The sequence below is a fragment of the Bradyrhizobium sp. LHD-71 genome (assembly GCF_031157255.1).
Classification (GTDB): domain Bacteria; phylum Pseudomonadota; class Alphaproteobacteria; order Rhizobiales; family Xanthobacteraceae; genus P52-10.
Map to the genome: position 1 here is coordinate 1 of NZ_JAVIFX010000032.1, position 56,708 is coordinate 56,708.

General features: G+C 64.5%; 50 protein-coding genes and 3 pseudogenes (1 of these 53 running past the window's edge). 17 read left to right on the forward strand and 36 right to left on the reverse strand.

The features are described from left to right. Nucleotides 1-557 precede the first annotated feature (557 nt). The gene (locus RCO31_RS28395; RefSeq protein ID WP_231088631.1) at nt 558-2,129 is read right to left on the reverse strand and encodes a porin; all 1,572 of its coding nucleotides are present in this window, start codon (nt 2,127-2,129) and stop codon (nt 558-560) included. Nucleotides 2,130-2,664: 535 nt separating this feature from the next. Here RCO31_RS28395 and RCO31_RS28400 point away from each other — a divergent pair. Further along, nucleotides 2,665-3,144 (forward strand): MarR family winged helix-turn-helix transcriptional regulator, encoded by a 480-nt coding sequence (locus RCO31_RS28400; RefSeq protein WP_008560426.1) that lies wholly within the window; start codon nt 2,665-2,667, stop codon nt 3,142-3,144. 78 nt (nt 3,145-3,222) lie between these two features. On the opposite strand, the gene RCO31_RS28405 is transcribed toward RCO31_RS28400, so the two are convergent. Further along, on the reverse strand, nt 3,223-4,302 hold the full coding sequence (locus tag RCO31_RS28405; RefSeq protein ID WP_145641541.1) for an alpha/beta hydrolase: 1,080 nt from the start codon (nt 4,300-4,302) through the stop codon (nt 3,223-3,225). Nucleotides 4,303-5,155: 853 nt separating this feature from the next. On the opposite strand from RCO31_RS28405, the gene RCO31_RS28410 reads away from it, so the two are divergent. Next, nucleotides 5,156-6,220 carry a ketopantoate reductase family protein gene (locus tag RCO31_RS28410; protein ID WP_145641543.1) on the forward strand — a complete coding sequence of 355 codons (1,065 nt, stop codon included), beginning with the start codon at nt 5,156-5,158 and terminating at the stop codon, nt 6,218-6,220. Nucleotides 6,221-6,245: 25 nt separating this feature from the next. Here the strand turns inward: RCO31_RS28410 and RCO31_RS28415 are convergent, their stop codons facing one another. Further along, complete coding sequence (locus RCO31_RS28415; protein WP_145641545.1) at nt 6,246-6,830, reverse strand: LysE family translocator; 585 nt, start codon at nt 6,828-6,830, stop codon at nt 6,246-6,248. A 465-nt stretch (nt 6,831-7,295) separates the two neighbouring features. On the opposite strand from RCO31_RS28415, the gene RCO31_RS28420 reads away from it, so the two are divergent. After that, nucleotides 7,296-8,114, forward strand: coding sequence for a YkgJ family cysteine cluster protein (locus RCO31_RS28420; protein WP_145641547.1), 819 nt, complete (start codon nt 7,296-7,298; stop codon nt 8,112-8,114). Between the two features lie 104 nt (nt 8,115-8,218). Then, nucleotides 8,219-9,733, forward strand: coding sequence for an ATP-binding protein (locus RCO31_RS28425; RefSeq protein ID WP_145641549.1), 1,515 nt, complete (start codon nt 8,219-8,221; stop codon nt 9,731-9,733). Nucleotides 9,734-9,753: 20 nt separating this feature from the next. Here the strand turns inward: RCO31_RS28425 and RCO31_RS28430 are convergent, their stop codons facing one another. From RCO31_RS28430 to RCO31_RS28470, 9 genes are all read right to left on the reverse strand, one after another. Continuing rightward, entirely contained in the window at nt 9,754-10,812 is a 1,059-nt protein-coding gene (locus RCO31_RS28430) for a HoxN/HupN/NixA family nickel/cobalt transporter (RefSeq protein ID WP_231088630.1), read from the reverse strand. A 221-nt stretch (nt 10,813-11,033) separates the two neighbouring features. After that, the gene (locus RCO31_RS28435; protein ID WP_145641550.1) at nt 11,034-11,774 is read right to left on the reverse strand and encodes an ABC transporter ATP-binding protein; all 741 of its coding nucleotides are present in this window, start codon (nt 11,772-11,774) and stop codon (nt 11,034-11,036) included. Further along, the gene (locus RCO31_RS28440) at nt 11,771-12,613 is read right to left on the reverse strand and encodes an ABC transporter ATP-binding protein (RefSeq protein ID WP_167520744.1); all 843 of its coding nucleotides are present in this window, start codon (nt 12,611-12,613) and stop codon (nt 11,771-11,773) included. Before RCO31_RS28440 ends, RCO31_RS28435 begins: the two co-directional genes overlap by 4 nt. Continuing rightward, complete coding sequence (locus RCO31_RS28445) at nt 12,613-14,436, reverse strand: ABC transporter permease (RefSeq protein WP_145641554.1); 1,824 nt, start codon at nt 14,434-14,436, stop codon at nt 12,613-12,615. Before RCO31_RS28445 ends, RCO31_RS28440 begins: the two co-directional genes overlap by 1 nt. 54 nt (nt 14,437-14,490) lie before the next feature. Then, the gene (locus RCO31_RS28450) at nt 14,491-15,648 is read right to left on the reverse strand and encodes an ABC transporter substrate-binding protein (RefSeq protein WP_145641556.1); all 1,158 of its coding nucleotides are present in this window, start codon (nt 15,646-15,648) and stop codon (nt 14,491-14,493) included. Between the two features lie 59 nt (nt 15,649-15,707). Then, entirely contained in the window at nt 15,708-16,286 is a 579-nt protein-coding gene (locus RCO31_RS28455; protein ID WP_145641558.1) for an alkylhydroperoxidase domain protein, read from the reverse strand. Continuing rightward, nucleotides 16,283-16,900 carry a CMD domain protein gene (locus RCO31_RS28460; RefSeq protein ID WP_145641560.1) on the reverse strand — a complete coding sequence of 206 codons (618 nt, stop codon included), beginning with the start codon at nt 16,898-16,900 and terminating at the stop codon, nt 16,283-16,285. Before RCO31_RS28460 ends, RCO31_RS28455 begins: the two co-directional genes overlap by 4 nt. Nucleotides 16,901-16,995: 95 nt before the next feature. Beyond that, nucleotides 16,996-18,030, reverse strand: coding sequence for a putative FMN-dependent luciferase-like monooxygenase (locus RCO31_RS28465; RefSeq protein ID WP_145641562.1), 1,035 nt, complete (start codon nt 18,028-18,030; stop codon nt 16,996-16,998). A 136-nt stretch (nt 18,031-18,166) separates the two neighbouring features. Continuing rightward, nucleotides 18,167-18,949: a MetQ/NlpA family ABC transporter substrate-binding protein gene (locus tag RCO31_RS28470; RefSeq protein ID WP_145641564.1), complete on the reverse strand. Its 783-nt coding sequence runs from the start codon at nt 18,947-18,949 to the stop codon at nt 18,167-18,169. A gap of 241 nt (nt 18,950-19,190) precedes the next feature. Here RCO31_RS28470 and RCO31_RS28475 point away from each other — a divergent pair, with 241 nt between their 5' ends. Beyond that, on the forward strand, nt 19,191-19,721 hold the full coding sequence (locus RCO31_RS28475) for a ferritin-like domain-containing protein (protein ID WP_145641565.1): 531 nt from the start codon (nt 19,191-19,193) through the stop codon (nt 19,719-19,721). 155 nt (nt 19,722-19,876) lie between these two features. Beyond that, nucleotides 19,877-21,667 carry a peptide ABC transporter substrate-binding protein gene (locus RCO31_RS28480; RefSeq protein ID WP_145641567.1) on the forward strand — a complete coding sequence of 597 codons (1,791 nt, stop codon included), beginning with the start codon at nt 19,877-19,879 and terminating at the stop codon, nt 21,665-21,667. Between the two features lie 284 nt (nt 21,668-21,951). Here RCO31_RS28480 and RCO31_RS28485 read toward each other — a convergent pair whose 3' ends face one another. The 4 genes from RCO31_RS28485 to RCO31_RS28500 form a co-directional block, all read right to left on the reverse strand. Continuing rightward, entirely contained in the window at nt 21,952-22,809 is an 858-nt protein-coding gene (locus RCO31_RS28485) for an SDR family oxidoreductase (RefSeq protein WP_145641569.1), read from the reverse strand. 88 nt (nt 22,810-22,897) lie between these two features. Further along, complete coding sequence (locus RCO31_RS28490) at nt 22,898-23,155, reverse strand: DUF3551 domain-containing protein (RefSeq protein WP_308971732.1); 258 nt, start codon at nt 23,153-23,155, stop codon at nt 22,898-22,900. Nucleotides 23,156-23,252: 97 nt separating this feature from the next. Continuing rightward, complete coding sequence (locus RCO31_RS28495; protein WP_145641573.1) at nt 23,253-23,462, reverse strand: hypothetical protein; 210 nt, start codon at nt 23,460-23,462, stop codon at nt 23,253-23,255. Then, a complete protein-coding gene (locus RCO31_RS28500) occupies nt 23,459-24,277 on the reverse strand; it encodes a helix-turn-helix domain-containing protein (RefSeq protein WP_145641575.1) in 819 nt (272 codons plus the stop codon). Before RCO31_RS28500 ends, RCO31_RS28495 begins: the two co-directional genes overlap by 4 nt. A gap of 428 nt (nt 24,278-24,705) precedes the next feature. Here RCO31_RS28500 and RCO31_RS28505 point away from each other — a divergent pair, with 428 nt between their 5' ends. The 3 genes from RCO31_RS28505 to RCO31_RS28515 all read left to right on the forward strand — a co-directional run bounded on the left by RCO31_RS28505 (nt 24,706) and on the right by RCO31_RS28515 (nt 27,767). After that, nucleotides 24,706-26,616: a PAS domain-containing sensor histidine kinase gene (locus RCO31_RS28505; RefSeq protein WP_145641577.1), complete on the forward strand. Its 1,911-nt coding sequence runs from the start codon at nt 24,706-24,708 to the stop codon at nt 26,614-26,616. Beyond that, nucleotides 26,613-27,284, forward strand: coding sequence for a response regulator transcription factor (locus RCO31_RS28510; RefSeq protein ID WP_145641579.1), 672 nt, complete (start codon nt 26,613-26,615; stop codon nt 27,282-27,284). Before RCO31_RS28505 ends, RCO31_RS28510 begins: the two co-directional genes overlap by 4 nt. 102 nt (nt 27,285-27,386) lie before the next feature. Next, nucleotides 27,387-27,767, forward strand: coding sequence for a response regulator transcription factor (locus RCO31_RS28515; protein ID WP_167520745.1), 381 nt, complete (start codon nt 27,387-27,389; stop codon nt 27,765-27,767). 50 nt (nt 27,768-27,817) lie between these two features. On the opposite strand, the gene RCO31_RS28520 is transcribed toward RCO31_RS28515, so the two are convergent. Continuing rightward, nucleotides 27,818-28,030: a hypothetical protein gene (locus tag RCO31_RS28520; RefSeq protein WP_145641583.1), complete on the reverse strand. Its 213-nt coding sequence runs from the start codon at nt 28,028-28,030 to the stop codon at nt 27,818-27,820. Between RCO31_RS28520 and RCO31_RS34795 the strand changes: the two are divergent. From RCO31_RS34795 to RCO31_RS28535, 3 genes and pseudogenes are all read left to right on the forward strand, one after another. Further along, nucleotides 27,954-28,226: pseudogene (locus RCO31_RS34795) on the forward strand (FUSC family protein); the annotation flags it as partial. The gene RCO31_RS28520 and the pseudogene RCO31_RS34795 overlap by 77 nt on opposite strands. Then, a pseudogene (locus RCO31_RS28530) lies at nt 28,208-29,179 on the forward strand (biotin/lipoyl-binding protein); the annotation flags it as partial. The pseudogenes RCO31_RS34795 and RCO31_RS28530, both read left to right, overlap by 19 nt. A gap of 399 nt (nt 29,180-29,578) precedes the next feature. Continuing rightward, nucleotides 29,579-30,442 (forward strand): helix-turn-helix domain-containing protein, encoded by an 864-nt coding sequence (locus RCO31_RS28535; protein ID WP_308971733.1) that lies wholly within the window; start codon nt 29,579-29,581, stop codon nt 30,440-30,442. Between the two features lie 218 nt (nt 30,443-30,660). On the opposite strand, the gene RCO31_RS28540 is transcribed toward RCO31_RS28535, so the two are convergent. The 10 genes from RCO31_RS28540 to RCO31_RS28585 form a co-directional block, all read right to left on the reverse strand. Next, entirely contained in the window at nt 30,661-31,599 is a 939-nt protein-coding gene (locus RCO31_RS28540) for an acyltransferase domain-containing protein (protein WP_145641589.1), read from the reverse strand. Nucleotides 31,600-31,608: 9 nt separating this feature from the next. Next, nucleotides 31,609-32,001 carry an AEC family transporter gene (locus tag RCO31_RS28545; RefSeq protein ID WP_231088628.1) on the reverse strand — a complete coding sequence of 131 codons (393 nt, stop codon included), beginning with the start codon at nt 31,999-32,001 and terminating at the stop codon, nt 31,609-31,611. Then, on the reverse strand, nt 31,973-32,557 hold the full coding sequence (locus tag RCO31_RS28550; protein WP_231088627.1) for an AEC family transporter: 585 nt from the start codon (nt 32,555-32,557) through the stop codon (nt 31,973-31,975). The genes RCO31_RS28545 and RCO31_RS28550 overlap by 29 nt, the downstream gene beginning before the upstream one ends. Continuing rightward, nucleotides 32,557-33,438 (reverse strand): triphosphoribosyl-dephospho-CoA synthase MdcB, encoded by an 882-nt coding sequence (mdcB, locus tag RCO31_RS28555; RefSeq protein WP_145641591.1) that lies wholly within the window; start codon nt 33,436-33,438, stop codon nt 32,557-32,559. The genes RCO31_RS28550 and mdcB overlap by 1 nt, the downstream gene beginning before the upstream one ends. Further along, nucleotides 33,435-34,115, reverse strand: a complete 681-nt coding sequence (mdcG, locus tag RCO31_RS28560; protein ID WP_167520746.1) for a malonate decarboxylase holo-[acyl-carrier-protein] synthase — start codon at nt 34,113-34,115, stop codon at nt 33,435-33,437. Before mdcG ends, mdcB begins: the two co-directional genes overlap by 4 nt. Further along, nucleotides 34,090-34,812: a biotin-independent malonate decarboxylase subunit gamma gene (gene mdcE / locus RCO31_RS28565; RefSeq protein WP_145641593.1), complete on the reverse strand. Its 723-nt coding sequence runs from the start codon at nt 34,810-34,812 to the stop codon at nt 34,090-34,092. Before mdcE ends, mdcG begins: the two co-directional genes overlap by 26 nt. Further along, nucleotides 34,799-35,734 (reverse strand): biotin-independent malonate decarboxylase subunit beta, encoded by a 936-nt coding sequence (locus RCO31_RS28570; protein ID WP_167520747.1) that lies wholly within the window; start codon nt 35,732-35,734, stop codon nt 34,799-34,801. Before RCO31_RS28570 ends, mdcE begins: the two co-directional genes overlap by 14 nt. Continuing rightward, complete coding sequence (gene mdcC / locus RCO31_RS28575) at nt 35,731-36,048, reverse strand: malonate decarboxylase acyl carrier protein (protein ID WP_145641595.1); 318 nt, start codon at nt 36,046-36,048, stop codon at nt 35,731-35,733. Before mdcC ends, RCO31_RS28570 begins: the two co-directional genes overlap by 4 nt. 9 nt (nt 36,049-36,057) lie before the next feature. Next, nucleotides 36,058-37,704, reverse strand: coding sequence for a malonate decarboxylase subunit alpha (mdcA, locus tag RCO31_RS28580; RefSeq protein ID WP_145641597.1), 1,647 nt, complete (start codon nt 37,702-37,704; stop codon nt 36,058-36,060). Nucleotides 37,705-37,848: 144 nt separating this feature from the next. Beyond that, a complete protein-coding gene (locus RCO31_RS28585; RefSeq protein ID WP_145641599.1) occupies nt 37,849-38,634 on the reverse strand; it encodes an alpha/beta hydrolase in 786 nt (261 codons plus the stop codon). A gap of 113 nt (nt 38,635-38,747) precedes the next feature. Here RCO31_RS28585 and RCO31_RS28590 point away from each other — a divergent pair, with 113 nt between their 5' ends. Next, the gene (locus RCO31_RS28590; protein ID WP_308971734.1) at nt 38,748-39,158 is read left to right on the forward strand and encodes a hypothetical protein; all 411 of its coding nucleotides are present in this window, start codon (nt 38,748-38,750) and stop codon (nt 39,156-39,158) included. A 318-nt stretch (nt 39,159-39,476) separates the two neighbouring features. Here RCO31_RS28590 and RCO31_RS28595 read toward each other — a convergent pair whose 3' ends face one another. Continuing rightward, nucleotides 39,477-39,875 (reverse strand): hypothetical protein, encoded by a 399-nt coding sequence (locus RCO31_RS28595; RefSeq protein WP_145641671.1) that lies wholly within the window; start codon nt 39,873-39,875, stop codon nt 39,477-39,479. A 51-nt stretch (nt 39,876-39,926) separates the two neighbouring features. Between RCO31_RS28595 and RCO31_RS28600 the strand changes: the two genes are divergently transcribed. The 3 genes from RCO31_RS28600 (at nt 39,927) to RCO31_RS28610 (ending at nt 45,792) form a co-directional block, all read left to right on the forward strand. Continuing rightward, complete coding sequence (locus tag RCO31_RS28600; RefSeq protein WP_145641605.1) at nt 39,927-41,102, forward strand: efflux RND transporter periplasmic adaptor subunit; 1,176 nt, start codon at nt 39,927-39,929, stop codon at nt 41,100-41,102. Continuing rightward, complete coding sequence (locus tag RCO31_RS28605; RefSeq protein WP_145641607.1) at nt 41,099-44,242, forward strand: efflux RND transporter permease subunit; 3,144 nt, start codon at nt 41,099-41,101, stop codon at nt 44,240-44,242. Before RCO31_RS28600 ends, RCO31_RS28605 begins: the two co-directional genes overlap by 4 nt. Before the next feature lie 89 nt (nt 44,243-44,331). After that, nucleotides 44,332-45,792, forward strand: a complete 1,461-nt coding sequence (locus RCO31_RS28610) for a sensor histidine kinase (protein ID WP_145641609.1) — start codon at nt 44,332-44,334, stop codon at nt 45,790-45,792. Between the two features lie 32 nt (nt 45,793-45,824). Here the strand turns inward: RCO31_RS28610 and RCO31_RS28615 are convergent, their stop codons facing one another. After that, nucleotides 45,825-48,122, reverse strand: coding sequence for an FdhF/YdeP family oxidoreductase (locus RCO31_RS28615; RefSeq protein WP_145641611.1), 2,298 nt, complete (start codon nt 48,120-48,122; stop codon nt 45,825-45,827). Nucleotides 48,123-48,354: 232 nt separating this feature from the next. On the opposite strand from RCO31_RS28615, the pseudogene RCO31_RS28620 reads away from it, so the two are divergent. After that, nucleotides 48,355-49,601, forward strand: a pseudogene (locus tag RCO31_RS28620) (oxalate decarboxylase family bicupin). A 109-nt stretch (nt 49,602-49,710) separates the two neighbouring features. On the opposite strand, the gene cydB reads toward RCO31_RS28620, so the two are convergent. The 7 genes from cydB to fdhD form a co-directional block, all read right to left on the reverse strand. Beyond that, nucleotides 49,711-50,697, reverse strand: coding sequence for a cytochrome d ubiquinol oxidase subunit II (gene cydB, locus RCO31_RS28625; protein ID WP_145641613.1), 987 nt, complete (start codon nt 50,695-50,697; stop codon nt 49,711-49,713). A gap of 2 nt (nt 50,698-50,699) precedes the next feature. Beyond that, a complete protein-coding gene (locus tag RCO31_RS28630; protein ID WP_145641615.1) occupies nt 50,700-52,115 on the reverse strand; it encodes a cytochrome ubiquinol oxidase subunit I in 1,416 nt (471 codons plus the stop codon). Nucleotides 52,116-52,130: 15 nt separating this feature from the next. Then, on the reverse strand, nt 52,131-53,669 hold the full coding sequence (mqo, locus tag RCO31_RS28635; RefSeq protein WP_145641617.1) for a malate dehydrogenase (quinone): 1,539 nt from the start codon (nt 53,667-53,669) through the stop codon (nt 52,131-52,133). 41 nt (nt 53,670-53,710) lie between these two features. Further along, complete coding sequence (locus RCO31_RS28640; protein WP_145641619.1) at nt 53,711-54,115, reverse strand: hypothetical protein; 405 nt, start codon at nt 54,113-54,115, stop codon at nt 53,711-53,713. 13 nt (nt 54,116-54,128) lie between these two features. Next, a complete protein-coding gene (gene fumC, locus RCO31_RS28645) occupies nt 54,129-55,565 on the reverse strand; it encodes a class II fumarate hydratase (RefSeq protein WP_145641621.1) in 1,437 nt (478 codons plus the stop codon). Nucleotides 55,566-55,744: 179 nt separating this feature from the next. Continuing rightward, nucleotides 55,745-56,407 (reverse strand): YoaK family protein, encoded by a 663-nt coding sequence (locus RCO31_RS28650; protein ID WP_231088625.1) that lies wholly within the window; start codon nt 56,405-56,407, stop codon nt 55,745-55,747. 23 nt (nt 56,408-56,430) lie between these two features. Next, nucleotides 56,431-56,708: the final stretch of a formate dehydrogenase accessory sulfurtransferase FdhD gene (fdhD, locus tag RCO31_RS28655; protein WP_145641626.1), read on the reverse strand. Its footprint extends 559 nt past the window's final position; 278 of the gene's 837 nt are visible here — the last part of the coding sequence; its start codon lies off the right edge, out of view — the gene reads right to left on this strand; it ends in the stop codon at nt 56,431-56,433.

Below are 56,708 nucleotides of genomic sequence, written 5' to 3' on the forward strand. Positions count from 1 at the left end.
TTCCCTGCGCGATGGTCGGACGGCTTATGCCGTGCTCTCCCGGGAGCCGAGTTCCTTCTGGCCTCCCTCACCCTCACGGAATTCACCGGCCCTGCGCCGGTTGGCGCAGACGCCGCCTCCGCAAGGGCTTGACCGTAGCAACGACGGCCAGGACCACACGGTTTTGCCGTACGCACGGTTCGTTGGCGCCACAGGGTTCGGCGGCGTTGTGCACGTTGCCACCGGAATATGACGCGACGAACCTGACAGCGCCGCTCGTCCGCGCGATGCCTCAGGGCTCACGGAGAGCAATCCGCCCTGCCCTTGGCTTTCGCGCACGACGCTGCTGCGTCCACCGCAAGCCCGGCTCTGCGACCACACGACAACATGACCGCCCCTCAAGGGTGAGCCGGGATGGGCGACACATACGCCAATTCCGAATTTCGGTAAAGTGGAATATTTTTCCGAATCTGGGTTGACAGAGGGCGACACATGCGAATGCGGTAGCCCACGGATCGCTGCACAAAAAAACACCCGGCGGTTTCCCGCCGGGTGCTCATTCAGCCGTTGCGAAGATATTACCAGTTGCGCTGGGCGCGGAGCAGCAGGGTGATGCTGTCCTGGTCCTTCAGCTGGTACAGGGCGGCCGGCTTGGCCGTCGTACCGGCACCGGCGTAACCGACGGTTCCAGAGTACTTCTGGTCGAGGCGGGTCCAGTTCAGGTCGCCCGAGAACGTCAGGTTCTTGACCGGGGTCCAGCGGGTGATGAGGCCGACCTGGCCGATGGCGAAGTCAGGGTTACAACTCGTGACACCGGCGAGACCGCCGAACACGCCGCCTGCACCGCCAGCGCCGCAAAGAGCGGTCTTGGCGAGCGAGCCGTACTGCGCCTGAGCGTAGGCACCGTACAGCGCGGTGTTCCAGTAGGGATCCCAGTTGTGGGTGTAAGCACCGCGGAAGCCCCAGGTCTTGACCGTCTCCTGCTGGCTGCCCGTGATGAACACGGTGTCCGGAGCATAGGCGAAGCCGACGCTCTGGTAGGCAACGCCCGAGTTGCCGAACATCGAGTAGGAGCTGCCCGCCAGGTTCTGGAAGTTGTAGCGGGTCGCACCGTCGGTGTAGACGCCCGAAATGTTGATCACGTCACCCGCACCGGTCGGGATGTTCTTGATCGACAGAGCGAGCTGAACCGCCCAGCCCCACTTGTCGTCGGGGTGGCCAGTCGGCTCGGTCGCGCCGTAGTAAGCGACGTGGTTGTCATGCGCAGCGACCGACGCCTGGAACATACCCCAGGCCTGGTCGACACGGACCATACCGACGAGGTTCGGCGAGCGCGAACCGCCGATGGCGTTGGTGCCATACGTACCACCGATCATGCCGCCTGCGGTCGCGCCGGTCAGGTTGACGTTGCCGGCCTGATAGTAGGCCGTCGCGTCTTCCGCCGAGAACGACGCCGTGATGCCCTGACCGAAGTCAGCGGTGTAGGTGAACTGGTTGACACCAGTGACCGTGCCGGAGCCGCCGACGAGGCTGTCGATGTTGTTGCCGGGATAGTTGGTCCAGGGCGCGTCGAACTGCGACACGGCCTTACCCATGGTGAAGCCGGCGAACTGGATGAACGCGTAGTACACGCCGAGCGAACCGGCCGAGGTGTTGCCGTCGGTGCCGTTGACCGACGAACCGACGAGCGCCGGCGTCGCGCCGGAGGTGTTGAGGCCGAGGTTGCCGGTATAGACCGTGCCACCCGTCGCAGAGCCGGAGCCCTGATAGCCGCCGGTGGTCCAGGTGAACACGCCGTCGAAGAAGGTACGGACGACGCCGTATTCGGTCGCGGTGCGCGTGTCGATGTTGAGATCCTGACGAGCGCGCATGTTGTAGTAGTTGCTCAGGCGGTTGTGCGCACCGGCCGGAGAGCCGTTCGAGATGCCGTAGTTGCTGTTGGTGTTGAACGCGACTTCAGCGCGCAGATAACCACCCAGCTTGATGCAGGTGTCGGTGCCCGGGATGTAATAGAAGCCGGCTCCGTACAGCGAGCAGATCTTCACGTATTCGACCGCCTTGGCCTTCACGGGGAGATCGGCAGCGAACGCCCCGGAGGCGGCCATCAGGCCGGCAGCCGAGCCGAGCAAAAGCGTCTTCGTTAACTTCATTAGGTAAACCTCCAGGTCGATTCAGGGGGCTCGGCTCCTCGGAGGACACCGCTTCACCCTCATATTTCCGTTCAATTCAGATCCGCACTGAAGGTCCGGTCTGAAACGACAGCGAGGTGCCCCCCCTCCGTCGTGCTTCACGTATAGTTTATAAAAACAACCGCCTCAATTTATTGATTTGGTGAACTGAAAGTTCGGCGACAGATGTTGCTCGCGAGCAACAGAGCAGCGGGAATTCCACCTAACACGTTGAATAAAAAGTAAAAAGCCCTCAGGGGGCATCCCGAGGGCTTTCTTGGAGGTCTCACATCGCTGTCCATCGACGGGGTCAAGAGCAGCAAGGAATGAGTGTACGGAGACGTAATTGAATTAATTGATTTCTGCAAGCATCAAATCGTCGGACCATTTCAACAATGTCGCGCCTTTGGCCCTTGTCGGAGCGCGACATAGGAGACGTCCCCGCGATATCCCGATAGAACATTGATCCAAGAACAAGAAAAAGAAGGATCAACGTCATTACGGGGGGCAACGCGGCATGATCGAGAAGAAGCTCGACAAAACGATCAGGGAATTCATCTGGAACATCGTCGAAATCCACGCGCAGCTGGACGACATTCACACCAGCTGGGCCGGACTGTTGGGCATTACCCAGCCGCAATGGCTGATCTTGATGGCGATCACCGAGCTGGACGAAGGGCGAGGCGTTGCCGGCATCGAGATCGCGAACAAGTTGCGGGTCCACCCGGCCTTCGTGACCAACCAGACCAAGATCCTGGAAAAGGGCGGCTTTCTATCGCGGCAGCCGGCAACGGACGATGCCCGCTTCATTCTGATGTCGCTGACCGCGAAGGCGACGGCGGAAATCGAGAAACTGTCCAAGAGAAAGCTCGCCTTGAACTCGACCATGTTCAACGAGCTCGACGAGAAGACCTTGAGTGAACTGAATGCCGCGCTCGCAACCATTGCCAGGAACGCCCGGCTGGCGGCACGATTGCTGGCTATCGACGCCTCGTGATCGGCCTTCATGGCTCGCGACATCCACTCCAGCTCTTCACGACGAGGCCAAAGCGCGCACCGCCATGGCCTGACCGCGCTACAGGTATGTCACGGGTTCATGCTGACGGGCAGTCCCGAGCTTGCTGTCGAGCCAATCGAGCACGAAGTTGTCGACGGCGATGAAATTCTCGACCTCGCCGAGCGGGTGCGGCACGTTGTTGGGCACGACGACCGAGCAATCCGCTCCACTCTCCCGATAGCCGGCTTGCAGGTCGAGAGCATCCTGCTCCCAGATCATGGAGCGAGTCCCGACGACCATGAGCAGCGGGCACGGAAGCCGGCGCGATGGCAGCAACGAACCCGCCGAGGCTCCGTCAGGGACGGCCGGTCCGAAACTGGTCATCCGCCGCAGCGCTCTCCGCATGACCGGCGTCGAGACACCGCCGTCGCACACCGCCGCCGCGATCCTGCGATCCGAGAGGGCGAGACGCGACGCGTGGGAGGCGCCCGCCCCTTCACCATAGATCGCGATCCGCTGCGAATCGACATCGGGGCGAGCTTCCAGATAGTCCAACCAGCACTGAAGCCTGTGCTCCGGCTTGAAGGAGCGATGAACAGTCGAATTGCCGGCATTGACGAGCAGCAGCGACATGCTCCCGCAGAGCGAGGCCGGCAACAGCCTGCTCATCATCGAGCCCAGGGTGATGTCCCCGTCGCTGACGCAGATCACCGCCGGCGCGGTAGGTCCGCGACGGAGCGCCGGCAGGAAGAAGCCGGCCAGCACCCCTTGATCGAAGAAATCGATCTTGACGCGCTCAATCGCCAGACCAGCCTCGGCCTCGAAGCCTCTCAGGCCGATACCGACCTCGTCTGCGAGATCGGCACTTTCGACATCCCCCGGACAGGACAGAGTCCTGACGACTTCGAGGGCCGTCAACGAGCAGAGCCACGCTTCCCGCGCAATCTCGGCGGACCCAACGTCGCGCGCGCTCTCGGCCAATGTGCGGTAGTCGTCTGCGAGTCTCAGCCAGTCCGAAATCCACAGACGCCGGTGCGTCTCACGCACGAGCTCGGCGACGGACAGGCTTTCGAAAAATTGTGACGCGCGATCCCGCAAGCGGGCCAGATTTTGCCCGGCACCGTCGCATGCGCCGCAAGGCCAATGATCCCCTTCCATCTCAGCCCCCGAGCGACGCCGTCAACAATTGCCCGGACTTGTGTCCAGACCGGCGAATTTCGCGTTCTGCACAGCGCCCTGCGCAACTGCTCGATGCCATCGCAGGCGCACCGTTTCATCTAGGCGTCGCGCGGCGGGGGCACTGCGCGAGACGGCCGGCATCCCAAACGAGCCAACTTGGGCACCAAGTCGAGGCCGGCTCAACTCAATCGTCACGTCCCAGCTCCATCGCTGTTGCACAAGTCATTCGCCGCGCACACTTGCGATGCGGGCCTCGTCGTTTCTCGTTGCGATCGGCGATGAAGACAACTTAACCGCCGATAGAACAGACATGCCTGTCTGTGCCGTCATTGTGAAACCACGATATGGTGAGCGATGCGGCGGTTTGCCGCTTCATCGAAGCCAACCGGCGACATGACAGGACGATGACAGCGAGCCGGCCAACTTGCTGATCTTCTGCACGCGACGTGCGACGACGTATGATCGCACTTCACAGAGCGCCCGAACGGACGGGACATCCGAGAGATCGGATTCGGTGAAGTCAATTCGGTGACGCCTGCGGGATTGAGCAAGCGGACCGGGCGGCATGCGTCGAAGCCGCGAGCGCCTTGACCCGTCGCGCGACAAACGAGCGTCCGTGGCCAGATCGCGCGAGGCAGGCCGGCGTTCGCGCCAGCGGACGGAATGGTCGTCGAATTGCGCACCCCTCCATCCGGACGACCCAGACTCCGGTGCGGCCTTGTATGCATTATCCCAGTTGCCATCCCCGCGGACTTCGCTTTACATGCTGGCAACTCGCCCGCGGATGACGGCCGGGGCTCAAAAATCACACACATTCTCAAGGGGACGGAGCATGGCGCGCAACATATTGATTCTCGGGGCTTCTTACGGCTCACTGCTGGGCACGAAGCTGCTGATGGCGGGTCATAACGTGACCCTGGTCTGCCGCGCCAAGACGGCCGCGCTGATCAACCGCGACGGTACCGAGGTGCGCATCAAACTGCGCGACGAGGCGGTGCACCGGGCAATCTTCTCGCGCAATCTGCCCGGCAAGCTCGATGCGGTGACGCCGGCCGATGTCGACCTCTCCCGCTACGATCTGGTCGGCCTTGCGATGCAGGAGCCGCAGTACACCAACCACACGGTGCGCGTTCTCATGGTCAAGATCGCCGCGGCGAAGCTGCCGTGCCTGTCGATCATGAACATGCCGCCGCTGCCCTATCTGAAGCGGATTCCGGCGCTCGCGGACATGGATCTCGAGGAGGCCTACACCAATGCGCAGGTGTGGGAGCGGTTCGAGCCGGGTCTGGTGACGCTCTGCTCGCCCGACCCGCAGGCGTTCCGTCCTCCGGAAGAAGCCGCGAACGTGCTTCATGTCGGCCTGCCCACCAACTTCAAGGCGTCGGTGTTCGCCGACGAGAAGCACAACAAGGTGCTGCGCGAATTGGAGGCCGACATCGACGCGGTGACGCTCGACGGCCTCGACGTGCCGGTGAAGCTGAAAGTGTTCGATTCGCTGTTCGTGCCGTTGGCGAAATGGTCGATGCTGCTGACCGGCAACTACCGCTGCATCACGCCCAACGAGCCGCAATCGATTCGCGACGCCGTGCATGGCGATCTCGAGCGCTCGCAGACGATCTACGACCATGTCGACGCGATCGCCCGCAAGCTCGGAGCCGATCCGCAGGACCAGGTGCCGTTCGCAAAATATGCCAAGGCCGCGGAAAGCCTGCTCAAGCCGTCATCTGCCGCGCGCGCGGTCGCGAGCGGCGCACCCTTCATCGAGCGCGTCGATCTCCTGGTGAAGCTGATCTCGCATCAGCTCGGCGCGCCCAACCCCGAGATCGACCGCACGGTCGAGACCGTGGATCTGAAGCTGAACGAGAAGATCGTGCAGGGCGGATCCGGCGCGCAGTAGCGCGCTGTTCCGGCGGACGCCGGTCTCACGCGCCCAGGAACGATTGAACCCAGATCAGGCCGGTCACCGCGACCAGCGTGACTGCGCCGGTGCGCGTGATGAGGTCGGGATGTCCGAGGCGGCGGGCGCCGCGGCCGAGCGTTGCGCCAAACGTCACCCACGCAATGCCCGCCGTGACGATCAAGAGCGCGATCACGGCAAGCCGGGGCACCAGCTCGAACGGCCCCGCCTGGAGCGGCAGGAGCAGGAAGGCGAACACCAGCGCCTTGGGGTTCAAGAGCGTGGTGAGCAGCACGTGATTGAAGGTCACCGGTGCGCTACCCCGCAGTTCACGCGACCGGAACCGCCAGAGCATGACGGCCAGGCACAGGATGTAGACCGTCACCGCCACGCGAAGCACCATGGCCGCGAGCGGGATGTCGCTGACGATCGGACCGAGCGCGAGCCGCAGCAGCGTGATCGTCAGCAGATAGCCGGCGAGCTCGGCCGCGAGCAGATGCAGCGAGCGCGCGATGCCGCCCCCCGCCCCCGATGTCGCGAGCAAGGTGTTGGTCGGCCCCGGCAATGCCAGCAGGAAGCAGGTCGCGGTGAAGAAGGTCAGAAAACTCATCGGCCCAGCTAACAGGTTGCGGGCTCACGGACCTTGATCTGAATCATTCTCCGCCGCGAATGGGGATCCCTCATCTGCACCGTCGCTTGCTTCCAGGCGCGGCGCTGTTCGCGGTGTGGCGCAAACCCAACGACCATCATCGCCCCTGGTCGCGCGACGGATCGCCTTCGTGCTCATGCGTGGCCGGCCGATATCACGACTGCGTGAGACGATCGCAGGGCGCACGTCACATCCCGGCATCCGGCGAGCAAAGCAAACCGCTTCCACACGAAATCGGCGCCCTCGACGTGTACGCCCTCTGTTCGCGCAAACGTTGCATGCGCGCAGCACGGGCTCGGCTTCTTGCCCAGCTGCAAGAGAAATGAGCAACATATCTTTTCAAGTCAGGTGTCTATGACCTGTTTGCCGGTCTGTTTTTCCGGCTGGAATCGCAATGCACGGCTGAAACCGAGAAGAACAACAACAATGGATCAGGCGATGCTGACCGTCGTCCGCGCCGTGGAGGCGGGCGCGACGACGTTGAAGGGCGTGATCGACGCCACCGGACTGTCCCGTCTCAAGATCGAACGTGCGTTGAATCTGCTGGAGAAGCAGAAGCTGCTGGTCCGCAACGGCCAGGGCTTTCGCGCGACCGGCCTGCCGAAGGCGGTGCGGCCCGCTCGGCAGTGCGGCTCATGCAACGCCTGCTGCGATATTCTGGAGGTGGCCGCCGTCGACAAGCCGGTGAACCAGCTCTGCAAGCATTGGCAGACCGGTACGGGCTGCACCATCTACGATCGCCGCCCGCAGATGTGCCGCTCGTTCGTCTGTGCCTGGTTGCAGGGCCATCTCGACGAGTCCTGGTTTCCCGCGCAAGCGGGCCTCGTGGTGCATTTCAGCCAGGACGCCGTGAACGTCACCGTCGACGACGAATGCCCCGATCGCTGGCGCGAGGAGCCCTATTTCAGCAAGCTCGTCGAATGGTCGCTGAACGGCATCCGGCGGATCGGCAACCGCGGCTATGCGACCCTGGTCGTCGCCGGCGCGGACCGGTTCCTGCTGCTCGGACGCACCGTCGTTCCGGAGCCGACGCTGTTCGGAACTGCGTTCCTGCCGCTCACTAGCGATACATTCCGGTTCTGGCGGGCGACGTCGCCGGAGCATCTGCAGCGGTTGCACGAGCGCATTGCCGAGATCGAACGCATCAGGCAGGAATTCGGCTCCTGCGCCATCCCCGAGAACGAAGACGACGATCCGCACGCGCCGTATCGGCCCGCACTTCTACGGTTGTCGCATCACGCCTGAACTCTGCCGTGGGCAACGCAGCCTGATTCGCGCCCTGGCGCTCGACGCGCGCCGGCCGGGTTGATAAGCCGCTGTCCGCGAATGACGGGGACTTGAGTCGGGACATGACGGTTGCGATCGAGATGGGGCAGACCACGGCGGGCGCCGCGGCGGCCATGGACCTCGAGGAACTGCTGGCGACCCGTCTCCTGGTGCAGGGCAATTCGGGCTCCGGCAAGTCGCATCTGTTGCGGCGGCTGCTGGAACAGAGCGCGCCCTGGGTGCAGCAGGCCATCATCGATCCCGAAGGCGATTTCGTCACGCTGGCGGAGCGCTTCGGCCATCTCGTGATCGAGGCCGAGGATCACACCGAACGCGGCCTTCAGGTCGCCGGCGAGCGCGCGCGGCTGCATCGCGTCTCCACCGTGCTCAATCTCGAAGGCCTCGACGCCGAGAACCAGATGCGCCGTGCGGCCGCATTCCTCGGCGGCATGTTCGATGTCGACCGCGACCATTGGTACCCGATGCTCGTGGTCGTCGACGAGGCGCAGCTGTTCGCGCCGGCGGTGGCGGGCGAAGTCTCGGACGAAGCGCGCAAACTGTCGCTCGGCGCGATGACCAATCTGATGTGCCGCGGCCGCAAGCGCGGCCTCGCCGGCATCATCGCGACGCAGCGCCTGGCAAAACTCGCCAAGAACGTCGCGGCGGAAGCCTCCAACTTCCTGATGGGCCGGACCTTCCTCGACATCGACATGGCGCGCGCCGCCGACCTGCTGGGCATGGAGCGGCGGCAGGCCGAAGCGTTTCGCGATCTCGAGCGCGGACAGTTCATGGCGCTGGGGCCTGCGCTGTCGCGCCGTCCGCTGCGTTTGAACATCGGCCCGACCGATACGAGCCCGCGCAATTCGACGCCGCGGCTGATGCCGCTGCCGGAAGCGACGCTGGAAGATGTCCGCGCCGTGATCCTGGCGGCGCCGCCGCCCGATGCCAGCCGGCCGCAGCGGCGGCCCGCGCCGGATCTGCTCGAGCAGCTCCGGGCGGCGAAGGCCGCCGCGATCCCGGAGATCCAGCCCGAAATCGTGGAGGCGCCGGTCAGCGCCGAGGAGCTCGCGCAGCGGCGCGAGCGCGTCGATCGCACGCTGCGCGCCGTGCTGGCCGAGCCCGACGCCGGCTTCCGCGCCATCGGCGTGCTCTATCAGGAGTTCGTGGTTCGCTGCCGCATCGAGGGGCTTGGCGCGGCGGTGCCCGATCTCAACGAATTCCGCCGCATGCTGACGCATGCGCGGGCCGGGCTCGGCACGGATCTCGCCGAGGACGACGCCTGGCAGGACGTCTCGCTGCGCGCCTCGATCCTGCCCGACGACATGCAGGGCGTGTTCATGATGCTCGCGCGCGCGGCCAGGGAAGGCTGGCCTTGCCCCGGCGACGCCGCGATCGCCCGCGCCTACGGCTCGCATTCGCTGCGCCGCGCGCAGCGGCTGCTCGGCTATATGGAGGAGCAGGGCCTGATCGTCGTCCAGGTCGACGGCGGCGGCCGCCGGATCGTGACGCTGGTGGAGCTGGCCTGGGCGACGGCGCCGGGCGATCCCAATGGCGACGATGTGCCGGCGGAGCCCGCGCGGAGCGCGGCGGCGCTCTGATCCGCCGATTTAGAATCGTCTCAGGCCGCCTCGAAGCCGCGGGCTGCATCTGGCGCACGGCGCGCCCCATCCGCAAACATGCGGCGATAGAGCAGGACCGAGACGAGCCAGGCCACCGCAAACAGCGCGACCACGACGAAGCCGACATTCGCCAGCGATTCGTTGAGCCCTTCCACCACCGCCCAGAAGCCGCCGGACAAGCCGAGGCGTTCCGCGATCAGGCCGAGCGCCTCGACGCCGCCGATGAACAGCGCCACCGCGACGGAGGCGCCCGTGATCGTGAGATTGTACCAGAGCTTGCGCAGGGGATCGACGAAGGCCCAGCGATAGGCGCTGACCATCAGCGCGGAATCGGCGGTATCGACCAGCGCCATACCGGCTGCGAATAGCGCCGGAAAAACCAACACGTCGACAAGCGAAGCGCCGCGCGCGGCTTCGCCGGCGGAGATGCTGAGCAGGCCGATCTCGGTCGCGGTGTCGAAGCCGAGCCCGAACAGGAAGCCGAGCGGATACATGTGCCAGGGCTTCGTCACCAGGCGGAACATCGGGCCGAGCAGCCGCGCCAGGAACCCGCGCTTGGCGAGCAGCGCATCGAGGCCGGCGGCGTCGTGAATGCCCTGCTCGCGCGCCATGCGGAACGTCCGCCACAGGCCGGCGAAGATGGCGAGATTGATGGCCGCGATCAGCAGCAGGAACAGCGCCGAGACCGAGGTGCCGATCAGGCCGCCAATCTGCTCGAGCAGGCTGTCGCCGCCGAGGCTGACGACGCCGAGCGCCAGCAGCATGGTCGCGACCACGACGACGGTGGAATGGCCGAGCGCGAAATAGAGCCCGACGCTGCGCGGCGCGCCGCCCGCCTGCATCAGCTTGCGCACGACATTGTCGATGGCGGCGATGTGATCGGCATCGACGGCATGCCGGAGGCCGAACACCCAGGCCAGCAGCGCGGTCGCCATCACCGTGGGACGGTCGCCGAACGCCGTGAAGGCCCAGGCCCATGCGGCGACATTGGCGGCGACGAGCCCGCCGAACAGCAACACCACGCCGGGCTCGACCGCCCGCAAAGACCATCTCGTCACGATATCATTCCGTCCGCTGCACGCCCCGTCGCCACCGGTATGATATTTTCACAGGATGGTCATACTGACCAGTGCCGACTTTGGCCTGCCGAACGCCTATGCGAGTTTGCGGGAGGTCGTCATGCCCGGGCTTGTCCCGGGCATCCACGTTCTTCGTGCCGCAGGGCAAGCCGTGGATGGCCGGGTCAAGCCCGGTCATGACGTTGTGGGGGCATTTAGGACTACGCCGCCTCGGAACCGCCGAGATAGGCGTCGCGGATGCGGGGATCGTCCTTCAGTGTCCGCGCCGGGCCTGACAGCACGATCTTGCCGGTCTGAAGCACATAGGCTTCATGCGCGATCTCCAGCGCGAGGCTGGCGTTCTGCTCGACCATGAACACCGAGACGCCCTCCTGGTTGATGGTGCGGATCAGCTCCAGCACGCGATCGACATAAAGCGGCGACAGGCCCATGGTCGGCTCGTCCATCACGATCATGCGCGGCCGGCTCATCAGCGCGCGCGCCATCGCCACCATCTGCTGCTCGCCGCCGGAGAGCGAGCCGGCGCGCTGCGACAGGCGCTGGCCGAGCTTTGGGAACAGCGTGAGCATCCTGTCGAGATCCTGCGCCACCGCCTCGCGGTCGTTGCGCACGAAGGCGCCCATCAGGATGTTCTCGCGGACGCTCATGTCCGCGAACAGCCGTCGCGCCTCCGGCACCGAGGCGATGCCGCGGCGGACGATCTGCGGCGTGGAGAGGCCCAGCAACGAAGCACCATCGAACGTCACGTCGCCGGAGCGCGGCTTTACCAGACCCAGAATGATCTTCATCGTCGTCGACTTGCCGCTGGCATTGCCGCCGAGCAGACAGACGATATGGCCGCGCGCGACCGATATCGAGAGGTCGAAATGCACCTGGGCCTGGCCGTAGAAGGTATTGACGTTCGACAGCGCCAGCAGCGGTTCGGCGGAAGCGTTGGTCATGCCGCGCTCTCCTGCTTCGTCGCGAGGCCATGACCGAGATAGGCCTCGATCACCTTGGGATCGCTCCGCACCTGTTCGCCCGGCCCTTCCGCGATCTTCTTGCCCTCGTCCATGACGATGACGCGGTCGGACAGGCGCATCACCATTTCCAGCTTGTGCTCGATCAGGAGGATGGTCAGCCCTTCCGCCTTCAATTCGGCGACCAGCGCCTGCATCTCCGCGGTCTCGGTCGGGTTCATGCCGGCGGTCGGCTCGTCGAGCAGCAAGAGGCGCGGCTTCAGCGCGAGCGCACGCGCGATCTCGACGCGGCGGCGGTTGGCGTAGGACAGGCTGTAGGCGGGCTGGTCAATCCGCGACAGCAGCCGCTCGCCGAAGCGAGCGAGAATGGCCTTCATCTCTTCGCGCAGCCGCTCCTCCTCCGCCTTGACGCTGGCAGGACGCAGCAACGCCAATCCGAGCTCCAGCAGCGGGCCGATCACGGGCACGGCCGGCTTCACGGCACGCAGCCGCGTATGCGCGCCGATCAGGACGTTGTCCATGACGCTGAGATTGCCGAAGACGCGGCCGAGCTGGAAGGTGCGCGCGATGCCTTCGGTCGCAATCCGTTCCGGCGATAGACCCGTCACGTCCTGGCCTTCGAAGCTCACAGTACCGGCGTCGGGCCGGTCGAGGCCGGTCACGAGATTGAACAGCGTGGTCTTGCCCGCGCCGTTTGGACCGATGATGCTGACGAGCTCACCTTTGGCGAGGTCGAGATCGATGGCGTCGACCGCGGTGAGACCGCCGAAGCGGCGGGTCAGCCCGCGCAGGGACAGCATGGAGTTGGGCCGCTCCGCCATCAGACCGTCCCCAGCAGGCCCTGCGGCCTGAACCGCACCAGCAGCAGCAGCACGATGCCGTAGATCAGGATGCGGTACTCCGCCGCGATCCGAAAGACTTCGGGCAGGCCGACCAGCGCGACCGATCCGAGGATCGCGCCGACGACGTTGCCGAGGCCGCCGAGGATCACGACCGTCAGCGCCAGGATGGATTGCTGCGTATTGAAGGTCTCGTGGTTGATGTAGGAATAAAGATGCGCGGCGATGCCGCCGCTGATTCCGGCGGCGAACCCGCCGAAGATGAAGGCGAGCGATTTATAGCGGTTGAGGCCGAGGCCATAGGCGCGCGCGGCGATGTCGTCGTCGCGGATGGCGCGAAAGCTGCGGCCGAGATGCGAGGTCAGCAGGCGCCCCTGGAGCAGCGCGAGCACGACCATCACCGCGAGGCTGAACCAGTAGATCGACGTCGGGCCGATCAGATCGTAGCCGAACAGCGACAGCGGCGGGATGCCGGAGATGCCGATCGGCCCGCGCGTCACGCTTTCCCAGTTCAGGATCACCAGCGCCACGATCTCGCCGATGGCGAGCGTTGCGATCGAGACGTAATGCCCGCGCAGGCGGAACGACGGCGAGATCAGGAGCGTGCCGAGCGCGGCACTCATCAGGCCGCCGCCGATGACCGCGAGCCCCACGGGAACGGCCAATGTCAGCGACAGCAACGCGGAGGTGTAGGCGCCGATCGCGAGCAATGCGGCATGGCCGAGTGACACCTGCCCCATCGTGCCCGCCACCAAAGTCAGACTCAGCGCAAGCATGCCGAGCAGCCAGGCGTTGATCAGGGTCTGGAGCACGTAGAAGGACACCGGGAACAGCGGCAGGATCGCGAAGCCGGCAACCGCGACCAATAGCGCCCAGCGCGGAATGTGCACCGGGCGGCTCGGCGCGATGAACGTGCCGGTGAGCGGCTCGGGCGGCGCCTGCCGCGCGCTGACGAACAGGCCGTTCGGCCGCAGCACGAGCACCACGACGAGCAGCAGGAACGCGAACAGATTGCGATAGCTGGTGCCGAGCATGGCCACGCCGTAGCTCTCGACCAATCCCAGCAGCAGACTGCCGATGACCGCGCCCGGCACGTTGCCCGCGCCGCCGACGACTTCCGCGACGACGCCCTTGAGCGTCGCCTGAAGGCTCATCGCGGTGTCGATCTGGTTATAGTACATGCCGACCAGCAGGCCGGAGACGCCGCCGAGCGCCGCCGCAATGCCGAACACGGCTTGATTGACGCGATTGACGTCGACGCCCATCTGCATGGCGGCGTCACGATCCTGCGCGGTGGCACGCACGGCCCAGCCGAGCTTGGTGTAGCGCAGGAACACGAACAGCAGCAGCGCGCTGGTGAGGCCGACGCCGGCGATGAGCAGGTCGAGTGGTCCGATCGTCCCGCCACCGACCTGGAAGCGGATATCGGGCAACTGGCTCGGCAGCGCGCGCGGATTGGGCGAGAAGGTCAGCATCACCAGCTGGTCGAGCACGAAGCTGATGCCGATGGTCGCGAGCAACGGCGCGATGCGCACGGAGTTCTGCAGCGGCCGCAGGCCAAAGCGCTCGATGATTAGGCCGACCACGGCGGCGGCCACGGCGACCACGATGATGGTGAGCGGCAGCGGCGTGTGCAGCTGCACCACCGCGACCCAGCCGATATAGGCGCCGACGAGGTAGATCGAGCCTTGCGCGAAGTTGATCAGCCGGCTGACGCCGAAGATCAGCGCGAGCCCGACCGCAACGAGCGCGTAGACATTGCCGACGATCAGCCCGTTGATGGTGTAGTCGAGCCAGGAGGACACGCAGAATTCCTAATCAACGAGAAACCGGCTGGAGCGATCGCTTCGGCCATCACATCAGGTCGGCTTGCCGTCCCAGAGTGCGAACTGGCCCTTGCGCACGACGAGCTCGGCATTCATGGCGCCCTTGACGCGACGGCTCTCGACGTCGAACGTCGCCTGGCCGAAGATGACGCTGGAAACGTCCTTCACCTTGGCGAAGGCGTCGCGGATGGCGCGGCGGTCGGTGCCGCCGATCTTCAGCACGGCAGCCGCCATGTTCATCGCGTCGTAGGAATAGGCGTTGAAGGCGTCGGGCTCCTGCCCGCCATACTTCGCCTTGAAGCCGGCAATGAACTTCTTCACCTCGGGCCGCGGGTCTTCCGGGAAATAGCGCGTGCCGAGATGCACGTTCTCGACCGCCTCTCCGCCGAGCTCCAGGAATTTTGGCGAATAGACTGAGCTTGCGGCGCACATGGTCTGCTTCAGGCCGACCTGGCGCGCCTGACGCGCGATCAGCGCGCCGTCGGAATAATAGGAGATCAGGATCAGACCGTCGGGATTGGCATCGCGTACACGCACCAGCGTGGAGCGGAAGTCGCGCTCCTCCGCGATATAGCCCTCGGTCACCGCGATCTCGGCGCCATATTCCTTGGCCGCCTTGACGAAATAGTCGCGGCTGGTGCGGCCCCAATCGGTGTTGAGATGCAGCACCGCGAGCTTCTTCAGGCCGAGCCGCTTCACGGCATAGGACGCCAGCAGCGGCTGCTCGTCGGCCTGGCTCACCGACGTGCTCCACATGAAGTCGCCGCCCTTGGTGAAATCAGGGTGCGAATTGGTGAAGCCGAACTGCACGAGGCCGCCGCGCTGATAGATCGGCGAGGCTGCCATCGAGGCGGGGCTGGAGAAATCGCCGAGCTCCATGACGATGCGGGGATCGGACACGAATTTCTGCGCGATCGCCACCGACTGGCGCGGGTCGCTCTGGCTGTCCTCGAACTGGTAGGCGAGCTTGCGGCCGTTGATGCCGCCGGCAGCCTGGATCTCGTCGAGTGCGAGATCAAAGCCCTGCTTCCATTGCGTGCCATATTGCGCATTCGGTCCGGTCAGGGGTCCGCTGACGCCGAGCAGGATCGGCTCGGAGGATTGCGCGAAGGCGGCGCGCGAGAAAGCCGCGCCCGCCATCATCGTGGCGAGGGAGCCTTTGACCAGGGACCGACGATCGATGTTGCTCATTTCCCGCTCCATCCACTCAGTGTTGATAAGATCAGCAATTCTTGTGCCGATCGGATTGCTCATTTCGAAGGCTCGCCGAGCGACAGCATCAGCCGGTTCGCCCAGTTGAAGAATGAAGCACCGTTGATGACGTCGACGATCTCGGCGTCGTCGAGCCCGGCCTGGCGCAGCTCCTCGACATTGTCAGGGCCAAACGCGATCGGCGTTGCAGCCAACGCCACCGAGGCCTTGACGATTGCACTCCAGCGCTCGCCGAGATCGGCACCGACGCCTTCATCGAGCAGCCGCTGCACGTCGTCGCGGCGCTTGGAATAGGTGCTGGCAAAGCGCGCATGCACCGAGGCGCAATAGATGCAGCCATTGTAGCGCGAGGTCGCCGCCGCCGCGAGCTCACGCTCCGCGCGCGGCAGGCCGTCGGCGACGTTGTAGAAGATGTCCTTGTCGGTCTTGGTACGGGCTTCCAGGACCTCGGGGTCACGCACCAGCAGGCGGAAATACTCCGACTTGGCGCGGGCCCGATCGACGAAGCCGGCGAAATGCCGTTCGGTCAGCTCGGCCTCGGGCAACGGATCGATCCACGACACCCAGCCGAGTTCGTCCTGGGTGAAAGCGACGGGCGGATTGACGGGAGCGCTCATCTTGCAGCCTCTTTTTGTGCGTTCGCTGCGGCGAGCGTGCGCAAGCCGCTGACGACGCGCAACTGGAACGACAGAAACGCAATCAGCTGGGACAAGGTGACGATCCCGGTGGTCGACCAGCCGGCGGCCAGCAGCGCCTTCATGTCTGCGGAAGCGGCATCGCGCGGACGAAACACCAGGAGATGCGCATGCTCGAACGCCGCAACGAGCCGGGCGCCGAGCTCGGGCTTGCGCTCCGCGCTGACGCGATAGATCAAACCGGCCTTGTTCTCGATCGACAACGGGCCGGCCGGAAAGGCGCCGTAGGGGCCGGAGGTCCGACCGCGCTGAATCTCGACCTGGATCGCCTCGACGAGCGCCGCGCCATCCGTAGTCGCGGCAAGCTTCTCCCGATAGAAGGACGCGACGGGCGACTCGCCATGCAGTCCGGTCACGAAGGTCGCGATCGCGAAGCGCTCTGCAAGCGCGAATTCGTTCGCATCGACCGGCTCGAACAAAGCGAGATAGCTCTTCTGCGCGTTCTCGCGCGCCTGAAGGCGGCGGGCGCGGATGGCATCAGGAGCCGATCCCGGCTCGATCCCGGCGAGCGTGTCGATGATATCCCTGGTGCTCATCCTTCAGCCTCGTGCAACGCGATCCCGTTCATTGCGGCTATTTGTTTGCGCATGATCTTTTCGGAAAACCGCTGCGCACTTTTCCGGATCATGCTTTAGCCCGCCAACGCCACGCCAGGTGCGGTCCGGGTCCATCCCAGCGCCGGCGCGACCTTGTCGGCGACCAGCTCGATCGAACGCAAAATATAGGGGTGCGGCGCGTCGACCGAATGTGCCTGGAACACCAGATCGGTCACCCGCTCGAGCGTAGCGTCGGCGCGGAGCGAGGCGATGACCGCGTCCGCCGCGCCGACATGGGTATCGAATGCCGTGATCATCTCCTCCAGCGTGTCGCCCGGAGGGAGATGGCCGCCCTTCATGAACTGCGGCAGCGCACGCCGCAACCCGATGTCCGCGAGCCGCATCGCTTCGGCATGGTCGTCGGCGACGAAAACGCTGCGCGAAGCCATGATGCGGGGCTCGCATCCCACAGGAAGCGCCGCGAGATAGGCGTCGATGATCGGGTTCTGGATCTCGGCGAGTGTCGCGCGCGGCGCATCCTTGCTCCGCGGCTGCGTGCGCGACAACAACAGGCCATCGCCCGCCTTGCCGGCGCGAGCACCACCGGCGACGGAGAATGTCGCCTGCCAGATGCGCCTGTCCAATTCCGGCCGTTGCGGATAGAGCGTGTCGCCACCGTCGAGAGCCTTGCCGACCAGCGCGGCACGGACCACTTCCAGGTTGCGGGCAAAGATCTCGTTGCGCTGGGCGCTGTCGAGGCCGAAGGCGGCGAAGGCCGACGGGTTGCCGCCGGTGCCGACGCCGAGCTCGAAGCGGCCGTTGCAGAGCAGGTCGAGCACCGCGGCGTCCTCCGCCACCCGCACCGCATTTTCCAGCGGCAGCGTGACGATGCCGGTGCCGAGGCGGATGCGCGAGGTCTGCGCGGCGACGTAACCGAGGAAGGCGAAGGGCGACGGCAGGCCACCTTCGCGCTCGTGGAAATGATGCTGCGCGATCCAGGCGGAATCGAGCCCGGCCTTCTCCGCGCGCACGATCTGCTCGGCGGCGAACCGGTAGCGCTCGGCCGGCGAAGCCTCGTCCAGCAGGCGCGTGAAGAAGCCCAGTCGTTTCAGGTTTGCAAAGCGTTTCATACGACCCCTGTCGGCCGAGGAAGGGCCCCGATGATGTCGGTTGCCGCAGGTCCAGACAAGCGGGCATTGCGCAAGGCTAATACGCAAGGCTGCCGCCGGGATCGTCCCTGCACTGAAGCCGGACTAGGCAGACTGCCTACCAGCTCGGCAGTACCGCGCCCTTGAACTTGGTCAGGACGAATTCCTTGACCTCAGGCGTGTGGTAGCTGCTGACGAGGGTCTTGACCCAGGGCTTGTCCTTGTCGGCGGCGCGAACGGCGATCAGGTTGACGTAGGGTCCCTTCGGGTCCTCGCGCAGGATCGGGTCCTTGACGGGGTCGAGGCCCGCCTGGGTTGCATAATTGGTGTTGATCGCGGCGGCGTCGACGTCGTCGAGCGCACGCGGCGCCTGCGCCGCATCGACCTCGATGAACTTCAGCTTTTTGGGATTGTCGGTGATGTCGAGCACCGTCGGCTTGAAGCCGGTGCCGTCCTTCAGCTTGATCACGCCCTTGTCGCGCAGCAGCAGCAGCACGCGGCCGCCATTGGTCGGATCGTTGGGGATCGAAACCTTGCCGCCCTCGGGGATGTCGCCGAAGGCCTTGTGCTTCTTCGAATAGACGCCGATCGGGAAGTTCACGGTGAGCGCGACGGCCTCGATCTTATAGCCGCGGTCGGCCTTCTGATTGTCCAGGTAAGGTTGGTTCTGGAACGAATTCGCCTGGATCTCGCCGGCATCGAGCGCGGCGTTGGGCACGACATAGTCGGAGAACTCGATCAGCTGGAGGTCGAGGCCCTGCTTGGCCGCGATCGGCTTCACCGCCTCCAGGATCTGCGCGTGCGGTCCCGGCGTGACGCCGATCTTGATGGTCTCGGCGCGCACCGCGGCGGACCAGAGAGCGAGCACGGTCGAGAGGATCAGCGGGAAGCGAAAAGACATTTTGGTCTCCGTGGACTTCGGCAATGATGGAACCGTATTCGCCTCTCTGCAGTGCGAAATCAATGAAATGGAAATCCATATTGGCCAGCGGCAGCGGACGCACTTTCTCCATTCGGCGCCAACCAGGAAACGAAACGTTCCGCCGCCTGGCGTCTCGGATTTTCGCATCCCGGCTGCCCAGACGGGAACAGCGCCCGGCCTACGGCGTTCCACTGCAATCATTGTAGAAGAGGAGTCTTTTATGGGTTTCTTCACCAAGGACATCAAATCGATGGAGGACTTGCTGATCCACGGCCTCCAGGACATTTACTACGCCGAACAGCAGATCCTGAAATCGCTGCCGACGATGATCGAGAAGGCCACTAACAAGGATCTCGTTGCTGGCCTGAAGGCGCATCTGGAAGAGACGCGCAAGCAGGTCGAGCGGCTCGAGAAGGTGTTCGCCAAGCTCGGCAAGGAGCCGAGCGGAACCCACTGCCCGGCCATCGACGGTCTCATCAAGGAGGCCGACGAGACCGCCGGCGAGATCGAGGACAAGGCGGTGCTGGATGCCGCCATCGTCGCGAACGCGCAGGCCGTCGAGCACTACGAGATGTGCCGCTACGGCACGCTGATCGCATGGGCCGAGGAGCTCGGCCACGACGAGATCGTGCGCTTCCTCACCACCAATCTGAACGAGGAGAAGGCCGCGAACACCAAGCTCAACACGGTGGCGCTGCGCAAGGGCGTCAACACAAAGGCTTCCAACACAAAGGCTTCCAACGCCGCGTGACGACAGATGGCGGCTCCGCCTGCGGAGCCGCCACGATCACGGACGAGGTTGCGTCGTCTCGCTGCGACATCTTCGACTCCCCCCGCGCTCCCCTCCTGAGCTAGAGTGCGTCACTGACGCTGACGACTTGTCTTAGGAAGAGCGGGGAGCATCCCATGAACGAGAACGAAATCCGCAATCTGATCGCGGAGGTGAAGCAAGGCACGCTGTCGCGACGCTCGTTCATCCAGCGCGTTGCCGCCATCGGGATCACCGCGCCGATCGCGAGCCAGATCCTGGTCTGGCACGACGTCGCGATGGCCGACGCCAGGCTCCCGTACAAACCGACCAAGGCGGGCGGCGGCGGCCCGCTCAAGATCCTGCTCTGGCAGGCCCCGACCCTGCTCAATCCGCATTTCGCGATCGGCACCAAGGACCAGATCGCCTCGCGCATCTTCTTCGAGCCGCTCGCCGGCTGGGACAAGGACGGCAACCTCATCCCCTGCCTTGCTGCCGAGGCTCCAACCAAGGCAAACGGCGGCATTGCGGCAGACGGCATGAGCGTGACCTGGAAGCTCAAGCAGGGCGTCAAGTGGCATGACGGCAAGCCCTTCACCGCCGACGACGTCGTGTTCACCTGGCAATACGCCGCGGACCTCACGACCGCGGCCTATACCACGGGATCGTACAAGGACATCAAGGTCGAGAAGATCGACGACTACACCGTCAAGGTGATCTACAAGGCGCCAACGCCGTTCTGGGCCGATCCCTTCGTCGGCGGCTCGGTCGGCCAGATCCTGCCGAAGCATCATTTCGGCGACTTTGTCGGCGCGAAGTCGCGCGAGGCACCGGCGAATCTGAAGCCGGTCGGCACCGGGCCATACAAGTTCGTCGAGTTCAAGCCGGGCGACCTGATCCGTGCCGAACGCAATCCCGACTATCACGTCAAGAACCAGCCGCATTTCGACACGATCGAAGTCAAGGGCGGCGGCGATGCGGTGTCGGCGGCGCGCGCGGTGCTGCAAACCGGCGAATACGACTTTGCCTGGAACATGCAGGTTGAGGAGGAGGTCCTCAAACGCATGGAGGCAGGCGGCAAAGGCAAGCTCGACATCACGCCTTCCGGCAATGTCGAATTCATCATCCTCAACACGACGGACCCCTGGACCGAGGTCGACGGCGAGCGTTCGAGCGTCAAGACCAAGCACCCGACGCTGTCCGATCCGGCCGTTCGTCGCGCGATCAACCTGTTGATCGATCGCGATTCGATCCAGAAGTTCATCTACGGACGCGGAGCCATCGCGACCGCGAGCTTCGTCAACGCGCCCAAGCAGTTCAAGTCCCCCAAGCTGAAATACGAGTTCGACATCGACAAGGCCAGCAAGATCCTCGACGAGGCCGGCTGGACCAAAGGCGCAGACGGCATTCGCGAGAAGGACGGCAAGAAGCTCAAATACGTCTTCCAGACCTCCACCAACGCCCCCCGCCAGAAGACCCAGGCCATCATCAAGCAGGCCTGCCAGAAGGCCGGCATCGAGATCGAGGTCAAGGCGGTCACCGCGTCGGTGTTCTTCTCCTCTGATGTCGGCAATCCCGATACCTATTCGAAATTCTATGCCGACATGGAGATGTACAACACCACGCAGCCGCAGCCCGACCCGGAGCGGTTGTTGAACCAATGCGTGTCCTGGGAGATCGCCACCAAGGACAACAAATGGCTGGGCCGCAACAATTCGCGCTATTCCGATCCCGAAGCCGACAAGGCCTACAAAGCCGCACAGAACGAGCTCGATCCCGCCAAGCGCGCGGCGCTGCTGATGAAGGTGGACGAGATCTTCTGCGAGGCCAACGTATTCCTGCCGCTGCTCTCACGCCACATCGTCAACGCCAGCGTCAACAATCTCATGATCGACATTTCGGGCTGGGACACCATCACGTGGAATCTGGCGGCGTGGTATCGCAGCTGAGGCTGGCACGATCGGGGGGAGCGCTCTCTCCGCAAGTGCAGGGCAACCGTATATGGCATTTTGCGCGACCTGAGCACGCGCCTCGTCCTTCGAGACGACCGCTTCGCGGTCTCCTCAGGATGAGGCTCAGCAGCATCGGTGCTCGTCCAAACTGCAGCCGCGCACTCGATCCTCATCCTGAGGGCCCGCCAACGGCGGGCGTCTCGAAGGATGGCCACATGCGAGATCGCTCCCATCTGCAATCCCCTGCTCCACGACAGGTCACGTGATCATGGACGCATGCGTCAGATGAACGGCTTGCCACCGGTGACGGCGAGCGTCGCCCCTGACGTATAGCTCGAGAGCGGATCGGCGAGCATGACATAGGCGGTGGCGAGCTCGGCCGGCTGGCCGGCGCGCTGCATCGGGACCTGCTTGCCGAAGTTCTTGACCCTGTCCTCCGGCATCGTCGAGGGAATCAGCGGCGTCCAGATCGGACCGGGGGCGACAGCGTTGACCCGGATGCCCTTCTCCGCCAGCATCTGGGCCAATCCCCCGGTGAAATTCTGAATGGCTCCCTTGGTGGTGGCATAGGCGAGCAGGGTTGGATTCGGCATGTCGGAGTTCACCGAGGCGGTGTTCACGATGGCCGCGCCTGGACGCATATGCGGGACGGCGGCCTTGGTCAGGTAGAACATGGCGTGGATGTTGGTCTCGAACGTCCGCTGCCATTCGTCGTCGCTGATGTCGGCGATGTCCTTGAACGTCGCCTGATGAGCGGCATTGTTGACGAGGATGTCGATGCCGCCGAGTTCCTCGACGGTGCGCCGGACGATGGTGCGGCAATGCTCGGGACTGCGGATGTCACCGGGGATCAGGACGGCTTTGCGCCCCTCCCGCTCGACCAGCGCCTTGACCTCGCCGGCATCCTCGTCCTCGTTCAGATAGGAGATGACGATGTCGGCGCCTTCCCTCGCATAGGCGATCGCGACGGCGCGGCCGATGCCGCTGTCACCGCCGGTGATGATCGCCTTCTTTCCAGCCAGGCGTCCGGCGCCCTTGTAACTCTCCTCGCCGTGATCGGGCCTGGGATTCATCGCCCGCGTCGAGCCGGGCATCGGTTGCTGCTGAGCAGGAAAAGGCGGTTTTGGATAATCGGTCATGGGAGGGGCTCCGGGGGCTTGTCCCGCTAACGGAGAGCGGAGGGAAGCGTTCCTCGGACGTCCGACGTCTACCCCAGCGGACTCAGCCTCAATGCGCGTGCCGACCCGCACGGTCGGTGTTCCCGTCCTTCGCGACCTCACGGACGCACTCGGCGTCCGCCCCCGTCATGCTCTTCATGCACAGGGCCAGCGTGGCAAAGCCGCAGGTTTGATGCCCGTCATCGCGGAGGCAGAAGCGATCGCCATATGGCTCCGGAGGTTCGAGCGTCGCCTCGGAAATGCCGATGATCGCAACGAGGGCACCACCGAAAATCAGCGAGGACATCACACGTCTGCGCCTGGACATCGCAACTCCCGTGTTTCTCGTTCGGCGCGGCATCGCTCGAACATCTCGCGTTGCCGCCGCTTCTCGAATGTCGCTTACTTGGCCGATCCGTTGTATGCTATCGCGCGACCGCCGTGACACTGGCCTTGCAGAAGGCGAAGATGAAGCGGCCGTAGAGCGCGCCGAGCCCCAACCCCGAAGAGGCCAAGCGGTAGGAGTTGCCGAGAGCCCGGGCAAGTTCGATCCAGCCCGTGACCTCGTTGTGCGCGGGCGTCATGTGGATGCCGGCCAGCGGCAGCATCAGGAGCTGAATGCCGAGCTCGCTCATGACGGCACAGCTTCCGGGCGCGGCAGCGGCATGAACTGCGCGAGATAGGCGCTGCGCCATTGATAGGGCGTATCGCCGACGAACCGCTTGAACACCGTCGTGAAGTGCGCCTGGGTCTGGAATCCCACCGTCAAGGCGGTGTCGACCAGCGAGACGTCGCCTTGCTTGAGCAGCTCCTGGGCGCGCTCGATCCGGCACTTCAACAGATATTCGTGAGGCCGCATCCCGACAGCCGCCCGGAACTGCGCGGCAAAGTGCATCCGGCTGAGCCCGGCAACGGCAGCGAGCTGCTCCAGCGTGATCTTCGCGCCCAGATTTTCGTCGACATATTGCATCACGCGCTTGAGGCGCCATTTCTGCAACGACCGCACGATGCGGCACGCGCGGCCCTCATGCGCTTCGACATCGGGCTCTCTGAGCGGGCTCGCCGTCTGTGCGCTGGCGCGGCGGGTCACGATGGCAAGACGCAACGCGTCGGCGAGGATGGCCGAATGCGGATGGTGCATTTCTTCCGTCGCTACGAGCGCATCCGAAAGACGCCGCATCACGGGATCCGTCGTCTCCTCCGCACCGCAGTTCCGATCGAGGCGCTTGGCGGACACCCTGAAGCCGGACCCGCGAGCGGACCTCTGCATATCCGGCGCCTCGATGGCGAGTGCAACATCGAGATGAACCAGAGACAGCGTCGTCCCCTCCTTGCCAGCCTGACCGGAATATCCCGAGCGCCGGCGCCTGCTGCCGTCGATCTCCGAGACATCGATCGAGCCGAATGCATGATCCTTGGTGGTAAGCGGCTGTGACAGCTGTAGCGACATCGTCGAAGCTCCTTGTCCCGTTTCGATCCGGCGAAAGCCTGGCCGGCTTGTCCGAACGTCATGGCAGCAGAGTAATTCGACGGGCCGCGCGCTCCATTCTACGCGCGGGTGGACTGATAGGTTCTCGGGTTGATCGCATCATACCTAGGTATGATCGCGGCCCGCCGTTGGATTGGGCCGCGGCCGCATCGACGAATCGGCCGGGCCGCGCTGCGCGATGCACCTGCGGTAAGTTGACGCGCCATCGCCAGGTAAAACGTGGAGAACCGCTGTTTTTCGAGGGATTACCCTCTCTCATCGGCCGGGCCGCCTTCGGCTGGTCGCGCGGTCTTCCAAGAGAGCACGAAAATCACGCGGCCAGATGTTGTCGGCGCCACAAAATCGCGGCATCAACGCCGCTGGAATGAAGCGAACGACGACCAGCGACGATGACGACTCCTGATCGGGTTACGGGCTCTTCCGTGAGCCGCGCAGGCCTGCGGTTCTGGTCCGCAATCCTCGCCCTCGCGGTTTTCCTCATCGATGTCCTGACGCCGCTCGAAGGCGCGGTCGCCGTTCTCTACGTCGTTGCGATCCTGCTCGCTGCGCGGACGAACCGGCGCAATGACATCGTGGTCGCGGCGAGCGGCTGCGCGGTGCTGACGATCACGGCCTATCTGCTCTCGCATGATCTCCAGCACATCGCCTCGCCGGCCCTTCGTGCCGTGGTGAGCCTTGCGGCCATTGCCATCACCACGCTGCTGGCGCTGCAGAATCATGCCGCAACCAATCGCCTGGCGGCGCAGGCGCGCCTGCTCAACCTCTCGCATGACATGATCTTCGTCCGCGATCGCGCCGGCATGATCAGCTTCTGGAACAAGGCTGCGGAGCAGACCTATGGCTGGCCGTCAGACGATGCGCTGGGGCGGTCCGCCGACGCGTTGCTGCGGACCAGCTATCCCGACAAGCGAGAGGCAATCGAGCGTGTTCTGCTCGAGACCGGCCGCTGGGAAGGCAGAGTGGAGCAGCGCACGAAGGACGGTGCCACACTTGCGGTCGATGCGCGCTGGGCCGTGCAGCACGACCATCTCGGCAAGCCGGTCGGCGTGCTCGAAACGCACACCGACGTCACGGATCGCGTGGCGGCGCACAGCGCGCTGGTGCAGAGCGAGCAGCGATACCGCCGGATGTTCGACGCAAGCCGGATCGGTGTCGTGGAGGAGGACTGGACCGACGTACGCGCCGCGCTGAAGGCGCTGGACACCGGCGGCGCTGGCCTGCGCGATCATCTGGCACGACATCCCGATATCGTCCGCTCCGCCCGCCGGCTCGCCAGAATCACCGATGTCAATCCGGCCATGCAGAAGATGGCGGGCGCGGATGGCTCTTCGGCCTTCATCGCCAATGTCGACAAACTCCTCGGCCAGAATGACCGCAGCTTCCTCGGCGCATTGCTGGCATTCGCCGAAGGCGAGCCATTTTACGAAGGCGAGACCGAGATCGTCAGGCTGGACGGACGAAAGGTCCCCGTGCTGTTCACGATCACCTTTCCGGCTGAGCCGGATGGAGATCGTAACGTGCTCGCCTTCGTCATCGACATCACCGAGCGCAGGCAAGCGCAGGATGCGCTGCTCGCCGCGCAAGCGGACCTCGCGCATGCGGCACGCGTCGCCACCTTGGGCGAGATCAGCGCCTCTATTGCCCACGAAGTGAACCAGCCGCTGGCAGCGATCGTCACCAGCGGCGAAGCCGGCCTGCGGTGGCTGCGGCGCGACGTGCCCGATCTGAAGGAGGTCGCGACCACGATGGGCCACGTTGTCGCTCAGGGCCGGCGAGCCAGTGAGATCGTGGCCCGCATCCGCAATTTCCTCAAGAAGGCACCGCCCCAGAAGGATCAGCTGCAGATCAGCGAGATCATCGAGGAAGCCACCTCCCTCGTGGCGCGCGAGTTCGCAAAGGACGACATCGTCCTCGCCATCGAGACGGAACCTGGCTTGCCGCCGATCCGTGGCGACCGGATCCAACTCCAACAGGTGCTCGTCAATCTGCTGATCAATGCCGGCCAGGCCATGTCGGGCCAATCCGGTTCCCGCATCGTCACGCTGCGCACCGGCACCGCCGATGGGGAGAGCATCGTCATCACGGTGCAGGACAGCGGCCCCGGCATCAGCCCTGACGACCTGCCGCGCCTGTTCGATCCGTTCTTTACAACCAAGCACGGCGGAATGGGCATGGGACTTGCGATCTGCCGAACGACGGTGGAAGCTCATGGCGGCCAGTTGTCGGCAGAGAGCATCCCCGGCTCGGGAGCGACATTCCGCCTGACACTGCCATTCAGCCAACAGCACGCCTCGCCATGACACGACCAAGCCAAGCGCATCCGCCGGCCACCCCCTCCAGTTCAGTCGTCATCATCGTCGATGACGACGCGGGCATTCGCGCCTCGCTCGACAGCCTGTTCAGGTCCGTCGGTCTGGAGACACGCCTTTTCGGTTCACCGGCCGAACTGCTTGGCAGTACGCTGCCTGACGGCCCCGGATGCATCGTGTTGGACGTCAGGCTCCCGGGCGTGAGCGGGCTCGACCTCCAGGGCCAGTTGACCCGCCAAGGCATCAACTATCCCATCATCTTCATGACCGGCCATGGCGACATACCCATGTCGGTGCGCGCCATGAAGGCCGGCGCGATCGACTTCCTCTCCAAGCCGTTTCGCGACCAGGACATGCTCGACGCCGTGACCGCGGCGCTCGAGCGCGACGCGCAGCATCGTGCCGAAGCCGCGGCGAAGGAGGATATCCGGGCTCAATACGAGACCTTGACTGCACGCGAGCGCGAGGTCATGGGCCATGTTACCGCCGGGTTGATGAACAAGCAGGTCGCCGGCCTGATCGGCCTGAGCGAGATCACGGTCAAGATCCACCGCGGGAACGTCATGCGCAAGATGGGCGTTAAGTCGCTGGCCGACCTCGTTCGCAAGGCCGAGGCGCTCGGGGTTTCCCAGACCCGCAGGACTACGGACCAAACCTGAGTATAGTTTCGGCAAGGCTCCTCCGCGGTCATATAAGGTGCCATCGGCCGCGCAAATGGGAGATTCCCTCCTTGCGGAACACCGCGGCCAGGATGTGTGCCAATGGGCAAGACCCCGGTGATTGCGATCGTGGACGACGACGAAGGCGTTCGCACCTCGCTCACGAGCCTGGTGCGTTCGCTCGGCTATGAGGCGCATGCCTATGAATCCGGGGTCGATTTCCTGCGGCAACCGCCGGGAAACGATCCGGAATGCATGATCGCCGACGTCCAGATGCCGGCCATGACCGGTGACGAGTTGCAGGCGCAGCTGGTTGCCTCTGGCCGCCGTTTCCCGATCATCTTCATGACGGCGTTTCCCAGCGAGACCGTCCGCCAGCGCGTGATGGCGGCAGGCGCGCATTGCTATCTCGGCAAGCCCTCGAGCGGCGACGAGATCATCCGCTGCCTCGAAGAAGCGCTGGCGGGTGACGCAACGCATTAGTCGCCGTGTCATGAGCGCGCCGGCCAGATGCCCAACGTGCATTCCGGCAATCAGATTGATGGCCCGGAAATACCGGCCATAGCGCAAGCTTCATAATCGCGCGACGTCACGACATTGGCGGTACCACCTTCGCCGCCGAAGGGATGCTGCGCAATGCAAGTGAACTCCGGCAGTGCCGTCGCCGAGATGCGACCATCGGTCTTCGCCGGCTTTCCGGCGAGTTCCTGGGCTTTCGCGCTGCGGCTCTGGCTGGCAATGCCCATTGAGCTCTATGTGAGCTTTTGGCTTGAGCTCGAATCGCCATCCTCGGCGGCGCTGACCGTCGCGGTGCTGGCGCTGCCCACGCGCGGCCAAGGCATGGAAAAGGCCGGCTACCGGCTGGTCGCGACAGCTATCGGCGTGGCGGCATCGATTGCGATCGCTGGCGTGTTCTCGCAGACCGGCGGTCTGCTGCTGGCGTCGCACCGCAGATCTCGGGCAAGATCGTGGAGCTGCGGGTGGCCGACAACCAGTTCGTCCACAAGGGCGACGTCCTCTACGTCATCGATCCCTTCGACTTCGACGTCGCCGTCCGCATCGACAAGGCGCTAGTCGACCAGCGGGCGGCGGATCTGGAGGTGAAGCAGGCCGAGTTCGACCGTCGCCAGCACCTGTCGGACCTAGCCACAACGCCGGAGGAGCAGCAGATCTTTGCCGGCAATGCAGCGCAGGCGAAAGCTGCGTTCGAGGCTGCGGCGCATCAGCTCGCACAGGCGGAGCTGAACCTGAAGCGGACCAATGTGGTCAGCCCAGTCGACGGCTACGTCACCAACCTGCTGCTGCGCGTGGGTGACTATGCGACAACAGGTGTGAGCAATATCTCCGTCATCGATTCCAACAGCTTCTGGATCGACGGCTATTTTGAAGAGACCAAGATGGCGTGCGTCTGCGTCGGCGATCGCGCGGAGGCGCAGCTCATCGGCTATTCCAGGCCTATCATCGGACACGTGAAGACCGTGACGCGCGGCGTGAGCGTGTCGAACGCCGCGGCCGGCACGCAAGGCCTGCCCAATGTCGACCCGATTTACACCTGGGTGCGGCTTGCACAGCGTGTTCCCGTTCGCCTCGCCATCGACACGGTGCCGGTGGACGTGCCGCTCGTCTCCGGCATGACCGCCACGGTGACGATCCGGCAACCCAGCGCGGATGATCGGCAAAGCTGGACCCGACGCTTCGGTGCTGCGCTGGTGAATCCGATCTTCGACGTGCTCGGCGCTGGCGAGCCACCGCGCCGGGATTGCCTCCAATCTGCGCCCCAACAACCTGCCCAGGTCAGCGCACTTCCCTATGCCCGGGTGCCCCCGATCCCGTCGGCGGCAATGCTCGCGCCGGGTCTCACGCCCGGCATCGATGCTTCGCCTCGGCTGCCCTGAATAAAGACGCCGCACAACAATCCTAAATCGAAGCCGCACGCGTGACGAGAGATTGGATTCCACGCAAGCCATTGATTTACTTGCGTAAACATCCGCCTTGCGATCTCCGGCCGCAGCCGCTGCATTCGCAAAATCTAACACGATTTAAGCAACTCTAACGAGCCTTGTGACGTCTTCAGACCTATCGTTCGACATGGACGAATGACAGCTGCAGTCGCGGCGGCAGTTGTATCAAGGACGGGACGAGCGATGTTCACCGAAATGCAAGCGGCGGGCGCCCGGTTGACGTATCAACCCAGCCCGCACGAACCGGATCTTCCTCGGGACCCCCGCGCATTTCCCCACGAGCGACGATGGCGCCAGCCCGAGCGACGAACTGGCAATGGGCGCGAGGACATTATGATCTCGCGTTGGACCTCCACGCAGACGACGATGTGGCGGGAGGAAGCGACGACGCCTGCCGACCGCTACTTCTTCGCCATCGCCCTGAAGACGACTCGCCTCAAGCTGACCAGAGGCGCCCTAACCCTATTCGACGGCATCATGCCTGCCGGCACGCTCTATGTCGGCGCGCCGTCGAAGCTGCTTAGCGCACAGTTCCATGCGCCATGCGATTTCCTGCACTTCCACGTTCCGGCCAAATGTCTGCCGTCGCTGGGAACGGGAAAGCGATCGGTCAGGTCCGACGAGCTGAACGACCTCATTCTGCTGCGCGACCCGTTCGCCGACCAGCTCGCAAAGGCGCTGACCGAGCGTGACCATCTGGTCGATCCGGACTTCGCGCGCTGCATCGCTCAAACCCTGGCAATGCATCTGGCCCGGCGCGAAGTCCCACGCACGAAGGTCAACGCTCTGCCGAAATGGCGTCTGCGCCGCATCGAGGACTATGTCAGGACGCATTTCGACCACTGCATCAGCCTATCGGACCTTGCCGGCGTCGCGGGGTTATCGCGGATGCATTTTGCGGCGCAGTTCCGGGCCGCAACCGGATATCGGCCGCGCGAATACCTGCTGCATCAGCGCATCGAGCAGGCGAAAACCCTGCTGCTGAACTCCGAGACGTCCCTGGCCGAGGTGGCGTTGGCGGTCGGCTTCTGCACGCAGGCGCATTTCTCCACCGTCTTCAAGCGGATTACGGGGAATACCCCGGCTCGCTGGCGATGCGCCAGCCGGAACGCGCTGGTCTCGCCGGCGCCGGCCGGCGACGATCCAGCTTCGGGACGCAAGGCCGTGTCTCACGTTCTTCCGGCTACGCTGTCGTGAATCATGCGAAATGAGAAACAACCTTCTTACTTGAAATACTTCCTCCACCCGATCGGCGATGCTGCAGGTGTTAGTGACTAAGACCCCAAGTCACGGCTCGCGCCTTTCCTCCCAGGCCTACGAGCATTAGGGCCGTCCTCTTCCCCAAGGAGGACGGCCCCCTTTTTTTCGGCGGCTCGCGCGCGACGTTCGAGACCTGAAGGAATTGACGGAATGGTCTAGTCGCCGAGATGACGCGAAAGCCAAGTGCGCACACCCTCAAGACTCCTGAAATCATCCAGCGAATGTGCCGGCAGATCGGGCCGGATGCCCCTGACCATCGCGCTCAGCGCATGTCCCGGCCCAAGCTCCAGGAACGCCGTGGCGCCCGCCTCCAGACAGGCCTGCAGGCAGCTCTCCCATTGCACGGTTTGCGAGATCTGCGCGGCGAGCTTGTCGAGACCGGTTTCCGCGGAAGCGATGGGCGCGCCGTCGATGCCGCTCAGGACACGCGCACCGCCGGCCGGCGGGAACTCCACACATGCTGATCGCAGGATGTCGCGAAATTCGGCCGATGCCGCAGCGAGCCGTTGCGTGTGGGAGGCGACCTCGACAGGCAGATCGACGATTCTTGGCCCATGCATCGCCCTTGCAGCCACGGCGATCCCGTTCAACGCCTCGCGGCTGCCGCCGATCACGAAGGCATCGCCCGGATTGACGATGGCGATCGCCGCACCGTAGCGCTCGCAAAGCCGGTCGACGTCGCCGCGCGAGAGTCCGCGCACAAAGACCAGTCCGTCGCCGGCGCGCGTGGCCGCATCCATGGCTTCTGCCCGGCGCGCCACGATGTTGAGCGTATCCGGTGGTTCAAACAGACCGCCGACGCCCCAGGCCGCGACCTCGCCGACACTATAGCCTGCGACGATGGCGCCGTTCGGAATGGAAGCTGCGAGCGCTGCCGACGCGGCCAGCGCCTGCAAGGTGCATAGGATCTGGCCGGCGCGGTTGCGATGCAGAGCTTCATCGGTTTCGCTGCGCACGAACGCGCGCGGATCGCTGGCGCCCAGCAATGTCGCCGCGTGCGGAAACAGGTGCGCAGCCTCCGGCACATCGCCGGTCAGAGCGAACATGTCGCGGTGCTGCCTGCCTTGTCCCGCACACAGGATCGCCAGCGTCATGGTTGCGGCCTAGCTAGGAAAGAGCATGGCAATCGCGATCGCCAGCGTGATCGCACTCACGCCAGTGCTCGCGATGACCACGGAGCCCACCGTCGCGGAATCCAACCGATAGTTGACGGCAAACAGGATGCCGAAAAAGCCGGAGGGTACCGCGGCAAGCAGAATGGCCGTCCTCGCGGTATCGGGCGAGATCGGGACGACATGAGTGACTGCAATGGCAGCGAGCGGCCGAACGATGTCCGCAGTCACCGTTGCGGCTGCGACCTTCAAGTTCAGCTGGAACCGGTGCGCCGACAGAATCGCGCCGGTCAGGAACAGGGCGACGCCCGCGGCCGAGCTGCCGATCAGCGCGAGGCACGCATGGGCGAGCGCATCAAGGCTGACATTCGATAGCGAGAACATGATGCCGAGCGCGGGGCGCGAGCACCACGGGCTTTGTGATTGCGCGGCCGATGGCGGTCAGGATCTGCCGTAACGCCATGTTTTCGCCGCGCGCCTTGGCGGTGTCCATTTCCGCGATGATCAGGGTCACCGGGCTGATCAGGATCGAACCGGTCGCCAATGCGACGGCGACTGGAACGACTCCGGCCGGTCCGACGATGGAGGTCAGGATCGGAAGACCGACGCCAGCAAGATTCGGGAAGCCGATCGTCAATGCCTGGATCGACGCATCGGGCCGCGAGACCTTGGCCAGGCCGCGCGCGGCAAGATACCAGGCGACATAAAGCAGCGCCATCGTCACGGCCAGGACGATGAAGAGCGGAATCTGCTCGATCATTTCCTTGCGCGGCGCAGATGCGGTCGCCGCGAACAGCGATGCCGGCACGGCAAAATCCATCACCAGCGCATTGAGCGCATCGACGTGGAGATTGTCGACGATATGAAGCCTGCCGGCGGCATATCCCAGCAGCAGGACGAAGAACACCGGCACCAGCGCCATCAGGATTGCATTGGACATCAGCGCTCCGCTCCCTCTTCGGCACCGACGAAGAGCGACATGGCGAGCAGGTCTGCCGATCCACCGGGGCTGAGACGGCGGGCCACGAAACTGTCATGGATCGATCGCGCGCGTTCACGCCATCCCGCCGCACGCACGCCGCCGGCCTCGATGAACTGGCGCGCCGCGCGGTGTGCGAAGCGAAGCCCGTCGAGCCCGCCCCGATGCAACAGGTTTGTGTCTTCGACGGACGCGATCAGCGCAAAGCAGGCCTCGACCCGGGCAGCTTCCGCGTCCCCTGGCACGGCTGACATAGCCCTCCGCAAGGCGGGCAAGCCGATCCGGTAGATGCTGGGAAATCCACTCGCCGCCTCGAGACTGGCGCCGCCCGCATGGAAACGGCGCCGTACGGCGCGGCCGTGGCTGTGCAGCAGCAGCGGACCATCGATGATACCGGCGCCCCAGCGGCGAGCCACGACGTCGCCGAGCGGCAGGACCGGATCGGCCAACCCGCCGGCCCGCGCACCGGCCGCCGCACACAACAGGCCGAGCCCGAAGATCGCGCCGCGATGCGTGTTGACGCCGTCTGTCGCTGCAAACATCGCCCGCTCGGCGTCGAGACCGATGATCCGCAACCGTCCCATGCCGCAACCGCGCGCGCCCGCCTCGGCAAGGGATTGCAGATAGGGCTTGATCGCCTCGGCGCTCCGTCGAAACGTACCCGCATCCATGTCGTCGTGACTGCCTTTGTCGACATGACTCACCAGCCCCGGCTTCGGCCAGGTTTCCAGCTCCATGACGAGACAATCGGCAGCGAGATCGCCGATGGCCGAGACATCGGGCGCAGGTCGCGCCCGGCGTGGAGCCAGCGGTTCAGCGCCACGCAAGGCTGCGGTGATCATGATCCCGTCGCTCCCGAGATGAACTGGTCCCTGTTCAGAAGGGCCACGCCGTCGAGGCTCTTGACCAGAAGCTCGCTCGCACCTGCATAGAATTCGCGCCAGTTCACCGCCGCGCCATCGGCGCGCATCAGCTCGCCATCGAGCCGCATCGGGGCTTCGATCTCGATCGCCGCCAGATCGGCGACAAGGCGATCCAGGTCGGTTTCGGGTCGCGTCTCGAACAGGAGGTCGAGATCCGAGCTCGCGGTGACGTAGTCAAGCCCGGTCATCGCCTGCCATGCGAGGCTGCCGAACGCGCGCGCGGGCGTCGAATGCCGAAGCGCGAGCTCCTCGAGCCGATCGAGCGTGGGCCGCCAGCACGGCGGCGCGGACGCATGCGCCTTCCTCAGCGACGGGGGTCTCGCAACCGCGATGATGTCATCGCGCCCGGCGAGAAAGGAGAGCCGCTTCTTGCCGGCGGACGGGGGCAGCGGCAAGCCCAGCGCGAGACCGGTTGCCTCGGATGGCAGCGCACGCCGCCTGATTGTCGGCCATCCCAGTTCTGCCCAGTAAAGGACGAGGGGATCGCACGCGAGTTCGCCATGCGGTTCGAGCATCGCGCGCCAACCTTTCGGGCTGACGAAGACGAGGTCGTGACGACCGGCCGGACGCTCAGCGGATTTGCAGGGCGAGATCACGAACACGCTCCACAATATCGGCCGCCTTCGGCCGGCCACCCCGCGCCTTGCCGAGCGCATCGCGTCGATCATTCACCGCCGGCATATCAGCGAGCAGCGCCTCTAATTGATCGACGAGTGGAGCGGCATCGCTCCAGATCATGTGGATGGCGCCCATCTGCTCGAGATTGGACAGACCAGGGGCGAAGACCGGCGTCGATTCCGCCTTCTCCTCCAAGGCTTCCATCGACAATTTGGTCACTTTCGCCATCGATGGCAGGTCCATCACCGCGGGGCTGGCGCCGGGCAGTCCGACCAGCACGCGGGTGGCAAGGCCCGTTGCAAGCAGGGCCCCTGCGGCCGAGTGGCCGTAGAGAATGCCGATGGTCGGGCGTCCGTGCATGTCGGCATGGATCAGCACCTTCGCCAGATGCGCCAGGAATTCGTTGAGCCCGAGCAGTTCGTCGCGCTTGCTCATACGCTGACTGTCGCTGTCGACCAGCACCAGGATCGGTCCCGTGTCCCGATCGATCGACTCCAGGACATGCCGGGACAGCCTGAGCGCCTCGTCGACGCCAAGCGCGGTCCGATCTGTAACGCCGATGACGAGCATTCTGCCGCCGGCGCGCAGTTTTGCCGAACCGGCGATGACCCCGCCATCTTTCCTGATCTGATGGCCGTCGGGAAACAGCGAAGCGATAATCTCATCGAGCGTCACGGCTGGCCCTCCCGATCCTGTTGGCAAGCGCAATGAACTGATCGGCCGGCAATTCCGGCACCGCCTCTGCATGCGCAATGCCTTCGGCGGTCCAGATGTCGATGGCGTCCTCGCAAGCACCGAAGCGGCGCAACCGGTCCGCAAGCCGCACCTGCTCTGCTTTCAGCCGATCGAGATCGAAGGCCCCGATCGAGCCGATTAGTTCGAGCGCGGCCTCGCGAAAATCCTGCACCGTGTCGTCGGCAAAGACATCGGCCGCGCCGAGCAGCCGCCGATGCTTGCCGCCCATGGTGCGCCAGACCAGCGCCCGGTCGCGCGAGTCGAACTCCTCGACGCCGCGATTGGTCTCGATCACCTCGGGGCCCGAGACCGCGATGCGCCCGGGCTCCGACACGGCGAGCGCGGAGCAGCAGCCGGCGATCAGGCCGCCGCCGCCATAGCAGCCGGAGCGCCCGCCGATCAGGCCGATGATTTTCACGCCGGCGTTTCGTGCCTCCATCACCGCGCGCATGATCTCGGCGATGGCGAGCTCGCCGGCATTGGCCTCCTGCAAGCGGACGCCGCCGGTGTCGAACAGGATGAGGACCGGGATCGTGCCGATCTCGCGCGCCGCGCGCAGCAGCCCAGTCAGCTTGGCGCCGTGCACTTCGCCGAAGGCGCCGCCCATGAAGCGTCCTTCCTGCGCGGCGACGAACACCGGCGCGCCATCCAGGCGGCCGTGGCCGATGACGATGCCGTCGTCGAACTGCTCGGGCAGATCGAATATCTTCAGATGCGGACTGATCTCGCGCTGCTCCGGCCCGATGAACTCGACGAGGCTGCCGGCATCGAGCAGCAGCTCCAGCCGTGTGCGCGCCGACGCCTCATTGAAGCTGGTGCTGCGGGCCCGTTCGGCCGGCGCAATGTCCTTCGTGGCAATCATTGGCCGTTCTCCGCGATCAGTCGCACCGCCTGCGCCAACCGAAGCGAGACCGTGTCGGGACGCGCGCCGCCGTCGTTGATCGAGAACTTCAGTCCGCCAGGCGAAAAGCGCTCGACGAAGTCGTCGACAACGGCGGTCCAGACGTCGCCGAAGCCAACTGCCGCGGTCCTGACCACGACGGAGCATTGCGCATCCGGCAACACGCGCTCGACCAGCACTTCCAGATTGCCCGAGGCGACTACGCCGACAAGGGCGCTCTGCCTAGTGCCATCCGCACGGGCGCGAACCTGGTGTTGAAAGCTGAGATCTTCCATGATCCGTCCTCACCAGTTCCTGAACTTCGATGGCGGCGCATAGAGCCCGCCCGACCAGCGTACGAGATCCCTGATCGACCGCGCCGCCAGCAGGCTGCGGTCCGCATCGAGCGGATTGATGCCGAGATCCTCCGGGCGGCAGATCACGCCGCACTCGCGCAGACGCGCCACCATGGCATGATCCCGCCTTCGGCCGACGTCGGTGTAGCCGGCGACACCGCGGATCGCCTGCTCGCGCTCCAGCGCGGTGCGGCAAAGCAGGAGGTTGGCCACGCCCTCTTCAGTGACGATGTGCGTGACGTCGTCCCCATAGATCATGACTGGCGCGAGATCGAGCTTCAGCTTCTCCGCAAGCTCGATCGCATCGAGCTTCTCGACGAACAGCGGTACGTTCTTGTCGCCAAAAGTCTCGCCAATCTGCACCACCAGCTTGCGGCCGCGGCGCATCAGGGCCGAGCCGTCGGGATCGGCCTCCGCCCCGGCCTTCAGCCAGGGCTCGCTCGGGTGGCGCCGACCGCGCGCATCCGCCCCCATGTTCGGCGCGCCGCCGAATCCGGCGATGCGTGAGGCGGTGACGGTCGACGAATTTCCCTGCAGATCGATCTGCAGCGTCGAGCCGATGAACATGTCGCAGGCATAGAGCCCGGCGGTCTGGCAAAAGGCGCGGTTGGACCGCAGCGAACCGTCGGGGCCGGTGAAATAGACGTCGGATCGGGCGCGGATGTAGTCGTCCATGCCGACCTCCGAGCCGAAGGAGTGGATCTGCCGGACCCAACCAGACTCGATCGCAGGAATCAGCGCGGGATGCGGATTCAGGGCGAAATGCGTCGCGATCCTGCCCTTCAGTCCTAACCGCTCGCCGTAAGTCGGCAGCAAGAGCTCGATCGCGGCCGTGCTGAAGCCGATGCCGTGATTGAGCCGCTGCACGCCATAGGGCGCATAGACGCCCTTGATCGCGAGCATCGCAGTGAGGATCTGGCCTTCGGTGATCGCGGCCGGATCGCGGGTAAACAATGGCTCCACGAAGAAGGGCTTGTCCGATTTGACGATGAAATGGACGCGGTCCGCAGGGATGTCCACCCGCGGAACCTGGTCGACGATCTCGTTGACTTGGGCGATCACGACGCCGTCCTTGAAGGCCGTCGCCTCCACGACGGTCGGCGTGTCCTCGGTATTGGGGCCGGTATAGAGGTTCCCCTCGCGATCGGCGCTGGCGGCGGCGATCAGCGCAACATGCGGCGTCAGATCGATGAAGTAGCGGGCGAACAGTTCGAGATAGGTATGAACTGCGCCCAGCTCGATCTTGCCGCCGAAAAGCATGCGCGCGATGCGGGCCGATTGCGGCCCGGAATAGGCATAGTCGAGCTTCTTCGCGACACCTCGGTCGAACAGGTCCAGATGCTCCGGGAGAACGACGCCTGACTGCACCATGTGCAGATCGTTGACCTTGGAGCGATCGACGGCGAGCAGCGCGCGGCTGAGCAGATCGGCCTGCTTCTGGTTATCGCCCTCCAGGCAGACCCGGTCACCGGACCGGAGCACAGCCTCGAGCAGGCGGGTGGCGTCCCGGGCTTCAACGACCTTGCCACGGGCCAACGCGGCGCCCGCTGCGATGCGGGCATCACGCGCCACGCGGTTGTTCTGCCAGCTCGTCATGGCCTTTGCTCCTCGCGACTGGCGCCGGTCGTCTCAATCGGTTGATGGAAACTTTCGGGATAGGCAGTCAGGCCGGCGGGAGTGCTGTCTCTCCCGCCGTCCTTCCCTTCGCCGGCCGTGCGTCAGGACCGGCAAAATAGGTCATCAGCGCGCGGCCTGCTGATCAAGGCTGCGTGCGGCCCGCGTGATGACGGCTGCCACTTCCTTGGGATGCGACTCGTAGACGGAGTGGCTCGCGCCCGGGATGACGGTGGTGTGGCTCTTGGCACGCTCGTAGTACCAGCGCTCCAGATCGGGATTGATGATCTGGTCGCTGCCGGCAACGATGCCCCAGCTCGGCTTGGTCTTCCACGCCGCCGCCGTGAGCGGCGTGCTGAACACCTGTGCCGCAGCCGGAACCTGGGAGCGTGCGACGAACTCGGCGCGCTCACGCGGCAGATCGGGCGCGAACAGCTTTGGGAATTGCACGGGATCAAGATAGGTGAACTTGTCGGGCGTGACCTTGATGACGCCTTCGGTCTTTCCAAGCACGCTCGGCGTCTTCTTGCCCAGCGCCGATTCGTCCTCGCCGACGTCGGGGGCGTGCGCGGCGACGTAGACGAGGCCGACGACGCTCGGATGAACGCCTGCTTCGGTGATGATCGAGCCGCCGTAGCTGTGGCCGACGAGAAGCGTCGGGCCGTTCTGGAGATCGAGAATCCGCTTCGCCGCCGTGACGTCATCGGCGAACGACGTTTCCGGTTCCTGGACCATGGTGACGTGGAAGCCTTCCTTGGTCAGGATCTCGTAGACCGGCTTCCAGCCGGACGCATCCACCCAGGCGCCGTGCACCAGGACGATGTTCTTCAGGGGCTCCGCGCGCGCCGTGTCGACGGTCGCGAACAGCGAAAGGGCGGCGGCGAAGGCGAGGCAGGCGCTATGAGGTTTCATGTCGGGATCACTCCGGGTTGGAATGGTGCGACACTAGGTCGAGACCGGTCCCACGTATTTCCGCAAATAACTGTCCTTGCCACTTCGCACGCCCGGACACATCGATCGTGGCAATGATCCCTCGCGATTCTCGAGAACGCGACCTAGCTATGCGCGCATCCCGCATGCACAGGATCGAACCGATGACATCCACCGCAAAATTCCCTATCGCACTTCTCATTCTGCTGTGCGCCGCATCGTCGGCCCTTGCAGGCACCTGCGCAGACGAGATTGCTCGCACTCAGGTGCAGCTGGATCGTGCCATTGAGAAGGATGCCGGCTCCCACGGCTGGAAGCCGGAGAGCCTGAACGCGCTGCGCAGCCATCAGCCGACGCCCCGCTCCCTTGCCGAAGCCGAGAGCGGTGACGGCGTCGATTTCACGGTTGCGTTGGATTCGCTTGATCGTGCTCGTGCCGCCGATCACATCGGTGACATGCGCGCGTGTCGCCGGGAACTGGCCCACGCGCGGGCCATTCTGAGATAGCGAAAGCAAAAGTTAGAACCACGCCGCGCTGCTGCCAATGCCGCGCGGCCGCTTGATCGTGCGACAGAGGGCGCAGCCGTCCGAACGCAAACACCTCTTGTGTTCGTGCAGGCCGGGAGTGGGACGTGCTTTCTGGAAATACCCGCGCTCGCACACCTTTCTAAGGTTCGACGGCATTCAGCCGGAGCAATCGTCCATGCGGGACCAGCATTCACCGAACCATGTCGTAGGGACATCAGGATCGCACCGGCTCGCCGCGATGCGTCCAGGCATGCTGCTCGCAGCCGGCCTTTGGCTCGTGTCGGCTGCGGCAATCGCTCAGACGGCGATGCCGGGAATGCAACCCTCCCCCGGGATGCTTCCGACGTCGCCGCTCAACACGCAATCGACCCGGCCCGTGGGTATCCCGCTGGGATCGACCGAGATTGCAACGCCCGGCACTTCGCCACTCAATCCCGGGCAAGACATGACGAACTGTCCGACATCGGCAAATTCCGCTTCGCCAGGCGCATTATTCGATGGTGGCGGATTTGCCGGCACCTCGTCGACTGCTTGCACCGGCAACATGACCACTCCGTTGCCGCTGTCCTCGCCAACCACGGTCGGACGCGTCGGAATTCCATTGGGCGCCACCGAGCTCGGCGGTGCCGGAATCAGCCCGTCCGTTCCAGTGCCAAGCCCCGCCCCTACCGACAGCACGACCTCGATCAACGGCATGCCGTCGATCAACGGCGCGGGCCTTCCCTGACATCATCGAGGATCATCACCGTGAAACGCCCCCTCACCATTGCGCTCGTCGCTTTCGCCGCCATCGGCGCCGGATCAGGTTTGTGGTTCTTCGCGGACCGCAAGCCGGTGGTGGCGGCCATGCCCGTTTCGATGCCCGCTGCCGTGCCGGTGGTCGCTGCCGCCGTCACGGGCAGGGACGTTCCGATCGATCTGAGCGGCATCGGCACGGTGATCGCCTACAACACCGACGTGGTGCGCAGCCAGATCCAGGGGCAGATCGTCAAGATCGCCTTCACCGAGGGACAGGCCGTCAAGGCCGGCGACCTGCTCGCCCAGATCGATCCGCGCCCCTATGAGGCTCAGATCGAGCAGCTGACCGCCAATCGCGACAGGGACCAGGCGCAGCTCGCGAACGCCGAGGCCAATCTCTCGCGCTACAACAAGCTCGGCGACAAGGGCTATGCGACGCCGCAATTGATCGACACCCAGACGGCCCAGGTAGCTCAGCTCAAGGCAGCCGTGAAGGCCGACCAGGCGCAGATCGACCAGGCCAACGTCCAGCTCAGCTACACGCGCCTGACCTCGGCCATCCCCGGCATCACCGGCGTCCGCCAGATCGACGTCGGCAACGTGATCCATCCGACCGATCCCAATGGCCTCGTCGTCGTCACCCAGATCGAGCCGATCTCGCTACTCTTCACCTTGCCGCAGACAGACCTGCCGTTGATCCAGGAGCACGCCGCCAAGGGCACGCTGAAGGTCATCGCCTACAGCCAGGACAACAAGATGAAGCTGGACGAAGGCAAGCTGCTGCTGGTCAACAACGAGATCGCGGGAACGACGGGCACCGTCCAGCTCAAGGCGGAATTTCCCAACCGTGAGCACCGACTGTGGCCGGGGCAGCTCGTCAACGCGCGTCTGCTGCTGGAGGTGCGGAAGGATGCGCTGACAGTGGCCGGCTCGGCGGTCCAGCAGGGCCCGAACGGCAGCTACGTTTATGTGGTGTCCCCTGACCAGACGGTCGCCTTGCGACCGGTTCACGTCGCGCAGATCAGCGATGGTCAGGCGCTGATCGACCAGGGGCTGAAATCGGGCGACGTCGTCGTGGTCGACGGTCAATACCGGCTCACCGAGGGAAGTCGCGTTCACGAACTGCACGGCAAGGCCGCGCGTGAGGCGGACCTGCAGAGCGCCGTGCAGGACGCAATCCCATGAACCTCTCTGCGCCCTTCATCCTGCGGCCGATTGCAACCGCCCTGCTGATGGCAGGCCTGCTGTTGCTCGGCCTTGCGGCCTATCCCTTGCTGCCGGTCGGCGCGCTCCCGAACGTCAACTACCCGACGATCCAGATCTCGGCGCAATTGCCGGGTGCAGACCCAGGGACCATCGCCTCATCTCTCGCGACGCCCCTCGAACAGCAGCTCAGCCAGATCCCGGGCGTCACCCAGCTCACTTCGTCCAGCGCCCTCGGCGTCGCCCAGCTCACGGTGCAGTTCGAGCTCTCGCGCACGGTGGACAGCGCCGCCGTCGATGTGCTCGCCGCCATCAACGCCGCCAGCCCCTTCCTGCCGCCGAACATCCCCTACCCGCCGACGATCCGGAAGGTGAATCCCGCGGAGACGCCGATCATGCTGATCGCGCTGACCTCGGATTCGCTGCCGCTGACCACGGTGGACGCCTATGCAGAAAACATCCTGCTGCCCAAGATCTCGCAGGTTCCGGGCGTGGGCCTCGTCGGACTTGGCGGCCAGCAGAAGCCCGCGATCCGCATCCGCGTCAATCCGCAGGCGCTTGCCGCCCGCGGCATCGGCCTCGAAGACGTCCGCAACGTGATTGCCGGCGCCAATGTCGATCTGCCCAAGGGCACGCTCAACAGCCCGCGCGTGACGTATACGCTCAACACCAATGATCAGCTGCTCAAGCCCTCGGCCTATGAGGATCTCATCATCGCCTATCGCAACGGCTCGCCGGTGCGATTGCGCGACGTCGGTACCGCGATCGAAGCGCCCGAAAACGATCTCCTCGCAGGCTGGTACGGCAAGGACCCCGCCATCATTCTGGCCGTCCAACGCGTTCCCGGCGCCAACGTCATCGAGACCGTCGACCGGGTCAAGAAGCTGCTGCCGCAGCTGCAAGCCTCCGTTCCGCCGGCGATCAAGGTGACGATCGCGGCCGATCGCACCGCCACCATCCGCGCCGCCGTCTCCGACGTCCAGTTCACCCTGCTGCTGACGGTCGCCTTGGTGGTGATGGTCATATTCTTGTTCCTGCGGAATTTCTGGGCCACCGTCATCCCGGCGATCACCGTTCCCCTGGCGCTGATCGGGACATTCGCGATCCTCTATGTGCTCGGCTACAGCCTCGACAACCTCTCGCTGATGGCGCTGTCGATCGCCGTCGGCTTCGTGGTCGACGACGCCGTGGTGGTCATCGAGAACATCGTCCGCCATCTCGAGCAGGGCATGACGCCGATGGAGGCGGCGCTCAAGGGCTCCAGCGAGATCGGCTTCACGATCGTCTCGATCACCTTCTCGCTGATCGCGGTGTTCATCCCGCTGTTCCTGATGGGCGGCTATGTCGGCAAGCTGTTCCAGGAGTTCGCCATCACGATCACGGCCTCGCTGCTGCTATCGCTGATCATCTCGCTCACGCTGACGCCGATGATGTGCGCGCGCCTCCTGAAGGACAATTCGCGCAGGAAGCACGGCCGGCTTTACCTCCTGTTCGAGTGCGGCTTCGACGCCCTGCTTGCGCTCTATGCGCGGGGCCTTCGCGTCGTGCTGCGCCATCGCTTTGCGACACTGCTCGTGATGCTCTCGACGATCGCCCTGACCGGCTATCTCTACGTCATCATCCCCAAGGGCTTCTTCCCGCAGCAGGACACCGGGCAGATCGTCGGCATCACCGAGGCCGCCCAGGACATCTCCTTCCCGGCCATGTCCGAACGCCAGCAGGCCATCGTCGGCATCCTCTCGAAGGATCCGGCCATCCAGTCGGTGGCCAGCTATATCGGCCCTGGCGGCCCGACGGCGACGCTCAATCAGGGCCGCATCTTCATCGTCCTGAAGCCGAAGCCCGAACGCAAGGCCAGCGCCGACGAAATCATCAGCCGGCTGAGACCGCAGCTCGCCCACATCCAGGGCATCACGCTCTACATGCAGGCGGCCCAGGACATCACCATCGGCGCGCGTCTGTCGAAGGCGCAGTATCAGTACACGTTGACGGACGCCGATTCCAACGAGCTCACCCACTGGTCGGCGATCTTCCTGGAGAAGCTCCGCGCGCTCGACATCATCACCGACGTCGCGAGCGATCAGGCCGATGCCGGTCCGAGACTGCAAGTCACCGTCAATCGCGAAGTCGCCTCCAGCTTCGGCATCCTTCCGACGACGATCGACAACGCCCTCGACGACGCCTTCGGCCAGCGCATCGTCTCCACCATGTTCACCTCGCTGAACCAATATCACGTCGTGATGGAGGTCAATCCCAAGTTCCAGTATGGCCCCGAGGCGCTCAAGGACATCTACCTGAACTCGGCCAGCGGCCAGCAGGTCCCGCTCAGCACGCTGGTTCACAGCGTCATTGAGCCTGCGCCGATCCTGATCAACCATCAGGGCCTGTTTCCCTCCGTCACGATCTCGTTCAACCTGCGGCCCGGCGCTGCACTCGGCGATGCCGTGGCGGCGGTCCAGAAGATCGAGAAGGAGACCGGCAAGCCGGCTTCGCTCTCGACCTCATTCCAGGGCAATGCGCAGGCGTTCCAGTCGTCGCTATCAGGCACGCCGCTTTTGATCGGGGCGGCACTGATCGTGATCTACATCATTCTCGGCGTGCTCTATGAGAGCCTGATCCATCCGATCACGATCCTGTCGACGCTGCCATCCGCCGGCATCGGCGCACTGCTGCTGCTGCTCGCGGTCCACACGGACCTCAGCGTCATCGCCATCATCGGGATCATTCTCCTGATCGGCATCGTCAAGAAGAACGGAATCATGCTGGTCGACTTCGCCCTCGACGTGGAGCGCCAGCACGGGCTGAGCCCCGAGGAGGCGATCTACCAGGCCTGTACGCTCCGCTTCCGTCCAATTCTGATGACGACGATGGCGGCACTGCTTGGCGGCGTACCTCTGATGCTCGGCACCGGCACCGGCGCGGAATTGCGCCAGCCGCTCGGCTACACCATCGTCGGCGGCCTGATGCTCTCGCAGATCCTGACGCTTTACACGACGCCCGTGGTCTATCTGTATCTCGATCGGCTCGGCAACTGGTTCACTGGACGCACGGCGGAAGCGAGCGAAACGCCCAGCCCTTCCCAGACCAACGCAGAGACGGGATTGACCCACGAATCCGCTTGAGGTGATCCGACCGCGGCGTCGTGCGTTTTGGCAAAGAACCTGCGGAAACGCAAAAGACGGCTCTTCCGCACTGCGGTAGACGTCCGCGCATGACGTCCGAACGCCTGGATGGCCCCCACCGCATACAGCTCCGGCGATGGTGGCACCGCGTGCTGCCGACCCAAACCGGGCAGAATCGCGTTCTCCTGTGGGCCTGGGGCAGCGTCGCCTTGAGCCTGTTGACGCTCGCCTGCTTGCTGCTCGAATACGATTTCACGGTGATCGCCGTCGCTGCTTTTCTCGCTGCGACGCTGACGCTCGTCACGGCGGTCATGGACATCGCCGCCCGGAACAAAGCGATCGCCGAACTGGAGCGGAGCGAGCAACGTTATCGCCAGCTGTTCAGCCGCATGCCGATCGCGCTCCGGCAGCTCGATGCCACCAAGCTTGTGGTGCTGTTCCGGAAGTTGCGCGCCGAAGGGGTCGAGGATCTCGGCAGCTATTTCGACGCCCATCCCGATTTCCTCAAGATCTGCATGGAGGCACTCTCATTTCAGGAGGCCAACGAGCGGGCGATCCAGATGTTCGGCGGCGATTACGCCGGACGCTCCATGGCCGACACCTGGCGGGAGCGGCCGGATACGTTCCGGCGGGCCATGGAATCCCGCTTTCGCGGCGAGACGAACTTCGAGGAGGAGACCAGGATGGTCACCTGGGACGACCGCGTCCTCGATGTCCTCTTCACGACGGCGCGCGTCGGTCCCGTCAATGATCTCGAACTGAGCCTGGTCGGCACGATCGACATTTCCCAGCGCGTTCGCGCCCAGGAGAGACTCCGGCAGGTACAGGCGGAGTTCGCGCATGCTGCGCGGATCTCGATGCTCGGCGAGCTCACCGCCTCGATCGCCCACGAGGTCAACCAGCCGCTGGCTGCCATCACGACCAATGCCGCGGCCGGCCTGCGCTGGCTGAACAGGCCCAATCCCGATCTGGCCGAGTTGCGCAAGGTGATCGAGAACACGGCCACGGATGCCAGACGCGCCGCGAGCATCGTGGCGCGCGTTCACGGGATGGCGACGCGAAAGGCGCCGGAGCGGATCCCGCTCTCGCTCGACGGCGTCGTTCGGGAGGCCATGCTGTTCCTCCGGCATGAGCTGGAGTCTCACGACGTCGCAATCCAGCACCGCCCCGGTCCGGCAACGCCGCTTGTGCTGGGCGACCGCACGCAGCTTCAGCAGGTGATCGTCAATTTGGCGATCAACGCCATGCAGGCCATGATCCAGGCCGGCACGGAGAGCTGCCGGATCGTCATCACCACCACTTCTCCCGATTCGGGCACAATATGCTGCTCCGTGGAGGACAACGGCCCGGGCATCGACACCGAGCATGTAGGCCGTCTCTTCGACAGCTTCTTCACGACCAAGGAGAGTGGCATGGGCATGGGCCTGCCGATCTGCCGCTCCATCGTCGAAGCACATGGCGGCCGGATCAATGCCGAGGGCAAAGGTGCCGAGGGCGGCGCACGGTTCTGGTTCACGCTGCCGATCTCCGGCTCGACGCATCCGGGCTGATCGGAAGCAAAGGCGGATCGACGCCGTCCGGCCTATTGCTCGGGCACAGCGCCGCTCGAGCGCACTAGGCGGATCGGGACACCCTTGAACGACGGTGTGAAGCTCATGGGATCGTGGGCATAGAGCGGCACCAGCGGATTGGTCTCGGGATAATAGGCCGCACAACAGCCGGCCGGAAACGAATGGCCGACGACCCGGAAGTTGCGCACGATGCGCTCGACGCCATCGGTCGATTCCGTGATGAGGTCCACGCGGTCGCCCTCGGCAAAGCCGCGCTTCTTCATCTCATATTCGTTGAGGAACACCACGTCGCGCTGCCCGAAGACGCCGCGATAGCGATCGGACATCGAATAGAGCGTCGTGTTGTACTGGTCGTGGCTGCGGATCGTGCTGAGCCACAGGAAATCGGGATCGCATTGCTCTGGATCCTCGCCGCAGCCCTCGAACACCAGGAAATTGGCCTTGCCCGATGGCGTCATCCAGATCCGCTCCCTCGCCGTCGAGGTGAGATGGAAGCCGCCGGGAACGCGGATCCGCGCGTTGTAGCCCTGGAAGATGGGGAACACCGCCTCGATGGCATCGCGAATGCGGTCGTAATCGGCAACGAACCCATCCCAGTCCACCACGGTGCGGTCGCCGAGCGTCGCCTTGGCGACCCCGGCAACGATCGCGACCTCGCTGAGCAGATGCTCCGACGCCGGCGTGTTGCGGCCGCCCGAAGCGTGAACCATGGACATGGAATCTTCCACCGAGATGGACTGCGGTCCCGTCGCCTGGACATCGATCTCGGTGCGGCCGAGACAGGGCAGGATCAGCGCGGCCCGGCCGTGAATCAGATGGCTGCGGTTCAGCTTGGTGGAGACATGGACAGTCAGGTCGAGCTTGCGCAGTGCGGCCTGCGTCGCCTGCCAGTCCGGAATGGCGGCGGCAAAATTGCCGCCCATGGCGAAAAAGACCTTCACCTCGCCGCGGATCATGGCCTCCAGGGCCGTCACGACGTTGTGTCCCGGCTCTGACGGCGGCTTGAAGCCGAAGTGGCGTTCGAGCCGCTCGAGAAAATCCGCCTTGGGGACTTCCGTGATCCCCACGGTGCGATCGCCCTGCACGTTGGAATGACCGCGAACCGGACAGACGCCGGCGCCCTCACGCCCGAGATTGCCGCGCAGAAGTGCGAGATTGGCGATCTGCTGCACGTTGTGCGCGCCGCGCTGATGCTGGGTGATGCCCATGCCATAGACGAGAATGGCGCGCTCCGACTTCATATAGGCGTTGGCGGCGTAGTCCATGTCTTCGCGCGTCAGGCCGGACTGGCGTTCGATGTCGGGCCATTGCGTCCGCTTGAGGTCATCGATCAGCGCTTCGATGCCTGTGGTGTGCCCACGAATGAAGTCCCAGTCCAGGGTCTCCGGCTGGTCGGCGCCGCGAGCCGCTTCGTCGGCCTCGACCAGGATCTTCATGATGCCCTTGAGGACGGCGACGTCACCGCCGACACGCACCTGGAATAACTTCGAGCTGATCTTCGTCGACGTCAGCGTGATCATCTCGACGGGGCTCTGCGGCGCCTGGAAACGCTCGAGCGCCCGTTCGCGGAACGGATTGAAGGAGATGATCGAGGCGCCGCGGCGCGAGGCATTGCGCAGGCTCGTCATCATCCGCGGGCTGTTGGTGCCCGGGTTCTGGCCGAAGATGAAGATGCAATCGGCCTTGTCGAAATCCTCCAGCAAAACCGTGCCCTTGCCGACGCCGAGCGATTGCGGCAGGCCGACGCTGGTCGCCTCGTGGCACATGTTGGAGCAGTCGGGAAAGTTGTTGGTGCCGTATTCACGAACGAACAGCTGGTAGAGGAAGGCGGCCTCGTTCGAGGTCCGTCCGGACGTATAGAAATCCGCCATGTTCGGATCCGGCAGCGCCTTCAGCTCGCGGCCGATCATGTCGAACGCATCGCTCCACGTGACCGGAACGTAGCGGTCGGATGCGGCATCATAGGCCATGGGATGGGTGAGCCGTCCGACCATTTCGAGATCGTAGTCGCTCCAGGTCGACAGCTCGGTGACGGTATGCTCGGCGAAGAACTCGGGCGTGCATCGCTTGGATGTCGTCTCCCAGGCGATCGCCTTGCCGCCGTTCTCGCAGAACTCGAATGACGAGGTATGCTTCGGATCGGGCCAGGCGCAGCCTGGACAATCAAAACCCTGCGGCTGGTTCATGCGGCTCAGTGTCGCCGCGCCCTTCACCGGCACCCGCTGCACCAGCAGAGCTTCGCTGAGCGCCTTAAGCGCCCCCCAGCCTCCGGCAGGCTCATGATAGGGACGAACCGATTTCCTGGTCATCGACGATATCTCTGAATGTGACGTTCCCCTCGCAGTTAAGGATCGTAGCCTCCCTGGCGTCTTTTCAAATCGGACTTCGAATTTCGCGATTGCACAGCTTTGGTCCCGCCGAGGCCGATAGTGCATTCCGGAAAAAACATCGTCGTTCGCGGAAGCTGGGCGGGCAGGGTGAAACTAGGCTGCGACGCTGGAGTCTCGCTGGAGGCTCAACATGCATTGAGGAGCGACCAACATGTTTTCACGACGAGAATTGCTGGCCATGTCGGCCGCGGGTGCTGCAATGGTCAGCTCGGGTGCGCAAGGCGCGACCTTCGGCAATCCGGACGAGCCGCCGCAAGGTGCGATCAATACCAAGAACGCCAGCAGCCTGAGCGATCCCGGACCGCAAAATCCGGCTCTTGCGAAGCAATTCCCCTCGGCGCAGACGCCGCCGGCGACCGATGTCGGCGGCCTGCCGATGAACTGGGCCTCGTTCAACAACGCACCCAGGCGCATCCAGAACGGCGGCTGGGCCCGCCAGGTCACGGTCGTCGACTTCGCGATCTCGAAGGAGATCTCCGGCGTCAACATGCGGCTGTCCGCCGGAGGCATCCGCGAGCTGCATTGGCATCAGGCAGCCGAATGGGCAATCATGACCTACGGCGGCTGCCGCATCACCGTGCTCGACGTCCAGGGGCGGCCGTATGTGGCCGATCTCAAGGCCGGCGACCTCTGGTACTTCCCGCCCGGCGCGCCCCACTCCCTGCAAGGGCTTGGTCCCGACGGCTGCGAGTTCGTGATCTGCTTCGACGATGGCCACGCCAACGAGTTCAATACGCTGCTGGTGACGGACTGGCTCGCCCACACGCCGCCGGAGGTGCTGAGCAAGAACTTCGGCGTGCCGGCCGAAACCTTCGGCAAGATTCCGCTGCACAATCTCTGGATCTTCCAGGGCACGGTCCCCGGCGATCTCGCAGCAGATCGTGCCGCCGTCGCAGACACGCCGAAGCACCGCCCTACCCCTTCGTCTACTCGCTGGGCAGCTCGGCTCCGCTCAAGGAGAGCGCAGCGGGAAGCATCCGGATCGCCGACAGCAGCAACTTCAAGGTGGCAACCACGGTTGCGGCGGCGCTGGTGACGATGCCTCCGGGCGCGGTCCGGGAGATGCACTGGCATCCGAACGCGGACGAATGGCAATACTACATCTCGGGCCAGGCGCGGATGACGGTGTTCGATACCGGACCCAACGCACGCACGACGGATTTCTCCGCGGGCGATATCGGCTACGTCCCGCGCAACCTCGGTCACTACGTCGAGAACGTCGGCGATACCGACGTGCAGTTCGTCGGTGTCTTCCGCGCCCCGCGCTACGAGGAAGTCTCGCTCTCCAACTGGCTGGCGCATACGCCGCCGAGGCTGGTCGCCCAGCACCTCAACATCGACGAGAAGCTGATCGCGCAATGGCCGGACACCAGTCCGGGCGTCATGCCAAAGACCTGAATGAAAAGGCGCCGGAACCGGCGCCTTTTTCTTTGCCTGTTGGAAGATGCCTGTCGCTCGGATCAAGCCGCCGCAATGGCGGCTTTGCACGTTGTCCTGCTTCTGACGGTCAATAGCGGACCGATTCCGAATCGAACTTGCCCTTGAAGACGCGGAAGCCGATCGCGACGTAGATCAGCATCAGCGGGAAGACGACGAGGCCCGCTCCCCAGAACATGAAGGCGAGGCTGGCATGAGGTGCAGCGGCTTCGTCGACGGTGATGGCGAAGGGAACCATGTAGGGCCAGAACGAGAGCGCCAGCGTCCCGAACGCCGACAAGAAGATCAGCGAGACCATGTGGAATGGCCAATAATCATCGTGCCGCAGAATGCTGGAGGCGAGCATGCAGGCAGCCCCCGCACCGATCGCCGGAAAGACGAACAGATAAGGCCGCTCGATCCAGCGGTGCAGGATCGGCAGGTGCTGCAACAGCGCGTGAGCGAAGACGAGGATCAGGAACAGCAGAACGCCGGTCGCCAAGACCGGAATCTGGCTCCGCGCCAGGTCGCGAACCGCGCCGTCGCGCTTGCGCACCAGCCAGCAGGCCCCAAGCAGCGCATAGCCGAGGCACAGGCCGATGCCGCATAGCACCGAGAACCCGCTCAACCAGCCGAATACGCCGCCGGCGTACTGGCCGTCGATGATCGGCAGCCCCTGCACGAGCGCGCCGACCATCACGCCTTGCATGAAGGTCGCGACCAGCGAGCCGCCGCCGAAGCCGAGATCCCAGATCCAGCGTGAGCGCTGCGACTTGGCGCGGAATTCGAACGCAACCCCGCGCAGGATCAGCCCCAGCAGCATGAAGATGACGGGGATGTAGAAAGCCGAGAGCACCGTCGCATACACGACCGGAAACGCACCCCACAGAACTACACCCGTCACTACGAGCCAGGTCTCGTTGCCATCCCAGAACGGCGCGATCGCGCCCAGCATGGCCTGCCGGCGTGCTTCGCTGTTCGGCAGCAGAAACAATATTCCGACGCCGAGATCGAAGCCGTCGAGCAGAAGGTAGATCAGGATGCTGATAGCCAGCAGAGCAACCCAGAACGTCACCATGGTCATTCTCCAGCCTGAGCGCAGTTGCCGCCCGGAAGCAGCGGCCGGTCAGCAAGCGACATCGGCCGGTTGGGCATGGCGGGCGCATGCACGACCTTATCGTCGAGCCCCGCCGGACCGGCGCGCAACAGCCGGTAGATGTAGTAGGTCCCGAACGAGAAGATGAAGGCGTAGACCGCGACGAACATGATCAGCGACGTCGTCGCCGCGGCCGCCGTCAGGAACGGCGTCACCGCGTCTGCGGTGCGCAGCACTCCGTAGACCGTCCACGGCTGGCGCCCCACTTCCGCGGTGTACCAGCCGGTGAGGATCGCGATCCAGGGCAGCGGAAAGCTCAGGAAAATGCCCCAGAGCAGCAGGCGGTTTCGCTCGAGGCGATGCTTGAAGCTGAGCCAGGTGCCAAGCCAAGCAACACCTAACATCAGGAGGCCGCAACCGACCATAATACGGAAGGCGAAGAACGGGATTGCCACCGGCGGCCGGTCCTGCGGCGGAAAGCTGGTCAGGCCGACCTCCTTCGAGCTCAGGCTCATGCTGCCGATGATGCTCCCGAGCACTGGAATCGAGATCGCATATTTGTTCGACTCGGTGCTGGAGTCGGGGATCGCAATCAGCACCTCCGAAGCAGGCTGCTCGTCGTGCCAGCGGGCCTCGATCGCGGCAAACTTGGCCGGCTGATAATCGTGGACGTAGTCGCCGACGAGATGCCCGATGAAGAGCTGCACGGGAAGCAGCACCGCCGCGAGCGCAAGACCCATGCGCAGCATCACATGCGCCTCGGCGCGATAGGTCCGCCGCAACAAGTACCACGCTCCCGTCGCCGCGACGCAGAACGCACCCGTCAGGTATGATGCGAGCAGCATGTGCGGAAACCTGACCCAGACCACCCTGTTGAAGATGATCTGCATCCAATCGTCGGGCACGAACTGCCCATTTTGCATGACGTAGCCGGTCGGCACCTGCATCCAGCTGTTGTTGACCATGATCCAGAACGCCGACAGCGTGGTGCCAAGCGCTACCATGGCGGTCGAGAACAGGTAGAACCAGGGCGGCACCCTGGTCCGCCCGAAAATGAGGATGCCGAAGAAGCTCGCCTCCAGCATGAAGGCCGTGAACGTCTCGTAGGCCAGAAGCGGTCCCTGGATCGGCCCGGACATCTTCGAGAGCACGCTCCAGTTCGTCCCGAACTGGAAGCCCATCACGACGCCCGACACCACGCCCATGCCGAAGGCGACGCCGAAGATCTTGAGCCAGAACTCGAACAGGGTCCGGTAGACCGGCTTGCCGCTATGGAGGTGCATCGCCTCCAGCACCGTGAGCCATGCGGCAAGCCCGATGGTGAAAGCCGGGAAGATGATGTGAAACGAGATGGTGAAGGCAAATTGCAGCCGCGACAGGAGAAGCGCCGTCGGGTCCATCGGAGTCCCCCTGTCTCAGGCTCGTTTCACGGCCAGCGGCGTGCGCTCGGCCGGATGCTGGATGTCGGCGATCTCGAGCACTGCCGCTGTGGCCGAGCGGATCTGGCGGCAGAACTCCGCATCATCGATCAGCGACGCGCCATAGGACGGGACGATCTTCTTCAGCTTCGGCAACCAGGCGCTTGCGGTCAGCTCTCCGGCGAAGCACTTCTCCAGCACGCTGATGGCGATGAACGCCGCGGTGGAGGCGCCCGGCGATGCCCCAAGCAGGGCCACCAGCGAGTGATCCTCGGCACCGACGAGCTCGGTGCCGAATTCGAGCAGTCCGCCCCGCTTGACGTCGGGCTTTATGATCTGGACGCGCTGGCCTGCGACCTGCAACCGCCAATCCTTCGGATCGGCCTTCGGGAAATATTCATCGAGCGCCGCAAGACGGTGATTCTCGGACTGCAACACCTGCCCGACCAGATATTCGGTGAGATCGAAATTGTCGCGCGCCACCGAGAGCAACGGCTCGACGTTGGCGGGACGGATGGATTCGAACAGGTCCAGCAGCGAGCCGTGCTTGAGGAACTTGCTCGAGAAACCCGCATAGGGCCCGAACAGCAGCGAGCGCCGGCCGCCGATCACGCGCGTGTCCAGATGCGGCACCGACATCGGCGGCGAGCCGACCGCGGCCTTGCCGTAGACCTTGGCGTGGTGGCGCTCGTTGATCGCGGGGTCGTCGCAACGCAGCCAGATCCCGCTGACGGGAAAGCCGCCATAGCCGCGTCCCTCCGGGATGCCTGATTTCTCCAGCAGTGGCAGCGCACCGCCGCCGGCGCCGATGAAGACGAACTTCGCGAGGACCGAGCGCGTCTCTCCGCTTTCGATGTCGCGCACCTCGATCCGCCAGCGGCCACCCTGCTCGCGCACGAGATTGGTGACGCAGCTCTTGTAGTGCACGGCGCAGCCGGGCTGGCTGACGAGGTGACCAACCAGCAGATGAGTCAGCGCGCCGTAGTCGACGTCGGTACCGGAAATGATGCGCGTTGCGGCAACCGGCTCATCGCCGCTGCGGCCGTCCATCACCAGCGGCGCCCATTCGGCGATCTGCCGGGGGTCCTCGGTATGCTCCATGCCCTCATAGCAATGATGGGAGGACATCGCCGCGAACCGCTTCCGCAGGAATGCGACATTCTCTGCGCCATGCACGAAGCTCATATGCGGCACCGGATGGATGAAGGCCCGCGGATCGGCGATCGCGCCCTTCTCGATCAGGTAGGACCAGAACTGCCGGGACAGGTCGAACTCGACATTGACCTCCAGCGCCTTGGAGATGTCGACGGAGCCGTCGGGGCGTTGCGGCGTGTAGTTCATCTCGCAATTTGCGGCGTGCCCGGTGCCCGCATTGTTCCAGGAGTCCGAGCTTTCCAGCGCGCAATCGTCCAGCATCTCGAGCATCTGGATCGTGAGCGACGGCTCCAGCTCCTTGAGCAGGACGCCGAGTGTGGAGCTCATAATGCCTGCACCGATGAGCACGACGTCGGTTTCGTGGTCGGAAGTCACTTGCATGGCGTTTCTCTTCGTTGGATGTTGTTGTTCGGATTGCCGGATCAGGCCCGCGCCGATTGCCGCGCCTTGGCGCGGAACGGCACCTCGGCTCCCGGTCGCAGCACCACATAGGCGCGGCGCCAGGACGAATCGTCCGTCAGTTTCCAGCTGTGCCCCGATCCCGCAGTGTCCTCGGCGAGCAGGATGTTGCCGGGATGGATCAGGAAGTGATGTCCGTCGCGCGTCTGGAAATCGAGCGTTCCGCTCAGCGTGATCACCAATTGGCGGATCGGCGCGGTGTGCCAGGAAAACGCGCCGCCCGATTCGGTCTCCTGGAAGGACACGCTGGTCGCATCGATCTTGCCGGTGAGAAAATCGCCGCGCTGGCCGGGCGCGAGCTCGATGACGCCTTCCTCGAAATGTGAATTGCCGTCCTCTCCGGTCCATAGACGTACACAACGGATCATCGTTTCTCTCCTTTCAGCCGGCCTTTGCGCCGATTGCGTGTGGCGCCTCGATCTCGGCCACATAGGGTGTGACCATCTTGGTGGGATCCACGATGCGGTCGAACTCCGGCTCGGTCACGAAACCGAGCTTGAGCGCCGCCGACTTCAGCGTGAGATCTTGGTCCATGGCGAAATGCGCGATCCTCGACGCCTTGTCGTAGCCGATCACCGGAGCCAGCGCGGTCACGAGCATCAGCGACCGCTCGACATACTCCTTGATCTTCTTGCAATTCGGCTCCGTGCCTTCGACCAGGAACTTGCGGAAATTCGTACAGCCGTCGGTGAGGATGGTGACGGACTGCGCGATGTTGTGGATGATCAGCGGCTTGTAGACGTTCATCTCGAGATAACCGCAGGCACCGCCGAACCCGACGGCAACGTCGTTCGCCATCACCTGCACGGCGATCATCGTCAGCGCTTCGGCCTGCGTTGGATTGACCTTACCCGGCATGATCGACGAGCCGGGCTCGTTCTCCGGTATCAGCAGCTCGGCAAAACCCGCACGCGGACCGCAGGACATCAGGCGGATGTCGTTGGCGATCTTGTAGAGCGATCCGGCGAGTGTACGAAGCGTGCCGGAGAGTTGCACCAGCGCATCATGTGCGCCCTGCACGGCGAACTTGTTGGGCGCGCTGATGAATGGCAGCTCTGTCAGCCGCGCGATCTCGGCAGCAGCGGCTTCGGCGAAGCCCGGTGCCGAATTGATTCCGGTGCCGACCGCCGTACCGCCGAGCGCGAGGCGGAGTACGCCCTTGAGCGCGTCGTCGATGCGCGCCAGATCGTCAGCGAGCATGCCGGCATAACCGGACCATTCCTGTCCCAACGTCAGCGGCGTCGCATCCTGCATGTGGGTCCGGCCGATCTTCACGATATCACCCCACTGGCTCGACTTCACCGCGATCGCGTCATGCAACGCCGCGACGGCGGGCACGAGGCGCTGGGTCACGTTCATCGCGGCCGCGATGTACATCGCCGACGGAAAGCTGTCGTTCGACGATTGCGACATGTTGACGTGATCGTTCGGATGAACGGGACGCTTGCTCCCGAGCGGCGTGCCGGCAAGCTGGCAACAGCGGTTCGAGATCACCTCGTTCACGTTCATGTTGAATTGCGTGCCGCTGCCCGTCATCCAGACGTGAAGCGGAAACATGTCGTGATGCTGGCCGGCGAGAATCTCATCGCAGACGTGGACGATCAGCTTGTGGAGCTTGCCGTCGAGACGGCCGCCGGCGCAATTGGCATTCGCCGCCGCTTTCTTCAGGATCGCATAGGACTGGATCATTTCGCGCGGCATCAGATCCTTGCCGATGCTGAAATGTTCGAGCGAGCGCTGCGTCTGTGCGCCCCAGAGCCTGTCCGCCGGCACCTCGACTTCACCAAGGCTGTCTGTCTCTTTGCGGAGGTCGTTCATCCTTGCCTCTCGTTGCAATTGACGTTGAAATTGCCTTCCAGCTCTGCCCAAGAGCCTACGGACCGTGCCGTTCACCTGCTTCCGCGAACGAACGTCCTTTTGTCGAATGGCATGGTGAACGCTTCCAGCGTTCAGCGCTCGACCCCGCATTGCATGTCGATGTCCTAGACAGGAACGGTTCAGCTTCGGCGTGGCCGGCGGCACAGCCAGAGCACGCTCATCGACGATGTGATCGGCAGCACGAGGCTCCACGCGCCCATCCACTTCGCTGCGCAACAGCCGAGGGCCGCTCCCATCAAAAACATCAGACAGAGCAGAAACATGATCCACGTGCCGCGCGCGGCGTCACGATTGGACGTTGCAACGGACTGGTCGATGGCACGGAGCATGTCGCCCGTGACGGTGACGGTGAGAATTTGCCAGCGCTCGACCTGCCTGAAACTGGCCGACCGCAGCGCGACGCCGAAAGAGATCGCTGGGATGGTGGCCATCTCCGGGATTCGATGGAGCAGCAGCATCGCAACCGTAAGGCAGACGATCTCTCCGACGAGGCAGCGTAGCGGCGCCCGGATGCGAATCGCCAGCGAAGCGCCGAGCAGAAACGCGACGATCGGAAGGAGATGGTGGACCGCCTGCCGCCACTGTCCCGACATGGCGTCGATGCCGAGGAAGGCGACATTGCCGGTCTGCGAACTTGCAAATACGCCGCCGAGCGAGAGCCAGGTAAAGGCGTCGAGAAAGCCCCCCGACAGGGTCAGGAGGAAGGCGACGAGCAACGATCGCTCCGGCGCATCGACGCCAGTCTTCGTCTCGGCGGCGGGCGCTGGAGATACGGCGTGCATCGCCATGTCATCCAGCCGCAGGTTCAGGCGAAGGCGCGCTGTGCGGCCTCTTCGGGCAGCAGAACGCGACGCACATGCGTGAATACGCCGTATCCGTCATCGCGGGCGATCGCGAGCAGCGTGATGCCCGCCTCCTCCGCGGTCCGGATGGCGAGCGCGGTCGGAGCGGACACGGCCACGAGGACCGGCGCGCCGATCATCGCCGCCTTCTGTACCATCTCGACCGATACGCGGCTGGTCAGCAGCACGGCGCCATCGCCCGCCGATCGTCCCTCGCGGGCCATCGCACCGGCGAGCTTGT

What these genes read in the sequence shown, in the direction of transcription:
- RCO31_RS28395 (WP_231088631.1), bottom strand. Translation starts at nt 2,129, where the DNA reads ATGAAGTTAACGAAGACGCTTTTGCTCGGCTCGGCTGCCGGCCTGATG.
- RCO31_RS28400 (WP_008560426.1), top strand. Translation starts at nt 2,665, where the DNA reads ATGATCGAGAAGAAGCTCGACAAAACGATCAGGGAATTCATCTGGAAC.
- RCO31_RS28405 (WP_145641541.1), bottom strand. Translation starts at nt 4,302, where the DNA reads ATGGAAGGGGATCATTGGCCTTGCGGCGCATGCGACGGTGCCGGGCAA.
- RCO31_RS28410 (WP_145641543.1), top strand. Translation starts at nt 5,156, where the DNA reads ATGGCGCGCAACATATTGATTCTCGGGGCTTCTTACGGCTCACTGCTG.
- RCO31_RS28415 (WP_145641545.1), bottom strand. Translation starts at nt 6,830, where the DNA reads ATGAGTTTTCTGACCTTCTTCACCGCGACCTGCTTCCTGCTGGCATTG.
- RCO31_RS28420 (WP_145641547.1), top strand. Translation starts at nt 7,296, where the DNA reads ATGGATCAGGCGATGCTGACCGTCGTCCGCGCCGTGGAGGCGGGCGCG.
- RCO31_RS28425 (WP_145641549.1), top strand. Translation starts at nt 8,219, where the DNA reads ATGACGGTTGCGATCGAGATGGGGCAGACCACGGCGGGCGCCGCGGCG.
- RCO31_RS28435 (WP_145641550.1), bottom strand. Translation starts at nt 11,774, where the DNA reads ATGACCAACGCTTCCGCCGAACCGCTGCTGGCGCTGTCGAACGTCAAT.
- RCO31_RS28440 (WP_167520744.1), bottom strand. Translation starts at nt 12,613, where the DNA reads ATGGCGGAGCGGCCCAACTCCATGCTGTCCCTGCGCGGGCTGACCCGC.
- RCO31_RS28450 (WP_145641556.1), bottom strand. Translation starts at nt 15,648, where the DNA reads ATGAGCAACATCGATCGTCGGTCCCTGGTCAAAGGCTCCCTCGCCACG.
- RCO31_RS28455 (WP_145641558.1), bottom strand. Translation starts at nt 16,286, where the DNA reads ATGAGCGCTCCCGTCAATCCGCCCGTCGCTTTCACCCAGGACGAACTC.
- RCO31_RS28460 (WP_145641560.1), bottom strand. Translation starts at nt 16,900, where the DNA reads ATGAGCACCAGGGATATCATCGACACGCTCGCCGGGATCGAGCCGGGA.
- RCO31_RS28465 (WP_145641562.1), bottom strand. Translation starts at nt 18,030, where the DNA reads ATGAAACGCTTTGCAAACCTGAAACGACTGGGCTTCTTCACGCGCCTG.
- RCO31_RS28470 (WP_145641564.1), bottom strand. Translation starts at nt 18,949, where the DNA reads ATGTCTTTTCGCTTCCCGCTGATCCTCTCGACCGTGCTCGCTCTCTGG.
- RCO31_RS28475 (WP_145641565.1), top strand. Translation starts at nt 19,191, where the DNA reads ATGGGTTTCTTCACCAAGGACATCAAATCGATGGAGGACTTGCTGATC.
- RCO31_RS28480 (WP_145641567.1), top strand. Translation starts at nt 19,877, where the DNA reads ATGAACGAGAACGAAATCCGCAATCTGATCGCGGAGGTGAAGCAAGGC.
- RCO31_RS28485 (WP_145641569.1), bottom strand. Translation starts at nt 22,809, where the DNA reads ATGACCGATTATCCAAAACCGCCTTTTCCTGCTCAGCAGCAACCGATG.
- RCO31_RS28490 (WP_308971732.1), bottom strand. Translation starts at nt 23,155, where the DNA reads ATGTCCAGGCGCAGACGTGTGATGTCCTCGCTGATTTTCGGTGGTGCC.
- RCO31_RS28495 (WP_145641573.1), bottom strand. Translation starts at nt 23,462, where the DNA reads ATGAGCGAGCTCGGCATTCAGCTCCTGATGCTGCCGCTGGCCGGCATC.
- RCO31_RS28500 (WP_145641575.1), bottom strand. Translation starts at nt 24,277, where the DNA reads ATGTCGCTACAGCTGTCACAGCCGCTTACCACCAAGGATCATGCATTC.
- RCO31_RS28505 (WP_145641577.1), top strand. Translation starts at nt 24,706, where the DNA reads ATGACGACTCCTGATCGGGTTACGGGCTCTTCCGTGAGCCGCGCAGGC.
- RCO31_RS28510 (WP_145641579.1), top strand. Translation starts at nt 26,613, where the DNA reads ATGACACGACCAAGCCAAGCGCATCCGCCGGCCACCCCCTCCAGTTCA.
- RCO31_RS28515 (WP_167520745.1), top strand. Translation starts at nt 27,387, where the DNA reads ATGGGCAAGACCCCGGTGATTGCGATCGTGGACGACGACGAAGGCGTT.
- RCO31_RS28520 (WP_145641583.1), bottom strand. Translation starts at nt 28,030, where the DNA reads ATGGGCATTGCCAGCCAGAGCCGCAGCGCGAAAGCCCAGGAACTCGCC.
- RCO31_RS28535 (WP_308971733.1), top strand. Translation starts at nt 29,579, where the DNA reads ATGATCTCGCGTTGGACCTCCACGCAGACGACGATGTGGCGGGAGGAA.
- RCO31_RS28540 (WP_145641589.1), bottom strand. Translation starts at nt 31,599, where the DNA reads ATGACGCTGGCGATCCTGTGTGCGGGACAAGGCAGGCAGCACCGCGAC.
- RCO31_RS28545 (WP_231088628.1), bottom strand. Translation starts at nt 32,001, where the DNA reads ATGTTCTCGCTATCGAATGTCAGCCTTGATGCGCTCGCCCATGCGTGC.
- RCO31_RS28550 (WP_231088627.1), bottom strand. Translation starts at nt 32,557, where the DNA reads ATGTCCAATGCAATCCTGATGGCGCTGGTGCCGGTGTTCTTCGTCCTG.
- mdcB (WP_145641591.1), bottom strand. Translation starts at nt 33,438, where the DNA reads ATGATCACCGCAGCCTTGCGTGGCGCTGAACCGCTGGCTCCACGCCGG.
- RCO31_RS28570 (WP_167520747.1), bottom strand. Translation starts at nt 35,734, where the DNA reads ATGATTGCCACGAAGGACATTGCGCCGGCCGAACGGGCCCGCAGCACC.
- mdcC (WP_145641595.1), bottom strand. Translation starts at nt 36,048, where the DNA reads ATGGAAGATCTCAGCTTTCAACACCAGGTTCGCGCCCGTGCGGATGGC.
- mdcA (WP_145641597.1), bottom strand. Translation starts at nt 37,704, where the DNA reads ATGACGAGCTGGCAGAACAACCGCGTGGCGCGTGATGCCCGCATCGCA.
- RCO31_RS28585 (WP_145641599.1), bottom strand. Translation starts at nt 38,634, where the DNA reads ATGAAACCTCATAGCGCCTGCCTCGCCTTCGCCGCCGCCCTTTCGCTG.
- RCO31_RS28590 (WP_308971734.1), top strand. Translation starts at nt 38,748, where the DNA reads ATGATCCCTCGCGATTCTCGAGAACGCGACCTAGCTATGCGCGCATCC.
- RCO31_RS28595 (WP_145641671.1), bottom strand. Translation starts at nt 39,875, where the DNA reads ATGCCGTTGATCGAGGTCGTGCTGTCGGTAGGGGCGGGGCTTGGCACT.
- RCO31_RS28605 (WP_145641607.1), top strand. Translation starts at nt 41,099, where the DNA reads ATGAACCTCTCTGCGCCCTTCATCCTGCGGCCGATTGCAACCGCCCTG.
- RCO31_RS28610 (WP_145641609.1), top strand. Translation starts at nt 44,332, where the DNA reads ATGACGTCCGAACGCCTGGATGGCCCCCACCGCATACAGCTCCGGCGA.
- RCO31_RS28615 (WP_145641611.1), bottom strand. Translation starts at nt 48,122, where the DNA reads ATGACCAGGAAATCGGTTCGTCCCTATCATGAGCCTGCCGGAGGCTGG.
- cydB (WP_145641613.1), bottom strand. Translation starts at nt 50,697, where the DNA reads ATGGTGACGTTCTGGGTTGCTCTGCTGGCTATCAGCATCCTGATCTAC.
- RCO31_RS28630 (WP_145641615.1), bottom strand. Translation starts at nt 52,115, where the DNA reads ATGGACCCGACGGCGCTTCTCCTGTCGCGGCTGCAATTTGCCTTCACC.
- mqo (WP_145641617.1), bottom strand. Translation starts at nt 53,669, where the DNA reads ATGCAAGTGACTTCCGACCACGAAACCGACGTCGTGCTCATCGGTGCA.
- RCO31_RS28640 (WP_145641619.1), bottom strand. Translation starts at nt 54,115, where the DNA reads ATGATCCGTTGTGTACGTCTATGGACCGGAGAGGACGGCAATTCACAT.
- fumC (WP_145641621.1), bottom strand. Translation starts at nt 55,565, where the DNA reads ATGAACGACCTCCGCAAAGAGACAGACAGCCTTGGTGAAGTCGAGGTG.
- RCO31_RS28650 (WP_231088625.1), bottom strand. Translation starts at nt 56,407, where the DNA reads ATGCACGCCGTATCTCCAGCGCCCGCCGCCGAGACGAAGACTGGCGTC.